This is a genomic window from Mitsuaria sp. GD03876 (assembly GCF_029840635.1).
Lineage (GTDB): Bacteria > Pseudomonadota > Gammaproteobacteria > Burkholderiales > Burkholderiaceae_C > Roseateles.
Genome location: NZ_JAOCCU010000002.1, coordinates 1 through 54,533, shown reverse-complemented (window position 1 = coordinate 54,533; position 54,533 = coordinate 1). Strand labels below are relative to the sequence as shown.

55 protein-coding genes and 1 pseudogene are annotated in these 54,533 nt (G+C 70.3%); 19 read left to right on the top strand and 37 right to left on the bottom strand.

The annotated features are described in order from the left end of the window. The first annotated feature begins 326 nt into the window (after nucleotides 1–326). The 3 genes from N5D62_RS01705 to N5D62_RS01695 all read left to right on the top strand — a co-directional run bounded on the left by N5D62_RS01705 (nucleotide 327) and on the right by N5D62_RS01695 (nucleotide 1,765). Nucleotides 327–671: a hypothetical protein gene (locus N5D62_RS01705; protein WP_279755674.1), complete on the top strand. Its 345-nt coding sequence runs from the start codon at nucleotides 327–329 to the stop codon at nucleotides 669–671. A 35-nt stretch (nucleotides 672–706) separates the two neighbouring features. Continuing rightward, nucleotides 707–1,402, top strand: a complete 696-nt coding sequence (locus N5D62_RS01700) for a hypothetical protein (protein ID WP_279755673.1) — start codon at nucleotides 707–709, stop codon at nucleotides 1,400–1,402. A gap of 138 nt (nucleotides 1,403–1,540) precedes the next feature. Next, complete coding sequence (locus N5D62_RS01695; RefSeq protein WP_279755672.1) at nucleotides 1,541–1,765, top strand: hypothetical protein; 225 nt, start codon at nucleotides 1,541–1,543, stop codon at nucleotides 1,763–1,765. Nucleotides 1,766–1,971: 206 nt separating this feature from the next. Here N5D62_RS01695 and N5D62_RS01690 read toward each other — a convergent pair whose 3' ends face one another. From N5D62_RS01690 to N5D62_RS01675, 4 genes and pseudogenes are all read right to left on the bottom strand, one after another. Beyond that, entirely contained in the window at nucleotides 1,972–2,739 is a 768-nt protein-coding gene (locus N5D62_RS01690) for a methyltransferase domain-containing protein (RefSeq protein WP_279755671.1), read from the bottom strand. A 163-nt stretch (nucleotides 2,740–2,902) separates the two neighbouring features. Further along, nucleotides 2,903–4,402 carry a hypothetical protein gene (locus N5D62_RS01685; RefSeq protein WP_279755670.1) on the bottom strand — a complete coding sequence of 500 codons (1,500 nt, stop codon included), beginning with the start codon at nucleotides 4,400–4,402 and terminating at the stop codon, nucleotides 2,903–2,905. Between the two features lie 208 nt (nucleotides 4,403–4,610). Then, nucleotides 4,611–5,482, bottom strand: a pseudogene (locus tag N5D62_RS01680) (alpha/beta hydrolase). Between the two features lie 248 nt (nucleotides 5,483–5,730). Beyond that, the gene (locus N5D62_RS01675; RefSeq protein ID WP_279755668.1) at nucleotides 5,731–6,462 is read right to left on the bottom strand and encodes a CerR family C-terminal domain-containing protein; all 732 of its coding nucleotides are present in this window, start codon (nucleotides 6,460–6,462) and stop codon (nucleotides 5,731–5,733) included. Nucleotides 6,463–6,632: 170 nt separating this feature from the next. Between N5D62_RS01675 and N5D62_RS01670 the strand changes: the two genes are divergently transcribed. From N5D62_RS01670 to N5D62_RS01645, 6 genes are all read left to right on the top strand, one after another. After that, nucleotides 6,633–7,799, top strand: a complete 1,167-nt coding sequence (locus tag N5D62_RS01670; protein WP_279755667.1) for an HlyD family secretion protein — start codon at nucleotides 6,633–6,635, stop codon at nucleotides 7,797–7,799. Beyond that, nucleotides 7,792–9,405: an MDR family MFS transporter gene (locus N5D62_RS01665; protein WP_279755665.1), complete on the top strand. Its 1,614-nt coding sequence runs from the start codon at nucleotides 7,792–7,794 to the stop codon at nucleotides 9,403–9,405. Before N5D62_RS01670 ends, N5D62_RS01665 begins: the two co-directional genes overlap by 8 nt. Before the next feature lie 150 nt (nucleotides 9,406–9,555). Then, the gene (locus N5D62_RS01660; RefSeq protein ID WP_279755927.1) at nucleotides 9,556–10,938 is read left to right on the top strand and encodes an efflux transporter outer membrane subunit; all 1,383 of its coding nucleotides are present in this window, start codon (nucleotides 9,556–9,558) and stop codon (nucleotides 10,936–10,938) included. 92 nt (nucleotides 10,939–11,030) lie between these two features. Beyond that, nucleotides 11,031–13,751, top strand: a complete 2,721-nt coding sequence (locus tag N5D62_RS01655) for an MASE1 domain-containing protein (RefSeq protein WP_279755664.1) — start codon at nucleotides 11,031–11,033, stop codon at nucleotides 13,749–13,751. 159 nt (nucleotides 13,752–13,910) lie between these two features. Beyond that, the gene (gene rpoH / locus N5D62_RS01650; RefSeq protein ID WP_279755663.1) at nucleotides 13,911–14,822 is read left to right on the top strand and encodes an RNA polymerase sigma factor RpoH; all 912 of its coding nucleotides are present in this window, start codon (nucleotides 13,911–13,913) and stop codon (nucleotides 14,820–14,822) included. Nucleotides 14,823–14,891: 69 nt separating this feature from the next. Beyond that, entirely contained in the window at nucleotides 14,892–15,395 is a 504-nt protein-coding gene (locus N5D62_RS01645; protein ID WP_279755661.1) for a copper chaperone PCu(A)C, read from the top strand. 45 nt (nucleotides 15,396–15,440) lie between these two features. Here N5D62_RS01645 and N5D62_RS01640 read toward each other — a convergent pair whose 3' ends face one another. After that, nucleotides 15,441–16,394: a LysR family transcriptional regulator gene (locus N5D62_RS01640; RefSeq protein WP_279755660.1), complete on the bottom strand. Its 954-nt coding sequence runs from the start codon at nucleotides 16,392–16,394 to the stop codon at nucleotides 15,441–15,443. A 158-nt stretch (nucleotides 16,395–16,552) separates the two neighbouring features. Between N5D62_RS01640 and N5D62_RS01635 the strand changes: the two genes are divergently transcribed. After that, nucleotides 16,553–17,593, top strand: a complete 1,041-nt coding sequence (locus tag N5D62_RS01635; RefSeq protein ID WP_279755659.1) for a zinc-binding alcohol dehydrogenase family protein — start codon at nucleotides 16,553–16,555, stop codon at nucleotides 17,591–17,593. Between the two features lie 245 nt (nucleotides 17,594–17,838). After that, complete coding sequence (locus tag N5D62_RS01630; protein WP_279755658.1) at nucleotides 17,839–18,816, top strand: hypothetical protein; 978 nt, start codon at nucleotides 17,839–17,841, stop codon at nucleotides 18,814–18,816. A 7-nt stretch (nucleotides 18,817–18,823) separates the two neighbouring features. On the opposite strand, the gene N5D62_RS01625 is transcribed toward N5D62_RS01630, so the two are convergent. Beyond that, on the bottom strand, nucleotides 18,824–19,369 hold the full coding sequence (locus N5D62_RS01625) for a hypothetical protein (protein WP_279755657.1): 546 nt from the start codon (nucleotides 19,367–19,369) through the stop codon (nucleotides 18,824–18,826). Nucleotides 19,370–19,515: 146 nt separating this feature from the next. Here N5D62_RS01625 and N5D62_RS01620 point away from each other — a divergent pair, with 146 nt between their 5' ends. Both N5D62_RS01620 and N5D62_RS01615 read left to right on the top strand, forming a co-directional pair. Then, nucleotides 19,516–20,073 (top strand): phasin family protein, encoded by a 558-nt coding sequence (locus tag N5D62_RS01620; RefSeq protein WP_279755656.1) that lies wholly within the window; start codon nucleotides 19,516–19,518, stop codon nucleotides 20,071–20,073. A gap of 367 nt (nucleotides 20,074–20,440) precedes the next feature. After that, the gene (locus N5D62_RS01615; protein WP_279755655.1) at nucleotides 20,441–21,076 is read left to right on the top strand and encodes a DUF642 domain-containing protein; all 636 of its coding nucleotides are present in this window, start codon (nucleotides 20,441–20,443) and stop codon (nucleotides 21,074–21,076) included. A gap of 180 nt (nucleotides 21,077–21,256) precedes the next feature. Here N5D62_RS01615 and N5D62_RS01610 read toward each other — a convergent pair whose 3' ends face one another. Next, a complete protein-coding gene (locus N5D62_RS01610) occupies nucleotides 21,257–22,753 on the bottom strand; it encodes a carboxypeptidase M32 (protein ID WP_279755654.1) in 1,497 nt (498 codons plus the stop codon). A gap of 58 nt (nucleotides 22,754–22,811) precedes the next feature. Beyond that, nucleotides 22,812–23,327, bottom strand: a complete 516-nt coding sequence (locus N5D62_RS01605; RefSeq protein WP_279755653.1) for a DedA family protein — start codon at nucleotides 23,325–23,327, stop codon at nucleotides 22,812–22,814. Nucleotides 23,328–23,347: 20 nt separating this feature from the next. Between N5D62_RS01605 and N5D62_RS01600 the strand changes: the two genes are divergently transcribed. After that, nucleotides 23,348–24,244 carry a transporter substrate-binding domain-containing protein gene (locus N5D62_RS01600; protein WP_279755652.1) on the top strand — a complete coding sequence of 299 codons (897 nt, stop codon included), beginning with the start codon at nucleotides 23,348–23,350 and terminating at the stop codon, nucleotides 24,242–24,244. Between the two features lie 55 nt (nucleotides 24,245–24,299). Here N5D62_RS01600 and N5D62_RS01595 read toward each other — a convergent pair whose 3' ends face one another. The 5 genes from N5D62_RS01595 to N5D62_RS01575 are packed head-to-tail and all read right to left on the bottom strand — an operon-like array spanning nucleotide 24,300 to nucleotide 28,541. Next, a complete protein-coding gene (locus tag N5D62_RS01595) occupies nucleotides 24,300–24,917 on the bottom strand; it encodes an SCO family protein (RefSeq protein WP_279755650.1) in 618 nt (205 codons plus the stop codon). Between the two features lie 49 nt (nucleotides 24,918–24,966). Continuing rightward, complete coding sequence (gene cyoE / locus N5D62_RS01590; RefSeq protein ID WP_279755649.1) at nucleotides 24,967–25,875, bottom strand: heme o synthase; 909 nt, start codon at nucleotides 25,873–25,875, stop codon at nucleotides 24,967–24,969. Then, nucleotides 25,872–27,032: a COX15/CtaA family protein gene (locus N5D62_RS01585; protein ID WP_279755648.1), complete on the bottom strand. Its 1,161-nt coding sequence runs from the start codon at nucleotides 27,030–27,032 to the stop codon at nucleotides 25,872–25,874. Before N5D62_RS01585 ends, cyoE begins: the two co-directional genes overlap by 4 nt. 20 nt (nucleotides 27,033–27,052) lie before the next feature. After that, nucleotides 27,053–27,799, bottom strand: a complete 747-nt coding sequence (locus N5D62_RS01580; protein ID WP_279755647.1) for a hypothetical protein — start codon at nucleotides 27,797–27,799, stop codon at nucleotides 27,053–27,055. Beyond that, the gene (locus tag N5D62_RS01575; protein ID WP_279755646.1) at nucleotides 27,768–28,541 is read right to left on the bottom strand and encodes an SURF1 family protein; all 774 of its coding nucleotides are present in this window, start codon (nucleotides 28,539–28,541) and stop codon (nucleotides 27,768–27,770) included. Before N5D62_RS01575 ends, N5D62_RS01580 begins: the two co-directional genes overlap by 32 nt. Before the next feature lie 67 nt (nucleotides 28,542–28,608). Here N5D62_RS01575 and N5D62_RS01570 point away from each other — a divergent pair, with 67 nt between their 5' ends. Next, a complete protein-coding gene (locus tag N5D62_RS01570) occupies nucleotides 28,609–28,818 on the top strand; it encodes a DUF2909 domain-containing protein (protein ID WP_279755645.1) in 210 nt (69 codons plus the stop codon). A 104-nt stretch (nucleotides 28,819–28,922) separates the two neighbouring features. On the opposite strand, the gene N5D62_RS01565 is transcribed toward N5D62_RS01570, so the two are convergent. The 7 genes from N5D62_RS01565 to N5D62_RS01535 all read right to left on the bottom strand — a co-directional run bounded on the left by N5D62_RS01565 (nucleotide 28,923) and on the right by N5D62_RS01535 (nucleotide 35,038). Continuing rightward, entirely contained in the window at nucleotides 28,923–29,804 is an 882-nt protein-coding gene (locus N5D62_RS01565) for a cytochrome c oxidase subunit 3 (protein WP_279755643.1), read from the bottom strand. 52 nt (nucleotides 29,805–29,856) lie between these two features. Continuing rightward, nucleotides 29,857–30,108, bottom strand: a complete 252-nt coding sequence (locus N5D62_RS01560) for a DUF2970 domain-containing protein (RefSeq protein ID WP_279755642.1) — start codon at nucleotides 30,106–30,108, stop codon at nucleotides 29,857–29,859. A gap of 31 nt (nucleotides 30,109–30,139) precedes the next feature. Further along, nucleotides 30,140–30,778, bottom strand: a complete 639-nt coding sequence (locus N5D62_RS01555) for a cytochrome c oxidase assembly protein (protein ID WP_279755641.1) — start codon at nucleotides 30,776–30,778, stop codon at nucleotides 30,140–30,142. Next, a complete protein-coding gene (locus N5D62_RS01550) occupies nucleotides 30,775–30,894 on the bottom strand; it encodes a cytochrome oxidase small assembly protein (protein ID WP_279755640.1) in 120 nt (39 codons plus the stop codon). Before N5D62_RS01550 ends, N5D62_RS01555 begins: the two co-directional genes overlap by 4 nt. A gap of 26 nt (nucleotides 30,895–30,920) precedes the next feature. Beyond that, the gene (gene ctaD / locus N5D62_RS01545; protein ID WP_279755638.1) at nucleotides 30,921–32,552 is read right to left on the bottom strand and encodes a cytochrome c oxidase subunit I; all 1,632 of its coding nucleotides are present in this window, start codon (nucleotides 32,550–32,552) and stop codon (nucleotides 30,921–30,923) included. A gap of 96 nt (nucleotides 32,553–32,648) precedes the next feature. After that, on the bottom strand, nucleotides 32,649–33,833 hold the full coding sequence (gene coxB / locus N5D62_RS01540; RefSeq protein WP_279755636.1) for a cytochrome c oxidase subunit II: 1,185 nt from the start codon (nucleotides 33,831–33,833) through the stop codon (nucleotides 32,649–32,651). Between the two features lie 290 nt (nucleotides 33,834–34,123). Continuing rightward, complete coding sequence (locus N5D62_RS01535) at nucleotides 34,124–35,038, bottom strand: biotin synthase (protein ID WP_279755635.1); 915 nt, start codon at nucleotides 35,036–35,038, stop codon at nucleotides 34,124–34,126. Between the two features lie 21 nt (nucleotides 35,039–35,059). Between N5D62_RS01535 and N5D62_RS01530 the strand changes: the two genes are divergently transcribed. Then, complete coding sequence (locus tag N5D62_RS01530) at nucleotides 35,060–35,884, top strand: ComF family protein (RefSeq protein ID WP_279755634.1); 825 nt, start codon at nucleotides 35,060–35,062, stop codon at nucleotides 35,882–35,884. A gap of 25 nt (nucleotides 35,885–35,909) precedes the next feature. Beyond that, a complete protein-coding gene (locus tag N5D62_RS01525; RefSeq protein WP_279755633.1) occupies nucleotides 35,910–36,380 on the top strand; it encodes a tRNA (cytidine(34)-2'-O)-methyltransferase in 471 nt (156 codons plus the stop codon). A gap of 88 nt (nucleotides 36,381–36,468) precedes the next feature. On the opposite strand, the gene N5D62_RS01520 is transcribed toward N5D62_RS01525, so the two are convergent. The 8 genes from N5D62_RS01520 to N5D62_RS01485 all read right to left on the bottom strand — a co-directional run bounded on the left by N5D62_RS01520 (nucleotide 36,469) and on the right by N5D62_RS01485 (nucleotide 43,370). Further along, nucleotides 36,469–37,407: a tripartite tricarboxylate transporter substrate binding protein gene (locus N5D62_RS01520; protein WP_279755925.1), complete on the bottom strand. Its 939-nt coding sequence runs from the start codon at nucleotides 37,405–37,407 to the stop codon at nucleotides 36,469–36,471. A 91-nt stretch (nucleotides 37,408–37,498) separates the two neighbouring features. Beyond that, entirely contained in the window at nucleotides 37,499–38,509 is a 1,011-nt protein-coding gene (locus tag N5D62_RS01515; RefSeq protein ID WP_279755924.1) for an NAD(P)-dependent glycerol-3-phosphate dehydrogenase, read from the bottom strand. 141 nt (nucleotides 38,510–38,650) lie between these two features. Next, complete coding sequence (gene secB / locus N5D62_RS01510; protein ID WP_279755632.1) at nucleotides 38,651–39,118, bottom strand: protein-export chaperone SecB; 468 nt, start codon at nucleotides 39,116–39,118, stop codon at nucleotides 38,651–38,653. Between the two features lie 121 nt (nucleotides 39,119–39,239). After that, nucleotides 39,240–39,497, bottom strand: coding sequence for a glutaredoxin 3 (grxC, locus tag N5D62_RS01505; protein WP_279755630.1), 258 nt, complete (start codon nucleotides 39,495–39,497; stop codon nucleotides 39,240–39,242). Between the two features lie 71 nt (nucleotides 39,498–39,568). After that, entirely contained in the window at nucleotides 39,569–39,988 is a 420-nt protein-coding gene (locus N5D62_RS01500; protein ID WP_279755628.1) for a rhodanese-like domain-containing protein, read from the bottom strand. A gap of 70 nt (nucleotides 39,989–40,058) precedes the next feature. Continuing rightward, nucleotides 40,059–41,573 carry a methyl-accepting chemotaxis protein gene (locus N5D62_RS01495; RefSeq protein WP_279755627.1) on the bottom strand — a complete coding sequence of 505 codons (1,515 nt, stop codon included), beginning with the start codon at nucleotides 41,571–41,573 and terminating at the stop codon, nucleotides 40,059–40,061. Between the two features lie 147 nt (nucleotides 41,574–41,720). After that, a complete protein-coding gene (locus N5D62_RS01490; protein WP_279755626.1) occupies nucleotides 41,721–42,137 on the bottom strand; it encodes a hypothetical protein in 417 nt (138 codons plus the stop codon). Between the two features lie 27 nt (nucleotides 42,138–42,164). Next, entirely contained in the window at nucleotides 42,165–43,370 is a 1,206-nt protein-coding gene (locus N5D62_RS01485; RefSeq protein WP_279755625.1) for a hypothetical protein, read from the bottom strand. Nucleotides 43,371–43,581: 211 nt separating this feature from the next. Here N5D62_RS01485 and gpmA point away from each other — a divergent pair, with 211 nt between their 5' ends. Further along, nucleotides 43,582–44,325, top strand: coding sequence for a 2,3-diphosphoglycerate-dependent phosphoglycerate mutase (gene gpmA, locus N5D62_RS01480; RefSeq protein WP_279755624.1), 744 nt, complete (start codon nucleotides 43,582–43,584; stop codon nucleotides 44,323–44,325). Nucleotides 44,326–44,343: 18 nt separating this feature from the next. Here gpmA and N5D62_RS01475 read toward each other — a convergent pair whose 3' ends face one another. The 7 genes from N5D62_RS01475 to N5D62_RS01445 all read right to left on the bottom strand — a co-directional run bounded on the left by N5D62_RS01475 (nucleotide 44,344) and on the right by N5D62_RS01445 (nucleotide 49,951). Beyond that, complete coding sequence (locus tag N5D62_RS01475; protein WP_279755623.1) at nucleotides 44,344–45,216, bottom strand: ribose-phosphate diphosphokinase; 873 nt, start codon at nucleotides 45,214–45,216, stop codon at nucleotides 44,344–44,346. 203 nt (nucleotides 45,217–45,419) lie between these two features. Next, nucleotides 45,420–46,157, bottom strand: a complete 738-nt coding sequence (locus N5D62_RS01470; RefSeq protein WP_279755622.1) for a lysophospholipid acyltransferase family protein — start codon at nucleotides 46,155–46,157, stop codon at nucleotides 45,420–45,422. Then, a complete protein-coding gene (locus N5D62_RS01465; RefSeq protein WP_279755621.1) occupies nucleotides 46,157–47,485 on the bottom strand; it encodes a dihydroorotase in 1,329 nt (442 codons plus the stop codon). The genes N5D62_RS01470 and N5D62_RS01465 overlap by 1 nt, the downstream gene beginning before the upstream one ends. Continuing rightward, a complete protein-coding gene (locus N5D62_RS01460) occupies nucleotides 47,482–48,444 on the bottom strand; it encodes an aspartate carbamoyltransferase catalytic subunit (RefSeq protein ID WP_279755620.1) in 963 nt (320 codons plus the stop codon). The genes N5D62_RS01465 and N5D62_RS01460 overlap by 4 nt, the downstream gene beginning before the upstream one ends. Before the next feature lie 3 nt (nucleotides 48,445–48,447). Next, nucleotides 48,448–48,948, bottom strand: a complete 501-nt coding sequence (gene pyrR, locus N5D62_RS01455) for a bifunctional pyr operon transcriptional regulator/uracil phosphoribosyltransferase PyrR (protein WP_279755619.1) — start codon at nucleotides 48,946–48,948, stop codon at nucleotides 48,448–48,450. Further along, complete coding sequence (ruvX, locus tag N5D62_RS01450; RefSeq protein ID WP_279755618.1) at nucleotides 48,945–49,358, bottom strand: Holliday junction resolvase RuvX; 414 nt, start codon at nucleotides 49,356–49,358, stop codon at nucleotides 48,945–48,947. The genes pyrR and ruvX overlap by 4 nt, the downstream gene beginning before the upstream one ends. 14 nt (nucleotides 49,359–49,372) lie before the next feature. Next, on the bottom strand, nucleotides 49,373–49,951 hold the full coding sequence (locus N5D62_RS01445; protein ID WP_279755617.1) for a YqgE/AlgH family protein: 579 nt from the start codon (nucleotides 49,949–49,951) through the stop codon (nucleotides 49,373–49,375). A gap of 35 nt (nucleotides 49,952–49,986) precedes the next feature. Between N5D62_RS01445 and N5D62_RS01440 the strand changes: the two genes are divergently transcribed. Further along, nucleotides 49,987–51,447, top strand: coding sequence for a deoxyribodipyrimidine photo-lyase (locus N5D62_RS01440; protein ID WP_279755616.1), 1,461 nt, complete (start codon nucleotides 49,987–49,989; stop codon nucleotides 51,445–51,447). Nucleotides 51,448–51,598: 151 nt separating this feature from the next. Here the strand turns inward: N5D62_RS01440 and N5D62_RS01435 are convergent, their stop codons facing one another. Then, the gene (locus tag N5D62_RS01435) at nucleotides 51,599–52,105 is read right to left on the bottom strand and encodes a spore coat U domain-containing protein (protein WP_279755615.1); all 507 of its coding nucleotides are present in this window, start codon (nucleotides 52,103–52,105) and stop codon (nucleotides 51,599–51,601) included. A gap of 50 nt (nucleotides 52,106–52,155) precedes the next feature. Next, nucleotides 52,156–54,533: fimbria/pilus outer membrane usher protein (locus tag N5D62_RS01430; RefSeq protein WP_279755614.1), on the bottom strand; the 2,378-nt coding region annotated here is incomplete at its 5' end.

The window sequence follows — 54,533 nt, the reverse complement described above, 5'->3', positions numbered from 1 at the left end:
AACGCGTGCACGCTCTGATGTGCGAGATCGAGGTGGCCAAGGCGATGCTGTCGCGGCAATCCGCGCTTGTGCGGCCCGGGGCCATGAAGGTCGGCGGGGAGCAGCGCTCACGAATTGAGGTCGATCCCTTCTTCGACGAATCTCCATCGCTCGAGCGATTCGATGCGGCCCCATGCCGATGGATGCGGTCAGCCACGAGCGCATCTTGCTGACTCAACCACTTCTCGGCCTGGCTGCAGGGGACCGGCTACAGTTTCGCAAAGCACTTCCTGGCCGCGTACAAGCGGATCGGCAAGAGCCCGGACACCCACCAGTCCATCGAGGAGATGCTGCAGGAGCTGATGCCGGGCCAGCGCTTCGAAGTCGTGCCGCGGGTGACCAACCTCGACAACGGCATCCAGGCCACGCGCGCCGGCTTCGCGAGCAGTTGGTTCAGCGAGGAGGTCTGCGGCAAGGGAATCTCGCGCCTCAGCAACTACCGCAAGAAGTGGGACCAGCGGAATGGGCGCTTTACCTCCGAGCCAGTGCACAACGACGACAGCCACGGCTCCGATGCCTACCGGCAGTTCGGCCAGCTGCTGGAGGCCGGCGAGCGCTTTGCGCTGTCGATCGCGCCAGCGGGTGGGAAGTCCTCAGGCAAGCGGCGGGGGACGTCGCCGATGGCGGTGTAGCCTCCGTCTCGGCATCGTTGCCGAGGGAGGGAAAATTGAGCAAATTCCGAACAGCGTTGGGAGTAGCCCTGTCTATTGCCTGGATTGTTGTCGCCTACTTCATATACGACGGCTCTGGTCGGCCAGAGAAGGGGAATGAATGGGGCGACTATTTTGCCGGCATGTGCTCACCGTTGGCGTTTCTATGGCTCGTCCTTGGTTATTGGCAGCAGGGGGACGAACTAAAGCACAGCACTGAGGCGCTCCGACTCCAAGCAGAGGAGCTAAAGGCGTCGGTGGAGCAACAAAGCCAATTGGTGAAGATTGAACGCGACCTTTTTGCGCATGAGCTTGAAAAGTCCCAGGCGCGAGAGCGTGAAGCGATATTTGCCGATACGCCTCGTCCCACGATCGAGAGTATTGGAATGACCACAGGCGGATCACGTCCACCGATATTTCATGTGAATATGAGGAACTTTGGCGGTGCAATGGGGGCCATCAGTATTGTTCCCGAGGCAAATGAGACTTGGAAAGGTAGGGATTTTTCCGTCTGGGATAAAAAAGATCCGTTGCAACTTGATGTTCATATGCCAGGGGTATCACTTCACATCTACATGAAGGCGTCAACCAATATGGGCAGAGATGTGTTCTTCGGAGCTGAAGTGTTTCTCGACGCCGCCAAGCGGACCGGTTGGCGCGGGTGGAAAGAAATCAGTGCGGATGACTTTCTCCGGGGGATTGCGCCGCGCTGACTGCCATTGCGTGCCAAGGATGACACCCTCCCGTCCGAGGTCGCGCCGCACGTCCAAGCCGTTCGGATCGGGAGGAATAGGGTGCCGATCGGCGCGCCGCCGGCGCAGCCTCACCCATCCACTCGAGGAGAGGCTGCCATGCTGACCAAACGATCCACCTTCCTGCGACCGCTGCTGGCGATCGCGCTGGCCGCTGCCGCAATGGCGCCGCTGGCCGGCCACAAGGCGGCCACGATCCTGGCCATCGCGATCGCCGTCGCCGGTGTCGCCGCGGTGATCGCCAACGGCAAGCACGTCCAGCGCAACGGCGGCGGCACGACCGGCGAGTCGCGCGACCCGCCGACCAAGTCCGCACCGCGATAGAGCGCCATTCGCCACCAGCAGCACGACCCAGCGCAGGGCTTTTCTTGCCCGGCCGCCGCAGGCCTCCCGTGCCAAGGATGGCAGATTCCCCGCTAACTTTCCGGGGTAGCCATGGCTCTTGAACTCGACCTGCGCAAGGCGCATTCCTCTCGCGCCCACGGCGACATCGTGGCGGTGCTGACCTGAGTGAACGATGCCCCGTCCGCTCACCCGGCCGGCTTCTTGAAGCGCAGCACGAAGCGGTCGGTCTTGCCGCGGATGGCCGGATCGAACACCTTCAGGCTGCGATCGTCCGAGGGATTGGCGAGCACCTGGAGCTCGCCGTCAAAGACGAAGCCGGCCTTCTCCACCTCGGCCTTCACGGCCTCGGGATCGATGCGGTGCAAGTCCTCGGTGTGCTTCAGGCCCGAGCCCGGCGCCGCCGCATGGTCCCCGACGAGGTAGTAGCCACCCGGCTTCAGCAGGCGGAAGACGCTGCGGTTGAAGGCGCCGACGTCGGCGCCGTTCATGAAGCTGTCGTGGAAGTCGTGATAGTTCTCGAAGGTCCAGACGACATCGACGGACTTGTCGCCCGCCCGGGACAGCAGCTGCACCAGCGGCATCGAACTCTGCTCGACATTGCCGTGGCCGGGTTCCGAGGCGATCGCGCGGGCCGTCGCGACCGGGTCCGACTTGAAGCCGGCGAATTCGGCCGGCACGAAGGCGTGGACCTTGCCCTTGGGCCCGACCACCGTGGAGAACAGGCGGGTCCAGTAGCCGCCGCCGGGCACCACGTCCACGACGGTGTCGCCGGATTTCAGCTTCGCGAAAGCGACCAGATCGGCGGGGCGCCGCGAGGCATCCTGGGCCACGTCCTTGGCCGGTCGCGCGCCGTCGGCGACCGCCGCGGCGATCCCGGGTGCCGGCGCTTGCGCCATGGCGATGGTCGACAGCTGCGCGGCAGCCATCAAGGCGAGAAGAAGTCGGCGTGTCATGTCTTCGTCCTTGCGCGGGGATCGTGACGGCGGCCTCGCCTGGCGCGCGGCGGGGGCTCCAGCCAGGGCCGGGCGACCATGGCGGCGCCGACTATATGACCGGCCGCGACAAGGGCTCGTCAAGGGGCCATGCCCAGGCGCGACCTCGACGCGGCGCCCGCCCTCAATGCAGCTGCTGCAGTTCGGCGACCAGCTGCGCCTTCGTCTCGCCCTCCAACTCCGCGCGCTTCATCCGGAGCTTCTCGAGCATGAAGCTGTTGGTCAGCTCGAAGCTGTTCAGCAGCGTGCCCCAGTTCATCACATAGAGCTTCATGCGGGGGCTGTCCTCGATGAGGCCGTGCTCGCCTCGCGCGAGGTTGCCTTGCAGCCGGCTGCGGATCCGCTGGTCCTTGCGGGAGATGCGATGGCCCACGAGGAGCAGCTCGAAGTGCACGACTTCGGACTCGAAGATCGACATCGACTTGATGACGTCCGCGTACTCCTCCAGCTGCCGCAGGTGCTTCCTGTTGAGCGCGATCGACGGGCGCTTGATCTCGATCACGATGAACTTGAAGATCTGCCGCCCCATCGAATCGAAGGTCGGCAGCTTGCGTGCGAGGAACAGGTCCGCCTGGCGCCGCGCGCCCGGCAGGTCGTCGGCAGAGTCGACGTCCTCCATGTCAACGCCGGTGCGCCCCAACACATCGTCTCGCACGCGCTTTGCGATCTCGCTGAACGTGTCGTCCTCGGCGCCGATCGTTTCGTACTGCGGCCCGAACAGCCAGGTGTTGTTCTCGATGATCCGCTGCAGGTCCGGCGTCTCGAGCACGTCGCGATGGTGCTTGTCCATCAGGTGCCTGAGCTGCTGCACCGCCGTCGCGCGGCGCTGCAGGACCTCGATGGCGGCCACGATGTGCTCCATCGACGACAGCCGCAACTGCTCGGCCAAGCGCTGGACCGTCGGCCCATCCATGTCGAGCACCCCGTTCAGGACCTCGAGCAAGGCGCCGTTCTCGTTCGAGACCGCCAGCCGGTCGAGCAACCGGATGATGATCTTGGCCTGATGCTCGGTGCCCCCGTCGAACACGCGCGGCTCGGCCATGTAGATCTGCCGCACCATCTCCCGCGTGTGCTGCAGGCGCCAGGCGCGCTCGGCGTGGTCCAGCGACTCGTAGGCCGGGAAGAAGCCGTCAGTTTCGAAGTGACGGACCGCCACCTCCGCCTTCTGGTGAATGAACCCGGCGTGGATCGACTCTCCGAGCAGGTGCAGTTGCCGCAGCAGTTCCGTCCACGTGGGCGACGCCGGCGTCCGGGCCTCCGGGTTGGACGGAGCGCACGTCGCCGAGAAGTCCTCCGCCCAGGTCGAGGACACGAAGGTCCACGTGTGGAAGTGCCACCGGCTGCGGATCGGGCTCGGCGCGCTGAAGACCGCCATGCGAAGCGGATTCAGCAGGTGCAGCTGCGCCTCCTCGCCGGCAGGACGGCTCTCCCATCGAATGATCTGGATCTCGAAGCGATGTCCCTCGATCTCGAGCGTGCGCTCGATCATTTCGTGCGCCGCGTTCGCGCGAACGCTGCTCGTTGCCACGCCGAACAGAGGCGCCCAGACCTCCATGTCCCCGGCCTGCTTCTTCGGGCCCGCCCCGCCAGCTCCGGCGAGTTGGGCGATATCACTGGTCCCCATTGCATCGACTCCTTCAACAACCACGACAGGCGGCCATTAAAGGGGCGCGGCGACGGCTCGAAATCAAAACTGCCCGGGAACGGGGCATCTCCGCGTCTCGATCGCGTTCGTTCTTGAGCGATCCTGAAAAGTGCCATGGCCGCGGGTTTTCAGGCGCAAAACAAAACGCCCGCCAAGGCGGGCGTTCCGTTCGCGGCGCGACCGGCGATCACTTCGCCAGGAACTCGCTCACCGCCTTCACCGTGACGGCGGGCGCTTCCTCCATCAACCAGTGCCCCGCGTTCGGCACCACCAGTTCGGTGACGTTCGTCGCCGCGTTGCGCATCACGATCGCCTCGTTGGCGCCGAACGACTTCTCGCCGCCGATCGCCAGGACCGGCATCGTCAGCTTCGTCGTGTAGCCCGCGAAGTTGTCCTGCGCGTCCTGGCGGATCGACTGGACTGCGCGAACGCCGCCTTCATCGCACCCGGCCGCGCGTACAGCGCCGCGTAGTGCCGCCGCGTCGCCTCGTCCACCTTCGACGGATCTCCGGCGAAGTCGTTCCAGAAGCGGTCCAGGTAGATGCGCTCGCGGCCCTGCACCAGCCGCAGCGCATCGTTGCCGCCGAAGTCGAAGTGCCACAGCGCCGGCAGGCGCACGATCTGATCCCACGGCGGAATGCCCGGCACCGGCGCGTCCATCACCACCAGCCGCGTCGTCTTGTCGGGGTAACGCGCCGCATACGCATACGCCACCATCGTCCCGATGTCGTGCCCGACCACGTCGGCCTTGTCGATGCCCAGTTGCTCCAGCACCGCGCGGATGTCGCCGGCCTGGGTGCGCTTGTCGTAGCCGCCCTCGGGCTTGGACGACAGCCCCATCCCGCGCAGGTCCGGCACCACCACGCGATGCGTCTTGGCCAGCTCAACGGCCAGCGGCGTCCACATGTCGCCGGTGTCGCCGAAGCCATGCAGCAGCACCACCGCCGGCCCGTTGCCGCCGACCCGCACATGCATCGTCACCTCGCCCGCCGGAATGTCGCGCAGCGAGAAGCCCGCGGGATACGGCTCCGGCGCCGCCATCGCCGGGACGGGCGCCATCAGGGGCGCGAGGACGGACGCCGCCAGCAGGCCGGCACCCAGGACGCGCCTGAATCGCTTGAGCATGGGGATCTCCAACGCAGCGGAGCCGGGGGCCGGAAGGGCGCCGCGTCGGTGTCTGCGGTGGCGCAGTGTCGGCGCCAAGGAGCGTTTCCGGTAGCCGCCGTCCCCGGGATCTGGCGCCGCCATCGGCGGGCGGCCGCTCCGTCGGCGAATCCAAGCGGACCCAGGCGGACCCAGGCGGCCGCTCAGCGGCCGCCGGCCGCCCCCTGCGCCTGCGCGCGCCACTGGTCCATCAGCACCCGGCTGTGCTCGCGCGAGGCGCGCTTGATCGTCGCGACCTCCTCCGGCCCGAACTGCTCCCAGCCCAGCTTGGTCAGCATCGTCCGCCGCCCCAGCGAGAACACCATCACCTGCCCGCACAGCATCATCACGCGCATCGCCAGCAGCGGGTCCGACACCGGCATCCCGCAGTAGCGCGACACCACCCGCGCCGACAGCTCGCCCATCTGCGGCCGCAGCGACTTGTCGAAGATCTCGAACAGCACCCCCGGCGCATGCCCGATCTGCTCGTGCGCGATGAACAGCCGGCGGTACTCCGCGTCGTCGGGCAGCAGCTGGAAATCGGTCAGCGCGTCCAGCATCCCGCCGAAGGCCTCGAAGAGCTGGTCCGGCGTCGCCGCCGGGTCGTCCAGCACCGCCTTCGTCTTCTCCACCACCGGCCCGAAATGCGCGCCCGAGCTGTCCGCGATGTACTGCGCGCAGGCCCGGTACACGCCTTCCTTGTTGTCGAAGTAGTACTGCAGCGCCGGCGCATTCACCCCCGCCGCCTTGGCGATCTCCCGCGTCGACGCGCCTTCGAAACCGCGCTCGCTGAACAGCCGCAACGCCACTTCGATGATGCGGCGGCGCGTTTCCTCGCCGCGCGCGTAGGCGGCATCGGCACGGTGGCGGGGAGCTCGGACGGGACGGTCGGTCATGGCGGGACATCGGGGGCCCGGCGCGCCGCCGTCAAGATCACGTCAAGACCTCGTCGGAAGCGCGCACGTTGCGGGCGGAAGTCAAAAATATAGCACTTGACATAAATATTCCAAGTGGAAAAAGATATCGACCGGAATAATTCTCCGAGCCGGTCCAGCCGGCCACGCCCATGTCTTCCCAGACCTCCGCCGGCCCGAACGGGCCTTCCGCCGCGCCGGCCACCCCGGCGCCCTCCCCGTCCCAGCCGCCGGCCAAGCGCCGCCCGGTCCTGCTGGCGATCGCCGCCGCCGCCGTCATCGCCGCCGGCGCCTACGGCGCGCACTGGTGGACCGTCGGCCGATTCATCGAGACCACCGACGACGCCTACCTGAAGGCCGACAGCGTCACCGCCGCGCCCAAGGTCGGCGGCTACGTGACGCAGGTCTTCGTCGTCGCCAACCAGGCGGTCAAGCGCGGCGACCCGCTGGTGAAGCTGGACGCGCGCCAGTACCAGGCCGCCGCCGACCAGTCCCAGGCGACGATCGACGGCCGCAAGGCCGACATCCACCGCTACGAGGCCGACATCCTCCAGCAGCAGGCCCAACTGGCGCAGACCCGCGCGCAGGCCGACGCCTCGCGGCTGGCGCTGGCCCATGCGCAGGACGAGGTGACCCGCCACACGCCGCTGGCCGTCAGCGGCGCCACCAGCGCGGAGCGCCTGGCCGAGCTGCGCAACAACCGCGACCAGGCCGCCGCCAGCCTCGCCGCCGCCGAGGCCGCGGTGAAGGCGGCCGACGGCCGGCTGAAGTCCAGCCAGGCGCAGGTCGCGCAGTCCAAGGCGCAGGTCGAGGCGGCCGAGGCCGCGCTGCGCCAGAACCACCTCGATGTCGACGACACCGTGGTGCGCGCCGCCATCGACGGCCGCGTCGGCGACACCACCGTGCGCGTCGGCCAGTTCGCGCAACCCGGCACGCGGCTGATGACCATCGTCCCGACGCAGGACATCTACCTGGTCGCGAACTTCAAGGAGACGCAGATCGGCCGCATGCGCGCCGGCCAGCCGGTGACGCTGCATGTCGACGCGTTGCCGGACGCCGACGTGCGCGGCACCGTCGAGAGCTTCTCGCCCGGCACCGGCGCGCAGTTCGCGCTGCTGCCGTCGGAGAACGCCACCGGCAACTTCACCAAGATCGTCCAGCGGGTGCCGGTGCGGATCCGCGTGCAGGCCGATCCGGCGCTGCGCGAGCGGCTGCTGCCGGGGCTTTCCGTGACCACCGAGGTCGACACCCGCGGCGACGGCGGCCCGGCCCGCGACGCCGCGCCGCGATCGGCCGACGCCGGAGCCCGCCATGGCTGAGGCCGCGTCGACGGCGCCGGCGCGGGGCGCGGCCGGCGGCGCCGCGCACGCGGAGCCCAACGCCCATGCCAGCGACTGGATCGCGGTCGCGGCGGGCGCGCTCGGCGCGCTGATGGCGACGCTGGACATCTCGATCACCAACTCGGCGCTGCCGCAGATCCAGGGCGCCATCGGCGCCACCGGCACCGAGGGCACCTGGATCTCCACCGGCTACCTGATGTCGGAGATCGTCATGATCCCGCTCGCCGCCTGGCTCACGCGCGTCTTCGGGCTGCGCAACTTCCTGGTCGGCAACGCGGCGCTGTTCACGCTGTTCTCGGTGCTGTGCGGCCTCTCGGGCAACCTCGCGACGCTGATCCTGGCGCGCATCGGCCAGGGCTTCACCGGCGGCGCGATGATTCCCACCGCCCAGACCATCATCCGCACGCGGCTGCCGCGTCACCAACTGCCGGTGGGCATGACGCTGTTCGGGCTGATCGTGCTGCTCGGGCCGCTGCTGGGACCGGTGCTCGGCGGCTGGCTGACCGAGAACGCCAGCTGGCACTGGTGCTTCTTCATCAACGTGCCGGTGTGCGCCGCGCTGCTGACGCTGCTGCTGCTCGGGCTGCCCGCGCAGCGCATGCACCTCGAGGAGTTCCTGCGGGCCGACTGGCTCGGCATCGTCGGCCTGGCGGTCGGGCTGTCGACGCTGACGGTGGTCCTCGAGGAAGGCCAGCGCGAGCGCTGGTTCGAGTCCCCGCTGATCGTCACGCTGAGCCTGGTCTCGGCCGCGGGCATGCTGATGATCGCGCTGTCGCAGCGCGTCGCGGCCCGGCCCATCCTGCGGCTCAAGCTGATGCGCAACTGGCACTACAGCAGCGTCATCGTCATCGTCTTCACCGTCGGCGCGGGGCTGTACTGCATCTCCTACCTGGTGCCGCAGTTCCTGTCGCTGGTCGCGGGCTACAACGCGCAGCAGTCGGGCGCGATCATGCTGCTGGCCGGCGTCCCGGCCTTCCTGATGATGCCCATCCTGCCGCGGCTGATCTCGCGCGTGGACCTGCGCGTGATGGTGATCCTCGGGCTGATGGCCTTCGCGGCGAGCTGCCTGCTCGACATCAGCCTCACCGCGCAGAGCGTGGGCCACGACTTCATCGGCTCGCAGCTGCTGCGCGGCGTCGGGCAGATGCTGTGCATGATGCCGCTCAACCAGGCCTCGATGGCCACCGTCACCCGCGAGGAATCGGGCGACGCCGCCGGCATCTACAACATGGCGCGCAACCTCGGCGGCTCGGTCGGGCTGGCCGTCATCGGCACCTTCATCGACCGGCGCAACAGCCTGCACGTCGACCGCCTGGGCGAATCGCTCAACGCCAACTCGACGCTGCTGCAGGAACGCCTGGCCGCCAGCGCGGCCAGCCACTTCGCGCAGGTCGGCGACTTCGCCCATGCGCAGCTCCAGGCGATCAAGGAACTCTCGCTGCAGATCCACGTGCAGGCCAGCGTGATGACCTTCTCCGAAACCTTCTACGCGCTCGCCGGCGCGCTGCTGCTGTGCATCCCGCTGGCGCTGACGCTCAAGACGCCGCGGCCCGGCAAGCCGGTCGCGTCCAACGACGCCCATTGAGGCGCATCGAGTCTCCCCATGACCTCTTTTCCTTCTCCGTCCCCTTCCACCGCGCCATCCCCCTTCCCTTCCCCGCGCGGCTTCGGCCCGGCGAGGTCCGCCGCCCTCGCCGCGCTGACCACGCTGTCGGCCGTCGCCGCGGCGGCCGCGATGCTGCTGCTGGCCGGCTGCACGACGGTCGGTCCCGACTACGCGGGCGCTCCCGCCATCGCGGCCGACGCGCTCCAGCAGGCGCGATTCGCGCGCGACGACGCGCGGGACAAGCCGGCCTCGCCGGTCGCCGCGCATTGGTGGCGCGCGCTCAACGATCCCGCGCTGGACGCGCTGGTCGACGAGGCGCTCGGCCAGAGTCCCACGCTGCAGGCCGCCGAGGCGCGCCTGCGCGCGGCCCGCGCCACCTTCCAGCAACAGGAGGCCAGCGGCCGGCCCAAGGGCTCGGCCTCGGCGCTGGCCGCCGGCGTCTGGCAGGGTCCGGGCACCGACCACGACACCTCGCTGCATCTCTACAGCGTCGGCTTCGACGCGACCTGGGAGGTCGACCTGTTCGGCGGCACGCGCCGCGCGGTCGAGTCCGCCTCCGCGCAAGCCGAAGCGGTGCGGGCCGACCTCGCCGACGCGCAGGTGTCGCTGACGGCGGAAGTCGCCTCCACCTACGTCGGCCTGCGCGCGCAACAGCGGCGCCAGGCCCTGCTGCGCGACACCGCCGACGGCGACGCGCAGGCGCTGGCGCTGGTCCGCCAGCGGCTCGACCAGGGCGTGGCCACGGCCGACGACGTCGAGCAACGCACCCAGCAGCGCGAGGCGACGCACGCGGCGCTGGCCGACGTGGCGGCGCAGATCGCGGCCTCGCTGGACCGCTTGGCGCTGCTGACCGGGCAGGCGCCGGGCGCGCTCGACGCGCGGCTCGCGGCGGCCACGCCGTCGCTGCCGAGCGCGCCGGCCGAGGTCGCCATCGGCGATCCGGCTTCGCTGCTGCAGCGCCGGCCCGACATCCGCGCGGCGGAGCGGCGGCTGGCCAGCCACACCGCGCAGATCGGCCAGGAGACGGCGAAGTACTTCCCCAAGCTCAGCCTGCTGGGCAATGTCGGCGTGGCGGCGACCTCGCCGGGCCAGCTGTTCCGCACGGACAACCTGGCGTTGGCGGCGGTGCCGTACCTGAGCTGGAATTTCCTGGACTTCGGCCGCACCGCGGCGCTGGTGAAGCAGGCCGAGGCCGGCCGTGACGAAGCCGTCGCGAACTACAAGGCGGCAGTGCTGACGGCGCTGCAGGATGCCAACACCTCGCTGGCGCGTTTCGGCCGCCAGCGCCAGGCGCTGCAGCATCTGCTCGCGCAGCAGGGCTCGGCGCAGCGCGCCCTGGACCTGACGCGTCAACGCCGCCAGGCGGGCGTGACGACCGAGGTCGACCTGCTCGATGCGCGGCGCCATGACATCGACGCCCGGTTGAAGTCGCTGGATGGCGAGGCCGACCTGCTGAAGGACTTCGTCGCGCTGCAGAAGAGCCTGGGCCTGGGCTGGGACCTGCCGGCTTGAGCACGCCCCATCGTTGGATCCAAAGGACAAGTCCAACTTTCCCTGAGCAACTTGCGATATCGCCCCCCGGGTGGCGAAGGTAGGCTGCATGGATGACCGATGCGTCCTCTCCTGCCCTGCCTGGTGCTTCCCTGTTCCGGCTGCTGCTGGTGAACCTGGCGCTCGCGGTGGCCTACGCGGTGCTGGGCGCGCTGGCGCTGAAGCTGATCCTGCCTCCCGACTTCGTTTCCCCGATCTTCCCGGCCGCCGGTCTCGCGGTCGCGGCGGTCTTGCGCTGGGGCCCGCGGGTGCTGCCGGGCATCCTGGCCGGCGGCGCCGCGGTGAGCCTGACGATGGGCCTGGCGCGCGAGCACCTGGACCCGTTGCAGCCCTTGCTGGTGGCCATCGGCGGCGCGCTGCAGGCGTGGCTGGGCGCCTGGCTGGCCGAACGCTGGACGGGCAAGCACCCGCCGCTGTGCGAGCCGGCGGAGCTGGTCCGCTTCCTGCTGGCCACGGTGGTCGTCGCCTGCCTGGTGGCGCCCAGCGTCGGGGTCGCGGCGCTGTGGCTGACGGGCGCGATCGGGCCGTCGCAGGTGGTGTCGCACTGGGTGGCCTGGTGGGTGGGCGACGCGATCGGCGTGCTGATCGGCGCGCCGGTGTCGCTGGCGCTGTTCGGCCTGCCGCGGGCGCACTGGTCGCGGCGGCGGTTGAGCGTCGCCCTGCCCTTGCTGGTCGCCTGCGCGCTGCTGTTCCTGGCGACCTTGCACGTCGCCCGCAACGAGGAAGGCCGCCGCCGCCACGCCTTCGACCTGGAGGCAGCCAACGCGCTGAACACGCTGGCGGATTCGCTGGCGATGCCGCTGACCGCGCTCGAGGCCAACCACAGCCTGCTGCTGGTCGCGCCGGGCATCGACCGGGCCGATTTCGAGCGCGCCCATGCCGAGCGCGCCCGGGCGGGCGGCGCGGTCTACGCGGTGGGGTGGGCGCCGTTCGTGCCTCCGGGAAACGTGGCCGCGTTCGAGCGCGCCGCGCGGGCCGACGGCTACGACACCTACCGCGTCTACGAGCGCCGCCGCCCCGGCGACCTGACGCTGGACCCCGCGGCCGACCTGCTGCCGATCCGCCTGATCGCGCCCTACGCCCGCAACCGGCCGGCGATGGGCGCCAACATCCGCAGCATCCCGCAGGCCCGCGTCGCGCAGGACCGGGCGGTCGACACCGGCCAGCCCTCCGCGAGCGAGAGCTTCCCGCTGTCGCAGGACGTCGGCGTGACGCTGATGGGCGTGGTCGTCTACCGCGCGCTCTATGAAGGCGGCACCTCCGACCCCCGCGACGCCGCCGGCCGCGTCCGCCGCCCGCTGGGCCTGGCCTTCGCGACGCTGCGCCCGGAACAGCTGCTGCACGACGCGCTGCCGACGCGCGGCGGGCTCGACTACTGCCTGCTCGACACCACCGCCGGCACCCGCCGGCCGCTGCTGGCCGGCGACGAGCGCTGCCTGCGCCTGCCCGAGGCGCTGCCCAGCCGCTCGCGCGACCTGGACTTCGCCGGCCGCGCCTGGCGGCTGGTCGTCTACAGCCCGTCGGGGCTGCCGGCGCTGGAGGGCGGCGGCGCGCTGCCCTTCGCGCTGGCGGGGTTGGTCGGCACCGCGCTGCTGGGGCTGCTGCTGCTGTCGGTCACCGGCGACACCGCCCGGGTCGCGCGGCGCGTCGACGAGGCCACCGCGCGGCTGCGCGCCAGCGAGGAGCGCTTCCGGACCATCGTCGAGCATGCGCCGATCGGTGTCGTCTCCTGCGACATCCAGGCCCGGCCGCAGGAGATCAACCCGTATTTCCGCCAGCTGCTGGGCATGAGCGAGGAGCAGCTGAAGTCGCGCTCGATCATGGCCATCACCCATCCCGAGGACCGGGCCGAGGACAGCCGGCTCGGCATGGCGCTGATCCGCGGCGAACTCGACCGCTACAGCCGCATCAAGCGCTACATCGGCGGCCAGGGGCAGGTGATCACGGTGCGTTCCACCGTCAGCCTGCTGCGCGACGCCGAGGGCCGGCCGTACCGGCTGCTGGGCGTCGTCGAGGACATCGGCGAGCAGTTGCGCCTGGCCGAGCTGGAGCGGGTCCACGAGGCCGAGCTGGCCGCCAACCGGGCCAAGAACGAGTTCCTCTCCCGGATGAGCCACGAGCTGCGCACGCCGCTGAACGCGATGCTCGGCTTCGCGCAGCTGCTGGAGGCGGACCGCGACCCGGACCTGAGCCCTCGCCAGCGCGGCTGGCTGGCGCAGATCCAGCAGTCGGGCTGGCACCTGCTCCAGATGATCGACGACACGCTGGACCTCTCGCGGCTGGACGCCGACCAGCTCCGCGTCCAGATCGACGACCAGGACCTGGAGCCGATCGCCGCCGACAGCCTGGCGATGGTCGAGAGCCAGCGCCGGCGCCGCGGCGTGTCGATCGACGTCGAGCTGGCGCCGGACGCCTGCGAGCTGCGCGCCGACGCCACCCGGCTCAAGCAGGTGCTGACCAACCTGCTGAGCAACGCCGTCAAGTACAACCGGGAAGGCGGCCGCGTCCAGCTGCGGGCGCGGCGGATCGGCGCGGTGGTCGAGATCAGCGTCGCCGACACCGGCCCGGGCCTGACCGAGGCCCAGATGGCCCAGCTGTTCCAGCCGTTCAACCGGCTCGGACGGGAGGTCGGCGGCATCGAGGGGACCGGCATCGGGCTGGTCATCACCCAGCGCCTGCTGGGGCTGATGGGCAGCCGGCTGCAGGTGTCCAGCCTCCCCGGCGAGGGCGCGACCTTCAGCTTCGAACTGCCCGTTTCTTCGGCAAATCAATGACTTAAGTCGGTCCTAAGACGGGCCGTCCACACTTGATTCATCTGGAGCCCCTCCAGGGTTGACGTGGTTTTCCGGGCCTTTAGCACTCGTCTGGCATGAGTGCTAATATCTTCGGACGTCGACCCGGCCGACCGGGTTCGATACAGGAGAAACGAACACATGTCCAACAGCCTTGCATTGACGGTCCGCGATCCCTGGTCCCTGGTGCCTTCGCTGGGGAACCTGGATGCCTACATCACCGCGGTGAACCGCATCCCGCTGCTGACGGCCGAGGAAGAGAAGGATTTCGCCACCCGGCTGCAGGCCCAGGGTGACGTGGAAGCCGCCGGCCGGCTGGTGCTGTCGCACCTGCGGCTGGTGGTGTCGATCTCGCGCCAGTACCTGGGCTACGGGCTGCCGCAGGGCGACCTGATCCAGGAAGGCAACGTCGGCCTGATGAAGGCGGTCAAGCGCTTCGACCCGGCGCAGAACGTGCGCCTGGTGTCGTACGCGATGCACTGGATCAAGGCCGAGATCCACGAGTACATCCTGAAGAACTGGCGCATGGTCAAGGTCGCCACGACCAAGGCGCAGCGCAAGCTGTTCTTCAACCTGCGCTCGATGAAGCACGCGCTGAAGGAAGACGCCGAGAACCAGCAGCGCTCGTCGCTGACCGAGAGCGAGATCGCCCGCGTGGCCGAGACGCTCAACGTCAAGCGCGAGGACGTGGTCGAGATGGAAACCCGGCTGTCCGGCGGCGACGTGGCGCTGGAGCCCCAGACCGACGACGACGGCGAGACCTACGCGCCGATCGCCTACCTGGCGGACGACACGCAGGAGCCGACGCGGGTGCTGGAATCGCGTTCGCGCGACCGGCTGGCCAGCGACGGCCTGGCGCAGGCGCTGGACGTGCTGGACCCACGCAGCCGCCGCATCGTCGAGGAGCGCTGGCTGAAGGTGAACGACGACAGTTCCGGCGGCATGACGCTGCATGAGCTGGCCGCCGAGTACGGCGTCTCCGCCGAGCGCATCCGCCAGATCGAGGTCGCGGCGATGAAGAAGATGCGCAAGGCGATGACCGCCGCCGCCTGAGTCCCTTGACCTGCTGCCGGTCCGGCCAACCCGCCGGGCCGGTCTTCCCCGACTGGATTGGATGCCCCGATGAAGCTGCTGTCCCGCGCCGCGCTCGCGATCCCCGTTCTGCTGCTGAGCGCCGGCTGGGCGCATGCCCAGGTGGTCGTCACCGGCCAATGGGTGCGCGCCACGGTGCCGCAGCAGACGGCCACCGGCGCCTTCATGCGCATCCAGTCGCCGACGGCGGTGAAGCTGGTCTCGGTCAGCAGCCCGGTGGCCGGCGCCGCCGAGGTGCATGAGATGGCGATGGACGGCGCCGTGATGCGCATGCGTCCGGTGTCCGCGCTGGCGGTGCCCGCGGGCCAGCCGGTGGAGCTCAAGCCGGGCGGTTTCCACGTGATGCTGACCCAGCTGAAGGGCCAGGTGAAGGACGGCGACCTCGTGCCGTTGACGCTGGTCTTCCAGGGCGCTGGCACCCAGCGCACGACCGTGCAGGTCATGGCGGCCGCGCGCAGCGGCGCCTCGGCCGCGGCGCCCGCCAAGGACGCCGCCTCGGACCCGCACGCGGGTCACGGCGACCACAAGCACTGACGGCGCGGCCTTCCCGCGCCAGCGCGAGCGCCTCGCGACCTCGCCTCAGTTCCCGCGCGGCGGTTCCCGCCGCAGCGCCTCCGCCAGGAAGTCCACCAGCGCCTTGAGCCGTTGCGGCAGGAAGCGCTGGCTGGGCATCAGCGCATGCAGCGGCATCGGCCGCCCGACCCAGTCCGGCAACACCTCCACCAGCGCGCCGCTGGCCAGGCTGTCGCGGATGTCGAGGTCGCTCTTGTAGGTCAGCCCCCGCCCTTCCAGCGCCCATTGATGGGCGATGCCGCCGTCGTCGGCGGTGCGCCGGCCCTGCACGGTCACGTCCAGCGGCGCCGCCTGCAGCGCGTCGCGGCGCCAGAAGCGCCATCCCCGTTCCAGCCGGTCGCCGATCTTGAAGCGGATGCAGTCGTGCTGCGACAGCTCCGACGGATGCGCCGGGCGTCCGTGCCGCTTCAGGTAGTCGGGCGACCCCACCAGCAGCCGGCGCCCGTCGTAGAGCTTGCGCGCCACCAGCCGCGAGTCGGCCAGCTCCCCATAACGCAGCGCGAGGTCGACCTCGTCGCGCACCACGTCCTGCAGCGCGTCGCCGACGTTGAGCTGCAGCTCCACCCCCGGATGGCGGTCGAGGAACTCATCCAGCAGCGGCAGCACCACGCGCCGCGTCAAGTCGCTGGAGGCGCTCATCCGGATGCGCCCGCGCAACGCGGTGGCGCCACGCCCCTTGCCGGCGCCGTCGTCGCTCCCCTCGGTGACCTGCGCCAGGCCCTCTTCAAGCAACTCCAGCGCCCGCTGCGCGTAGTCGCGCAGCCGTTCGCCGGCGGCGGTCAGGCGCAGCGCGCGGGTGCTGCGCTCGGCCAGCCGCACGCCCAGCCGGGCCTCGAGCTTCTTGAGCATCGCGCTGGCCGCGGCCGGGGTGATGCCCATTTCCCGCGAGGCGGCCGTCAGGCTGCCGCCCCGGGCGCATTCGATCAGCAGGCGCAGTTCGGTGGTGTTCTCGATGTTCATGCGGGGAGGCGGGCAGCTGGGGAGTTCGGCCGAATCTTCAATCCAGTGTTGAAACTGATAGCGATTCAGTGGACTTCATTGATTGTGCCGAAGGAGCGACCATCCTGCTCATCGCATCGGCCAACCCCCTTGCTTCCGCATCCCTTCAAGGAGTTCCCATGAAAGCCGTCGGCTACTTCAAGTCCCTGCCCATCACCGAATCCGAGTCGCTGATCGACCTGGACCTGCCCGTCCCGACCCCCGGTTCCAAGGACCTGCTGGTGGAGGTCGCCGCGATCGCCGTCAATCCGGTCGACACCAAGGTCCGCGTGCGCCGCGCCAGCGCCGACGGCACGACGCCGGTGATCCTGGGCTGGGACGCGGTCGGCATCGTCCGCGCGATCGGGCCGGATGTCGCCGGCTTCGCCGTCGGCGACCGCGTCTGGTACGCCGGCGACATCACCCGTCCGGGCAGCAACGCGCAGTTCCAATGCGTGGACCACCGCATCGCCGCCAAGGCGCCGGCCACGCTGAGCGACGCCGAGGCCGCCGCCCTGCCGCTGACCGCGATCACCGCCTGGGAACTGCTGTTCGACCGACTGCAAGTCGAGCAGCAGCCGCAACGGCCGGTCAGCCTGCTGGTCACCGGCGCGGCCGGCGGCGTCGGGTCGATCCTGGTCCAGCTGGCGCGCCGGCTGCCGCACCTGACGGTGATCGCCACCAGCTCCGAGCCGCAAGGCGACGGCGGCAAGTGGCTGCACGCGCTGGGCGCGTACCACGTGATCAACCACCGCGAGCCGCTGGCGCCGCAGATCGCCGCGCTGCAGCGCGACGGCGTGCCCCCGCTGCGCTACGTCACCAGCCTCACCCACACGCCGCAGCACTTCAAGGACTTCGTCGAAGCGCTGGAGCCGCAAGGCAAGCTGGCGATGATCGACGACTTCGGCCCGCACGACCTGGACGTGATGGCGCTGAAGGGCAAGTCGGTGTCGCTGCATTGGGAACTGATGTTCACGCGCAGCATGCATGCGACGCACGACATCGCCGGGCAAGGCCGGCTGCTGGCCGAGGTCGCCGCCCGGGTCGACGCCGGCGAACTGCGCACCACGCTGGCCGACGTCGTCGGGACGATCTCCGCCGACTCGCTCAAGCGCGCCCACGCGCTGCAGGAAAGCCAGCGCCAGCGCGGCAAGCTGGTGCTGCAAGGCTGGCCCGCCTGAGGCCACCGGCGCTGCGGCGCCTTGTGCGCCGTACGGCACGCGTTGCGCGCATGCCGCACTTCTTGTCACAGTTGTGATGTCTTACCGCCCCGGCCCGCCAGGGCGTTTTCATTGGGGCGAACGTCGGGAAAACCTCAGTGCGCGCCGCCCGAGAGCAGGCGATACCTCCGGCCTTGGTTCGCTACCCTGCGGACCGGGCGACAAAGTCAACAAACGGCCGACCACGGCCATCGCGAGGGATCGTCATGAACATCCGCAAGGTCCTGTCCGCCGTCCTGCCGGCGGCGCTGCTGTGCGCGGGCGCGTCGGCATCGGCCGCCACCATCGGCGTCATCCTGCCGGGCAGCTATCCCAGCGCCGAGCAGGCCGAGCAACTCCAGCTCGGCATGACGCTGGCGCTCAAGACCTGGCCCGGCGACGCCGCGCCCAAGCTGATCGTCAAGGACAGCGGCTGCGACGCCCGCAAGGCGGATGCGATCTCGCAGGAGTTCATCAAGGCCAAGGTGGACGTGGTGCTGGGCAACTGGTGCGAGATCAACGCCGGCGCCGACGCGCTGCGGGCGGCGGGCATCCCGTTCGTGTCCAGCAACGCGGAGCGGGTGAAGGACCAGGACCTGCAGCTGCAGTTGGGCCGCATCGAGCTCAATGCCGGCGAGAAGATCGCCGCCGACCTGCGCCGCCAGACCGGGCTGCGCATCAGCGCGCGGACCTCGTGCTGGATGGACTTCGACGCCACGCTGTCGGAGCGGGTGGACGCGGTGCTGTGTCCGGTGCTGACGGTCGACCGCGGCCGCTGGGACCAGATCGCCAACACCTACGGCGCGGCGTTCCGCAAGCCGTTCACCGCGTCGTCGGCGCGGGGCTACGCGGCGATGGAGGTGGCGCTGAACTACCTGCGCCGCGCCAAGCAGATGAAGGCCCCGGCGGCGCTCAAGGAGATCCACTCGATGGCGACGCTGCTCGGCCCGGTGCCGGCCGCCGATGCCGTCGCGCCGACGACCGCGTTGCAGCTGGTCTTCGCGCCGCGGCTGCCCAAGCTCAACCCGCAGCAGACGCAGACGCTGGACAAGCTGGTCAAGACCAAGGGATGCGCGTGCCCGGGGGGCACGTTGCGCAATGGCTGCCCGCGCGATTCGGGCCCGTGGGGCGAGCTGCCCTTCGTCGTGCGTGGTGGCGGCACGCCGGCGGCCTGCACGAAGCCGATCGCGCTGCTGGATCTCTGAGGGCCCCTCAGCGCAGCAGGAACGCCGCGATCCGCAGCGCGATTTCCCTGAGAGTCGGCGGCGTGCCCTCGGGCCCCTGGGGCCAGCCGGACTCGCCCCAGTCGCGCCCCTTGCGGCGCTCGTACTCGCCCTTCCAGAAGCCGCCGTGCTTTCCGCCCGCCGGGTCGTGCGGCGTGGCATACGAGTCCGCCCGCTCGTGGCGCTCGCGCGCCAGGCGGGCGTCGTCCTCGAGCGCATCGAGCAGCGGCCCGAGCTCCTCCAGCGACGACGCCACCACCGCGTGATGGCATTGCCCGCATCGGGTCTCCCGCGTCGGATCCATCGGCGCGCCGCAGCCCCGGCAGGACCAGCCGACCGGCTTGCCGCCGTTGGGCATCAACAGCGGCTCCGACGGCGAACGCTTGCGCAGCGCGTTCGCCAGGCGCGGCATGTCCACCATCAGCAGCGGGCTCTTGCACCAGGCGCAGCACTCGCCCTTGCCGTCGGCCGGCGGGCAGCAGCGGACGGACCAGGCCGCGCTCGGCCAGCATGCCGGCCTGGCTGTGCTGGACATGGCGCGCATTCTGGCGCCTGCGCCGTTCGCCCCGATGGGGGAGAAAGATCCAGACGGCGTCACCGTGACGCCTGGCACGCGCCCTATAGTCCGACTTTCGGCGCGCGGGGCCTCAGCCCCCGGCCGCGCGACGACAAGGAACGCCCATGGTCAAGAAGCAGCAGAAGACGGCCGGCCCGAAGCAGGCCAAAGGCCGCCGCAAGGACGCGGCGGGCGCCGCGCCGACAGCGGCCGACACGCCGTTCGCCGAACAGGTCCGGGCCTCGGCCCAGCAGATCTGGTCGGCCGGCCTGCAAGCATTCGCCAAGGCACAAGACCAGGGCGGCGCCGTACTGGACAAGGTCCGCGCGGCCGAAACCAAGGTCGACACCGCCGCCCACCGGATGAGCGACATGGCCAACGAAGTCGGCAGCCGCGCCGGGCAACACTGGGACAAACTGGAATCGATCTTCGAAGACCGCGTCGCGCGTGCGCTCGCCCGGATGGGCATGCCATCCGTCGAGGAGGTCGCCAAGCTCCAGGCACGCGTCGAATCACTGACCGCCGAGGTCGCGATGTTGCGCGCCGCCCATGCTGGCAAAACCGCCGCTCCAACGGCGAAAACGCCAGCGTCGAAGACGACCGCCAAGACGCCGAAAAAACCCGCCGCTCCCAAGAAGACAGCAACCCGCTCCTCCGCCAAGGCCACGACCCGCAAGTCCTGACACCAGCGGCGCACCCCGCGGCTGATGCCGGTGCCCCTTTCCGCTCAGACGCCTCCGCACGCTCGGCATTCGCTCCAAGGGGCACCGGCATCAGCCGCTCCCGCATCACCGAGCCGTCCACTGCCGAGGCGCCCACCGCCGAGCGGCTCATCACCGAGTCACCACCGGATCCTCACCGGCTATCCATCGCTCGGCCGTCACGGCCGAGCGGTTCCAATGCCGACTCGTTTCGGTGTGCATTCCGTCACGGAACACCCCGCCATCCCCAGTGCACAGGGGGATGTCCCGCGGAAGAGGCTCTCGAACAATTCGACACAAGCGCAGAGAGATCCGCGCACCCTTGTCGAACTTCCCGAGCCTCCCCGCCATGAAGCGCCTGATCGCAGCCTCCCTGTTCGCCGCCCCGCTGTTCGCGATGGCCGCCCCCGTGAACCTGCTGACCAACGGCAGCTTCGAATCGACCACCGTCAGCAACGGCAGCTACGTCATCCTCGACAGCATCGCCGGCTGGACCGTCGGCCCCCATGGCGTGGAACTGCGCAACAACGTCGCCGGCAGCGCCTTCAACGGCAGCAACTTCGCCGAACTCGACACCACCACCAACAGCTGGATCAGCCAGACGCTGAACACCGTGCTGGGCACCGCCTACACGCTGACCTTCTCCTACGCGGCCCGCCCCGACAACCAGGGCGCCAACAGCAACGGCCTGAACTGGAGCATCGGCAGCCTCAGCGGCAACGTCGGCCAGGACACCACCACCACCTGGCAAACCTTCACCACCACCTTCACCGGCACCGGCAGCCCGATGACCCTGCGCTTCGGCGCCACCGGCCGCGCCGACTCCTACGGCACCTCGCTGGACAACATCAGCGTGGTGAGCAACGCCGGCGCCGGCGGCAACGCCGCGGCCGTGCCCGAACCCCAGAGCCTGGCCCTGCTGCTGGCCGGCTTCGGCGCGATGGGCCTGGTCATCCGCCGCCGCCAGCGCGCCGGCAAGGCCTGACACCAGAACAATCGAGTCCTCGACGACTCGTTGGGAGCGACCGTGGGGTAGAGACCGCGGTCGCATCGAGCAAAGGGCACCCCTCGGGGTGCCCTTTCTCATGGCCTCGCCGCATCGCCGCCGGGACAGCGCCGCGGCGCCGGCGCGGATGGCCTCCCCCCGCCCGATCAGGCCAGCGGATCAGCCCAGGTAACGCGACTCGAGATGCCGGCGGAAGTGCACCGGGTTGAGCGCCTCGCCGCTGGCGCGCGACACCAGCTCCGGCGTCTCCCAGCGGCTGCCCTGCGACCACACCTTCGCCCGCAGCCAGTCGAAGACCGGCGCCAGCTCGCCGCGCGCGATCTCGTCGTCCAGCGACGCGCGCTCGCGCCGCATCGCGGCGAACCACTGCGCCGCGTACATCGCGCCCAGCGTGTAGCACGGGAAGTAGCCGTACAGCCCGCAGCCCCAGTGGACGTCCTGCATGCAGCCGTCCTTGTAGTTGCCGCGCGTGTCGATGCCCAGCAGCTCCTGCATCTTCGCGTCCCACAGCGCGGGGATGTCCTCGACCTCGATCTCGCCCTCGATCAACGGGCGCTCGATCTCGTAGCGCAGGATGACGTGCGCCGGATAGGTGACCTCGTCCGCATCCACGCGGATGTAGCCCGGCGCGACACGCGTCATCAGCCGGTGCAGGTTGTCCGCCGCGAAACCCGCCTGCCGCCCGAGGTGGCGCTCCACCAGCGGCTGCAGCAGCCCCGCGAAGCCCGGGTGCGACGCCAGCTGCATCTCGAAGGACAGGCTCTGGCTCTCGTGCAGCCCCATCGAGCGCGCCCGCGCCACCGGCAGGCCCAGCCACTCGCGCGGCAGGTTCTGCTCGTAGCGGCCGTGACCGGTCTCGTGGATCGTGCCGGTCAGGCTCTGCAGGAAGCCGTCGTCGCGATAGCGCGTGGTCATGCGCACGTCCTCCGGCACGCCGCCGCAGAACGGATGGGCGCTCTCGTCGAGCCGGCCCGCCTCGAAATCGAAACCCAGCAGCTTCATCGCGTCCAGGCCCAGCGCGCGCTGCGCGGCCGCGGGGAACGGGCCTTGCGGATGGATCACGCGGTCGCCGGCCTGGCGGTCCATCACCTGGCGGATCAGCCCCGGCAGCCATTGGCGCAGGTCGCCGAAGACGCGGTCGACCTCGGCCGAGCGCATGCCCGGTTCGTAGTTGTCGAGCAGCGCGTCGTAGCGGCTCAGGCCGCCGTCGTCGGACAGGTACTGCGCCTCCTCGCGGGCGTAGCGCACCACCGGGCGCAGGTTCTCGACGTAGCTCGCCCAGTCGTTGGCCGAGCGCTGGTGGCGCCATTCGTGCTCGCAATGGGAGTTCGCCAGCGAGCGGGCCTCGACCAGGCGTTGCGGCACCGCGTTCGCGGCGCGCCAGACGCGGCGCATCTCGCGCAGCGACGCGCGCTGGAAGTCGTCCAGCGGCTCCTGCGCCGCGTCGTCCAGCAGCGCGCGCAGCGCCGGATCGGTGCCCAGCTGGTGCAGCAGGCCGCCCATCTCGGCCAGCGCCTCGGCGCGGGCCTGCGCGCCGCGTTCCGGCATGAAGGCGGACTGGTCCCAGGCGGCGATCGATTGGAGGTGGGCGAGTCGATGGATGCGCTGGTGGCGCTGGCACAGGGCGTCGTACGCCGGGGTGCTCGGTGTGCTCATGGCGGGGTCTCCTGTCGAAGCCCCGCATTGTGCAAGCCCGGCCGGCGCCGGCCGCCGGTCACCCCCCGAGCGTCAGCATCGACTTCCACTGCTCGGGCAGCATCGACAGCCCCAGGCTGGTCATGAGCAGGTAGCGCGCGAACTTGCCGATCGCCATGTACAGCACGCAGGGCCAGAACGGCAGCCGCAGCCAGCCGGCCAGCGCGCACAGCGGATCGCCGACGATCGGCAGCCAGCTCAGCAGGCAGGCCTTGGCGCCGAAGCGGCGCAGCCAGCCCAGCATGCGCTGGTCGCGCGGCGTGTGATGCACCGCGGCCTCGTAGGCGCGTTCGGCGCCGTAGCCCATCCACCAGGTGATCGCGCCGCCGATCGTGTTGCCGGCCGTCGCCACCAGGATCGCCGGCCAGAACAGCTCCGGCTTGGCGCTGACCAGCAGCAGCACGACCGGCTCCGAGCCCATCGGCAGCAGCGTCGCCGAGACCAGCGCGACGACGAAGACCGCGCCCAGCCCCACCTGGGGCAGGGCCAGGGTCTCCAGCATCAGGTGAACCATGTGTTGCAGCCAGGCTTCCATGCTGGGATTATCCGAAGACCATGTCCTTGCGCAGCCTTGCTGCATCGTCGCTCGCCCTGATCGGCCTGGCCCTCGCGGGTCCGGGGCCGGACGCGTCGCGCGGCGGCCTCGCGCGCGCGCAGGCCCCCGCCGTGCCCGCCCAGCAGGCAAGCGCGGCGCCCGCCCCCGCCACGCCGCCGCTGGCGCCGATCCCCGGCTGCCCGATGCTGGTGGCCTCCGGCAACCCGCAGTACCCGCCCTACCTGTGGCGCGACCCCGCCGACGAGCAGAAGCTGGTCGGCGCCAACGCCGACCTGATGCAGTGGCTGGCCGCGGAGATCGGCGTGCCGGTCGAGACCCGCTACGTCGGCCCCTGGGGCCGCGTGCAGGAGGAGATGCGCGCCGGTCGCATCGACCTGATCGCCGGCGCGTTCTTCACGCTGCCGCGCACCGAGTACATGGACTACTTCCACCCCGCCTTCCGCGAGACGCGCAGCGTGGTGTGGACGCGCAGCGCGTCGCCGGTGCCCTACAAGCGCTGGAGCGACCTCGCGCCGCGCCAGGGCGTCACCGTGATCAACAACAGCTTCGGCGTGGAGTTCGACAACTACGCGCGCCAGTCGCTGAAGATCAGCCAGGTCGCCACGATCGAGCAGGCGATCCAGATGCTGCAGCGGGGCCGCGCCGACTACCTGATCTACGAGGACACGCCGGCCGAGGCCTACGCCGCCCGCGGCGGCGGCCCGGCGATCCAGCCGCTGATGCCGGCGGTCGCGCGCGAGGGCCTGTACCTGACGCTGTCCCATCGCTCCAAGTGCAACACGCCGGAGCTGCGCGGCCGCCTGGCCCGCGCGGTCTACAAGCTCTCGCAGGACCGGGTGATGAACCGGCTGGTCGAGCAGGGCTTCGTGCTGTGGCGCAAGCAGTCCGCGCTGTGAAGCGCGGACCGGAGCACGATCGAGGTGATCGAAGCGATCGACGCGGCCGGCGCGGTCACTGACCGGCGAGCAGCGCCTTGATGTCGCCCATCAGCGCGGTGGCGCCCGCGCCGTAGCGCGAGAACACCCGCACCCGCCCCTGCGGATCGAACAGGAAGCTGGCCGCGGTGTGGTCCATCGTGTAGCTGTCGGGCGTCTTGCCCGGTACCTTGGCGTAATAGACCTTGAACTCCTTGGCCGTGTCCTTGAGCTGCTCCGGCGAGCCGCGCAGCGCGACGAAGCCGGGGTCGAAGCTCTCCAGGTAGGCCTTGAGCAGCTCGGGCTTGTCGCGCTCCGGATCGACGGTGATGAACACGCCCTGCACCTTGTCGCCGTCGGGGCCCAGCGCCTTCTTGACCTGCGCCAGCTCGGCCAGCGTGGTCGGGCAGACGTCCGGGCACTGGGTGAAGCCGAAGAACACGACGACGACCTTGCCCTTGAAGTCCTCCATCGTGCGCGTGCGGCCGTTCTGGTCCGGCAGGCTGAAGCCGCGCGCGTAGGACGCGCCGGTCAGGTCCACGCCCTGGAAGCTGGCCTTGGGCGCGGAAGAAAAGCCGAGCTTGTCGCAGCCGCCCAGCGTCGCGGCGGCCGCCGCGCCCAGGGCGCCCACGCAGAGGAAACGTCGCGAGATCATCCGTGCATCCGATCCGAAAGAAGGTCCCGTGTCCGGCCTGAAGCCGCGCTCACGCGAGCCAGGGGCCGACGTAGTGATCGAGCAGCAGCGCGCCGAACAGCAGCGACAGGTGCAGGATCGAGAACAGGAAGGTCTTGCGCGCCAGCGCCTCCGAATAGGCCTTCCACAGCCGGTACGCGTACTGGCAGAAGCGCAGCCCCAGCACGACGGCCGCGGCCAGGTAGATCCAGCCGCTCATCCCGGTCAGGAAGGGCAGCAGCGTCGCCGCGAACAGGATCCACGTGTACAGGAAGATCTGCAGCCGCGTGAAGTCGTTGCCGTGCGTCACCGGCAGCATCGGCAGGCCGGCCTTGCGGTAGTCCTCGCTGCGGTACAGCGCCAGCGCCCAGAAGTGCGGCGGCGTCCACAGGAAGATGATCAGGCACATCAGCCACGCTTCCGCGCCCAGCTCGCCGCGCATCGCCGCCCAGCCCAGCACCGGCGGCATCGCGCCCGAGGCGCCGCCGATGACGATGTTCTGCGGCGTCAGCGGCTTGAGGATGACCGTGTAGATGATCGCGTAGCCGACGAAGGTGGCGAAGGTCAGCCACATCGTCAGCGGATTCACCAGCAGGTACAGGATCGCCGAGCCCAGCGCGCACAGCGCGCCCGAGAACGCCAGCGTCTGGTTGCGGCTGAGCTCGCCCCGCGCCGTCGGACGCCACGCGGTGCGCTTCATCTTGGCGTCGATGTGCTGCTCGATCAGGCAGTTGAACGCCGCGGCCGCGCCGGCCACCAGCCAGATGCCGGCCGTGGCCGCGACCAGCCGGCCCCACTCGCCGCCCTGCGGCAGCCCGGGGATCGCCAGCGCCATGCCGATGACCGCGCAGAACACGATCAGCTGCACGACCTTGGGCTTGGTCAGTTGATAGAACTGCCACCAGCGGGAGGGCATGGCGGCCTGCGTCGCGGAACTCATGTCAGATTCACCGTCAGGGTGCCGGCGCGCACGCGCGCCAGCACGATGGAACACATCAGCAGCAGCGCCGCGGCGCCGCCGGTATGGGCCAGGGCGGCCACCAGCGGCCAGCCCAGCACCACGTTGGACAGGCCCGAGGCCAGCTGCCACGCGCCGACCGCCAGCAGGCGGCGCGCCCAGCGCCGCGCCTCGGGATCGGACCCGCCCCGGCGCCACAGCGCCACGGCCAGCAGCAGCAGCGCCGCGAACACGATCATCGCGCCGACGCGATGCGCCAGGTGGATCGCCGTCAGCGCCTCGAAGGGCAGGAAACCGCCGTGCGCGCCCCGGCCCAGCTCGCGCCACAGCGTGAAGCCATGGGCGAAATCGGTCGGCGGCAGCCATTCTCCCTGGCAGGTCGGGAAATCCTGGCAGGCCAGCACCGCGTAGTTCGTGCTGACCCAGCCGCCCAGCGCCACCTGCGCGATCGCCAGCAGCGTGAAGGCCGCGAACGCGCGCCGCAGCCCCGGCGGCCAGCGCAGCGGCCGGGGCTCGTAGGCCTCGGCCTGCCAGGCCAGCAGCATCAGCAGGCCCAGCGCCAGCAGCAGGTGCATCGTCACCACCGCCGGGAACAGCTTCATCGTCACCGTCCAGGCGCCGAACAGCCCCTGCACCAGGATCCAGACGAGCGACAGCGTCGCCCACCACGGGGACAGGCGCACGGCGCCGGCCGGCGCGGCGCGGGCCTCGCGTCGCGAGCGCCACCACAGCCACCAGCTCGCCCCCGCCAGCACGACCAGCAGGAAACCCACGCCGCCGGCGAGGTAGCGATGCAGCATCTCCATCCACGCCTTGCCGTGCGTGACCGGGCCGGTGGGCATCGCCGTCTGCGCAGCATGGATCTCGTCGCGCGCGCCGATCGGCGACGCGCTGCCGTAGCAGCCCGGCCAGTCCGGGCAGCCCAGGCCGGAATCGGTCAGCCGCGTCAGCGCGCCCACCAGGATCAGGTCGAAGGTCAGGAACACCGCCAGCACCGTCAGCGCGCGCAGGCGCCGCGCGGCCGGGTCGCGCCGGTGCCGCCACTGCCAGGCCAGCAGCGGCACCGCGCCGATGAGCGCGGCCATCGCCAGCAGCTCCAGCAGCGGCTCGAAATCGAAACCGAAGGCCCAACCGTTCATGCGCGCGCCGTCCTCGTCCTTCAGCGCCCGGGCTTGTCCCAGCCGGCGTTGGCGCGCATCAGCCGCTCCAGGTCCTTCTTCAGCGCGGTCGGCTCCGGCGTCGCCGGCGAGCGCAGCATCCAGCGCCCCATCGGATCGACCAGGAACAGGTGCTCGCCCATCCGGTGGCCCGGCGCGGCCATCAGCCAGCCCTCGATCGCGGCGCGGCTGGCGCGCAGCACCGTCGCCGGCGCGCCGTGGCCGGTCAGCGCGTCGACCTGCGCCGGCGTCAGCGCCACGTCGTCGGGCACCAGCACCAGCTTGTCGAGCCGGTCGCGGTCCTTGCCCAGCATCTCGCGCAGCTGGCGCTGCATGAACAGCATCCGCTCGCAGCCGGCGTCGCAGGCCCGGTCCGGCACGTAGGTCAGCAGCCACTGGCCCTTGAGCGTGTCCGCCGCCACCGGCGCGCCCTGCAGCGTCGTCAGCGCCATCGCCGCGGGCAGGTCGCGCGTCGGCGTGATCAGGTCGCCGTAGGCGCGGCCGCGCAGGTCCAGCACGTAGAAGCTGAAGTAGGAGGCGATCACTGGCGCCGCGCAGGTCAGCAGCACCAGCCACAGCGTCCAGCGCGAGCGCTTGGGCGGATCGAGGTCGGGCATCGGCAGCGTGTGCACCGCCAGCGTCACCGGGCCGTCGGGCGGCAGCGGCGTGTCGGCCGGCGGCGGAGCGGCGTCCGGGCCGTGGTCGCGGTCGGCGGCGTCAGGCATCGCGCTGGACATCGTCGTGGTCATGGGCGCGGGCGGCTCGGCCAGCGCGGTAGGGAGCGAGGACTTGGAACCAGACATAAAGACCCAGGATCAGCGCCGCGAGCGCAAACCATTGAAAGGCGTAGCCGTAATGCTTGTGGAGGTCGACCGCCGGCGGCGGCCAGTGGCGCAGCAACCCGTCGGTCGCCGCGGGACCGGGCGGCGCATCATCCACGCGGTCCGGCTCCGCCTGCAGCAGCACCAGCGGCAGCAGGCGCAACCCCGTCTCGGCCTGGAAGGCCGCGAGGTCGACATTCTGCCGGATCGGCCCCGCCTCCGCGTCCCGCCCCAGCGCATAGGCCCGCGACAGCGCGGCCTCCAGCCGGCCCGCGATCCGCACATCGCCCGTGGGCGTGGCCACCGGCGGCAGCGCCTCGCGCTGCGCGGCGTTGCGCGGGCCCCAGCCGCGCTGCACCAGGATCGCGTCGGCGCGGCCCGCCAGCTTCAGCGGCGTCACCACGTAGAAGCCGGTGCGGCCGTCCATCACGCGGTTGTCGAGGTACACGGTGTGCGCCGTGTCCCAGCGGCCGGCCAGCTCGGCCCGGCGGTGCTCGAGCGCCGGCGCGGCCGGCTGGTCCGCCCCCGGCAAGGCGGCGGTCGCCAGCGGCGCGAGCTGGCCGCGTTCGTCGATCGCCCGCTGCATCGCCTTTTTCTGACCCGCCCGATCGAGTTGCCACTGCCCCAGCGACACCGTCGCCACGACGCCGGCCAGCGCGGCGATCGCCACGACGGCACGTCGGCTTCGGGGCCGGCCCGATGGCCCGGCCGGGCCGGGATGGGAATAATCGTCCGCCATGAAATTCATCGTCCTCGTCGCGTTCATCGGCATCCTGGGCGCGCTGTTCTCCGCCGGCGTCCTGATGCTGCGCAAGCAAAAGGGCAAGGCCACCATGGCCCGCGCGCTCGCGGTGCGGGTCGGCCTGTCGGTGGCGCTGTTCCTGTTCATCCTGTTCAGCGCCTGGATGGGCTGGATCCATCCCACCGGCCTGCCCGTGGGCAAGTAGTCCCGCCCCTCCGGCTCCCCCCTCCGCGGGCCCCTTCGAAGGCCCCGGAAAGAAAAAAGCGCCGCTTCGAGCGGCGCTTTCCCGTCAAGCGCTGTGAAGCGCCATCACATCCAGTAGACGACGACGTACAGCCCCAGCCACACGACGTCGACGAAGTGCCAGTACCAGGCCGCGCCCTCGAAGCCGAAATGGCGGTCCGGCGTGAAGTGCCCCTTCATCAGCCGCAGCGTGATGAACAGCAGCATCAGCATGCCCACGAACACGTGGAAGCCGTGGAAACCGGTCAGCATGAAGAAGGTCGAGCCGAAGATGCCCGAGTTCAGCTTCAGGTTCAGCTCGTGGTACGCATGGAAGTACTCGTAGCCCTGGAAGCCCAGGAAGGTGATGCCCAGCAGCACCGTCGCCCACATCCAGCCGATGGTCTTGGCGCGGTGGCCGGCGATCAGCGCATGGTGCGCGATCGTCAGCGTCACGCCCGAGGTCAGCAGCAGCGCGGTGTTGATCGTCGGGATCGGCCACGGGCCCATCGTCGCGAACGCCTCCACCGTGCCCGCCGGCGAGGCGGTCGCCCCGGCGGCCACGCTGGGCCACAGGCCGTTGAAGTCGGGCCACAGCAGCGCGTTGTCCAGGCTGCCCAGCGTCGGGATGCTGTAGCCGCGCGACCAGAACAGCGCGCCGAAGAAGGCCGCGAAGAACATCACCTCCGAGAAGATGAACCAGCCCATGCTCCAGCGGAACGACACGTCGATGCGGTCGCTGTACTGGCCGGTCTCGCTCTCGCGGATCGCGTCGCCGAACCACTGCTTGAGCGTGAAGGCCCACCACAGCAGCCCGAACAGCAGCGACCACTTGCCCCAGTCGTGGCCGTTGACCCACTGCCCCGCGCCCAGGATCACCCAGAACAGGCCGAAGGCGGCCATCGCCGGGTGCCGCGACGGGGCGGGCACGAAGTAGTAGGGCGTATTTCCGTGAGTCGTTGCCGACATGCGTTATCTCCTCGAACTTCGGTTCTCAGTTCAGGTTCTCAAGCCACGTTGTTCAGCTCATCGCCGCGCCGCTGCTCACCACCCAGCGGACCAGCAACACCAACCCCACCACGAACAGCGCCGCGGCGATGACGCCGGCCGCGATCACGTGCAGCGGATTGAGCTGCGACACATCCTTCTCGTAGTCCGAGCCCTTCCTCACGCCGAAGAAGGACCAGGCCACCGCGCGCAGCGTGCCGAGGAAGGACCCCTTGCGCTGCATCGCCTGCTTCAGATCCTCGCCGGGCTTCAGGTCCTCGGACATCGTCGTTTCCACCGTCTCGACCGCGTCGCGCTCAGGAGCGCGAACCGGGCTCCGTCGCCGCGGGCGCCACCACCGGCGCCACCGGATTGGCCGCCGCCTGCGCCTTGCCCTTCCCCGCCACCTCGAAGAAGGTGTAGGACAGCGTGATCGTGCGCACGTCCTTCGGGATCTTCGGGTCGATGACGAACACCACCGGCCACTCCTTCTGTTCGCCCGGCTTCAGCGTGTATTCGTTGAAGCAGAAGCACTCCAGCTTGTTGAAGTAGGGCGTGGCCTGCTTGGGCGCGTAGCTCGGGATCGCCTGCGCCGACATCGTCCGCGACTGGATGTTCTGGAAGGTGTACATCACCGTCGTCAGCTCGCCCGGGTGGACCGTCAGGTGGCGCTGCGCCGGCTTGAAGTCCCAGGGGCCGCGGGCGTTGGCGTCGAACTCGATCGTGATCTGGCGGCTGTAGTCGACCTGCGTGTTCTTCACGTCCTCGGCGCGCACCGCGTGCTGGCGCTCCGACAGCGACAGCACGTTGATGCCCAGCGCCGTGCAGATCGCCCGGTACATCGGCACCAGCGCGTAGCCGAAGCACGACATCGCCGCCACCACCACCAGCAGCTTGCCGGTCATCCGCAGGTTCTCCCGGCGGATCCAGCGGGCGCGCTTGGTCGGCTCGCTCATGACGCGCCGAGGAACACGATCTTGGCCACGAACCCGATGCCGAAGATCGCCGCCACGCTGGCAAGGATGAGGGCCAGGCGCAGGTTGCTCCTGCGTTGCTCGGGGGTCGGTGCCATCGCTCGCTCCCTGGATCCCGTGCCGCTCAGCCGATGATCCTGGTGGCCGTCACGTCCAGCTTGGGCGGCGTCTCGAAGGTGTGGAACGGCGCCGGCGACGGCAATTCCCATTCCAGGCCTTCGGCGGCTTGCCACGGCTTCTGCGGGGCCTTCTCGCCCTTGCCGCGCATCATCGGGACGGCCACGGCGAGGAAGAAGTAGACCTGCATCAGACCGAAACCGAAGGCGCCGATCGAGGCGATCGCGTTGAAGTCGGCGAACTGCATCGGGTAGTCGGCGTAGCGTCGCGGCATGCCGGCCAGCCCGAGGAAGTGCATCGGGAAGAAGGTCAGGTTGAAGAAGATCAGCGAACCCCAGAAGTGGATCTTGCCGCGCGTCTCCGAATACATGACGCCGGTCCACTTCGGGCCCCAGTAGTAGACGCCGGCGAACAGCGCGTACAGCGAGCCGGCCACCAGCACGTAGTGGAAGTGGGCCACGACGTAGTAGGTGTCCTGGAGCTGGATGTCCACCGGCGCGACCGCGAGGATCAGGCCGGTGAAGCCGCCCATCGTGAACACGAAGATGAAGCCCACGGCCCACAGCATCGGGGTCTCGAAGGTCATCGAGCCGCGCCACATCGTCGCCAGCCAGTTGAAGATCTTCACGCCGGTGGGCACCGCGATCAGCATCGTCGCGTACATGAAGAACAGCTGGCCCGTCACCGGCATGCCGGTGGCGAACATGTGGTGGGCCCACACGATGAAGGACAGGATCGCGATCGAGGCGGTCGCGTACACCATCGAGGCGTAGCCGAACAGCCGCTTGCGCGCGAACGCCGGGACGATCTGGCTCACGATGCCGAAGGCCGGCAGGATCATGATGTAGACCTCGGGGTGGCCGAAGAACCAGAAGATGTGCTGGTACATCACCGGGTCGCCGCCGCCCGAGGGCGTGAAGAAGCTGGTGCCGAAGTGGCGGTCCGTCAGCGTCATCGTGATCGCGCCGGCCAGCACCGGCATCACCGCGATCAGCAGGTAGGCGGTGATCAGCCAGGTCCACGCGAACATCGGCATCTTCATCAGCGTCATGCCGGGGGCGCGCATGTTGAGGATGGTCACGATGATGTTGATCGAGCCCATGATCGAGGACGCGCCCAGGATGTGCATCGCGAAGATGCCGGCGTCCATCGACGGGCCCATCTGCAGCGTCAGCGGCGCGTACAGCGTCCAGCCGGCCGCCGGCGCGCCGCCGGGCATGAAGAACGAGCCCACCAGCATCAGCGCCGCCGGGATCATCAGCCAGAAGCTGAAGTTGTTCATCCGCGCGAAGGCCATGTCCGACGCGCCGATCTGCAGCGGGATCATCCAGTTCGCGAAGCCGACGAAGGCCGGCATGATCGCGCCGAACACCATGATCAGCCCGTGCATCGTGGTGAACTGGTTGAACAGTTCCGGATTGAAGAACTGCAGCCCCGGCTGGAACAGCTCGGCGCGGATGCACAGCGCCAGGATGCCGCCGATCATCAGCATCGTGAAGCTGAACAACAGGTACATCGTGCCGATGTCCTTGTGGTTCGTGGCGAAGACCCAGCGCCGCCAGCCCGTCGGGGCGTGGTGGTCATGGTGATCGTCATGGTCATGGGCATGACCGGTCGGGTGGTCGAGCACTGCACTCATGTCAATTCCTCGGTGGCGGATCGCTCGGCCCGCGCGGGGCGGACCGGCGATCGAGCATTCAGGCGTTCTGCGTCGATCGGATCGGGCGGGTCGGGGTCACTTGGCGCGTTCGGCCACGACTTCCGACGGCTGCACGATCTGGCCGGTCTTGTTGGACCAGGCGTTCTTCGTGTAGGTCACGACGGCGGCCAGCTCGCTGTCCTTGAGCACCGTCTTCCAGGCCGGCATCTGGCCCTTGCCGTTGAGCACCAGGTGGAGCTGCTGGGCATGGTCCTCGGCCTTGACGATCGCCGAGCCGTCCAGCGCCGGGAACTGGCCCGCGCCCTTGCCGTCGGCCTTGTGGCAGACCGCGCAGTTGGCGTCGAACAGCTTCTGGCCGCGCGCCATCAACTCGTCCATCGTCCAGACCTTGCTCGGATCGTCGGCCTTGGCGGCGATCTTCTTCATCTCGCCGCCGACCCACTCGCTGTAGTCCTTGGCGCTGAGCACCTTGACGTGGATCGGCATGTAGGCGTGCTCCTTGCCGCAGAGCTCGGCGCACTGGCCGTAGAAGTCGCCGGTCTGCTCGGCCTTGAACCAGGTGTCGCGCACGTAGCCGGGGATCGCGTCCTGCTTGACGCCGAAGGCCGGCACCATCCAGGCGTGGATCACGTCGTCGGCCGTGGTGATGATGCGGATCTTCTTGCCCACCGGCACCACCAGCGGGTTGTCGACCTTGAGCAGGTAGTTGTCGACCTGGCCCGGATGGCCGCTGTCGGACAGCGCGCGGTGCGAGGCGTCCAGCGTCGAGACGAAGCCGATGCCCTCGCCCTCGCCCTTCAGGTAGTCATAGCCCCACTTCCACTGGTAGCCGGTGGCCTTGATGGTGATGTCGGAGTTGGTGGTGTCCTTCATCGCCACGACGACCTTGGTCGCGGGCAGCGCCATCAGGATGACGATGATGAAGGGGACGACGGTCCACGCGATCTCGACCTTCACGCTCTCGTGGAAGTTGGCGGGCACGGCGCCCTTGGACTTCCGGTGCTTGAAGATCGAATAGAACATGACACCGAACACGGCGATGAAGATCGCCAGGCACAGGACCAGCATCATGTTGTGCAGCCACATCTGCTCGTGCGCGATCTTGGTGACCGGCGGCGGCAGATTCAGCTGGTTGACGGCCGGACCTCCGGGGAGGTCGTTGACCGCCAAGGCGACCTGGCTGGCCAGCGCGGCCGTCAGGCCGAACGCGAGCTGGCTGCAGCGGCGCCCCAGTTGCACACAACTGTTGTCAATCGTCATGGTCGTCTCTTTATCCAGTCTTTCTCAAGCTCGTGTCACCCGGGTCTCCTTCCAGGCGGCATTGGCGCTCGATCCCGCTTGTTGCGCGGGCTTCGATGCCAAGCGGTGGCAGAAACCTACGGGGCTAGCAGACGTACTCCAGTCGGGCGCGGATTCTAGTCCACTCCCCTGGCGCACTATGACCGCCCCACGCGGGCCGAACGGCCCAGGATTACCCTCAGAATGGACCGCGTTTCCCTCTGGGCGCCCACGCGTGGCGAGCCGCTAGCCGAGCCCGCGCGCGATGGGGGTCAGTGTTTGCCCGCGCGCACCATCGCGCGCATCTGGTCCAGCGACACCTCGGTGGTGGCCGCGACCTTCGCCTTCGGTTGAGGCTTGAACGCATGGCCGTAGACCAGCTCGATGCTCAGCGACAGCCGGCCGTCCGCGCCGCGCAGCGACTCGAGCGCGCGCAGCAGCCGCGCGCGCCAGGCTTTCGTGCGCAGGCCGCGCACGCGCGCCGGCGCGAGGTTGCCGCCGAGCGCGCGCAGGTCGCGCAGCAGATCCTCGGGCGAGCCCCAGGTCAGGCGCAGGTGCTCCTGGTCCATCACCGGATCGGCGAAGCCCGCGTGCACCAGCAGGTCGCCCAGGTCGTGCATGTCGACCCAGTCCGGCGCCGGCGGGCCCCAGCCCTCGTTGGCGTAGAGCGGACGCAGCTCGATGAAGCTGTCCGGGCCCAGGCACGAGAACATCAGGCAGCCCTCGACCGCGAGGCCCGCATGCCAGCGCTTCACGAGCGCGGGCTTGTCGGCCTCGGCGTGGAGTTCCATGTTGGACCAGGCGAGCTGCGCCGCGCCGGCGGGCGGCTCCGCGATCACCTCGGTCGGCGCGCCGCCGCGCAGCTTGTCCATCACCGATTGCATGAAGCCGCGCTTGAGGCGCGACTGCTGCAGCGCGCGGACCTCGGCCTCGGGCTCGAGCCACAGCTGCGTCGCTTGCGGATAGTGCTGGCGCAGGCCCTCGTCGCCGCCGCCCGTCGAGGGGCGGCTCTGCAGCACCGCGGTGGGCTGCAGCCGGATCACCGGCAGGCGGTCCAGCATGCGCGTGGCGACTTCCTGATGCAGCCAGGGCGCCGTGTCGGACGCGGCCAGGCGTCGACGCTGCCGTTGCGCCGCGCCTGCATCGATCTGCTGTGTGCTTGGCGGCAAGGCCTCGTTCCCAGTCATGGGGCGGGATTGTAGGCGGCCATGCTTGACCTCTGGCGCCACCGGACATTGACGCGATCCTCGATGGCGTGCGGGATCTCGCGGCTCGGCGAGGCCGCGCGCCTCGCGCGGGGCACGATCGGGCGATGGCCCGGACAGTGCGCGTTCTGCCGGTCCTGGTGCCGCGGTCCGCTGTGCCCGGCGTGCGAGACGCTGCATCCGCTGGACGACGGCCCGCGCTGCGCGCTCTGCGCCCTGCGGCTGCCCGCGGGCGGCCTGGCGCCGCGCTGCGGTCGCTGCGCGGCGCATCCGCCGCCGCTGTCGCGCTGCGTCGCCGCGATGGACTACGCCTTCCCGTGGGACCGGCTGCTGCTGGCGCTGAAGTTCGGCGAACGCCTGGAGCTCGCGCCGTTGCTGGCGGCGCGGCTGTCGCACGCGGTGGCGCGGGCGCTGGAGGACGCGGGCAACGCGGGCGACTCGGGCAACGCGGGCCATCCGGATGAAGGGGCGCCCGACCTGATCGTCCCGGTCCCGTTGTCGATCGAGCGGCTGCGCGAGCGCGGCTACAACCAGGCGCACGAGATCGCGCGGCGGCTCGCCCTGCCGGCCGCCGAGCGACAATCCCGGCTTTGCGCGGCGACGCTGCTGCGCGTGCGGCACACCGGCCAGCAGGCGCAGTTGCCGCTCGACGAGCGGCGGCGCAACCTGCGCGGCGCGTTCGCCGTGGTGAAGCCGGTGCGCGGGCTGCGGGTGGCCTTGGTCGACGACGTCATGACCAGCGGCGCCACGCTGCACGAGGCCGCGATCGCGTTGCGACGCGCCGGCGCGGCGGACGTGCAGGCCTGGGTGGCCGCGCGCACGCCCTGATTCCCATCGAAAGAGCCTTCCTCCCATGTTCAACATCGTGCTGGTCCATCCGGAGATCCCGCCCAACACCGGCAACGTGATCCGGCTCGCGGCCAACACTGGCTGCCGGCTGCACCTGATCGAGCCGCTGGGCTTCTCGATGGAGGACAAGCTGCTGCAGCGCGCCGGGCTGGACTATCACGAGTACGCGCCGGTGCTGCGGCATGCGGACTGGGCGGCTTTCCTCGCCGCCGAACAGCCCGAGGCGACGCGGATGTTCGCGTTCACCACGCGCGGCAGCCGGCTGCTGCCGACGGTCGCGTTGAAGCCGGGCGACTGGCTGGTCTTCGGCTGCGAGACGGCGGGCCTGCCGCCGGCCTTGCGGGATGGATTCCCGCTTGAGCAGCGCGTGCGGCTGCCGATGCGCGAGGGCCAGCGCAGCCTCAATCTCAGCAACGCCGTCGCGGTCGCGGTCTTCGAAGGCTGGCGCCAGAACGGCTACATCGACGGCGTCTGACTTACTCGGTCTCTCGACGCTCCCTCTCCCGCACTGCGGGAGAGGGCTGCGGTGAGGGTGAGGGCTGCAACGAGGAGCGCTCAGGCGCTCACTCGCGCTCCAGCTTCAACTGCCTGACCAGCGCGCCCCAGCGCTGACGCTCATCCCGCATCAACGCATCGAGCCCTTCAGGCGACGTCCCCGCGGCGCTGAAGTACAGCGGCAGCAGCTCGCGCCGGAACGCCTCGCCGCGCACGATGCGGATCACTTCCGCCGACAGCCGCTCGACGATCGCCGCCGGCGTGCCGGCCGGCGCGAGCAGCGCCTGCCACGACGTGGCCTCGAAGCCGGGATAACCGGACTCCGCGACGGTGGGCAGTTCCGCGAGCGCGGCGAAGCGCCCCGCGCTGGTCACCGCGAGCGCCTTGAGCTTGCCCGCCTTGACCTGCGGCATCGCGATCGCCGGCACCATGAAGCCGGCATGGACCTGCCCCGCGAGCATCGCGTTGACCACCTGCGGAAAGCCGGCATACGGCACATGCACCAGCTGCAGCCCGGCGCGCGCGATGAACGACTCCATCGCGAGATGCGCCGCACTGCCGTTGCCGACGCTGCCGTAATTCAGCACGCCGGCCCGGCGCTTGGCGAGCGCGACGAACTGCGCCAGCGTGTCCACGCCGAGCGACGGCGACACGACCAGCACGTTGGGGGAGCTGGCGATGAAGCTGACCGCGCGCAACTCGCGCTGCGGGTCGTAGGGCAGCGACTTCGCCAGCAGCGGCGCGGTGATCAATGGACCTTGGATCGTGAACAGCAGCGTGTGCCCATCAGGCGCGGCCTTGGCGACCGCGCCGGTGCCGATGTTCCCGCCGGCGCCGGGCTTGTTGTCGATGACGATCGGTTGGCCGAGCGCCTGCGCGAGCGGTTCGGCCAGGTAGCGGGCGATCAGGTCCGGCGAGCTGCCGCCGGGGAATGGCACGACGAGTCGGATCGGCCGCGACGGCCATGCCGGCGCGATCCCGGTCGCGGCGCGGGACGATGTCGGCATCCAGGCGGCACCGGCGGACACGGCGGCCGTGGCGGCCAGCAGCGCGCGGCGCTTCATCGCGGCGACACCCGGGTCATGCGCGTCTTCGGCGTCACCACTCGGCCTTGGCCTGGCGGCCCATCAGCGCGTCCATCGCCGCGTGCGTCGTCATGCGGCCTTCCAGCACCTCGACGACGGCGGTGGTGATCGGCATGTCGACGCCGGCATCGCGGGCGCGCGCCAGCACCGTCGGCGCGCTGTAGACGCCTTCGGCCACGTGGCCGAGCCTGGCGAGGATCGCCGGCAGGTCCAGGCCCTCGGCCAGCAGCAGGCCGACGCGCCGGTTGCGCGACAGGTCGCCGGTGGCCGTCAGCACGAGGTCGCCGAGGCCCGCCAGGCCCAGCAGCGTCTCCGGCTGCCCACCCAGCGCCAGCGCCAGGCGCTGCATCTCGGCCAGGCCGCGCGTGATCAGCGCGGCGCGGGCGTTCAGCCCCGGCCCCGTCAGGCCCCGGGCCTCGGCCGCCAGCCGCAGCCCATCGGCGATGCCCACCGCGATCGCCATCACGTTCTTGACCGCGCCGCCGACCTCGACGCCGACCGGATCGGCCGACGAATACACCCGCAGCCGCTCGCTGTGGAAGGCCGTCACTCCCAACTGCGCCAACGCCGCATCGGCCGAGGCCGACACCAGCGCCGTCGGCTGCCCGGCAGCGACCTCCTGCGCGAAGCTCGGCCCGGACAGGATGCCGGTGGCCAGGTGCGGCGCGACCTCGCGCGCGATCTCGTGGCCGAGCCGTCCGGTCCCGGCCTCGAAGCCCTTGCACAGCCATTGCGCGCGGGCACCCGCGGGCACCCGCGCCAGCATGCCGCGCAGGCCCGCCATCGGCGTCGCGATCACGATCAGGCCGTCGCGGCCATGCGCGAGCGCGGCCTCGAGGTCGTCGTCGAGCGCCAGCGCCGCCGGCAGCGCCGCGTCGGGCAGGTAGCGGGCGTTGCGGCGGTCGGCGCGCATCGCGGCGATCGCGCCGGCGTCGCGAGCCCACAGCGTCACGTCGTGGCGCGCGCTGGCGGCGATCGCCAGCGCCGTGCCCCAGGCACCGGCGCCCAGCACGCTGATCTTCATGCGCGGAGCAGTCATCGTCGGCTCAAGGGATCAAGGGAGGAACGAAGGCGGCGGCGCCAGGAAAAGCGCCGTCCCACCCCGGAATGAAACACGCCGGCCAGCGGACGGGTCCGCGGGGCCGGCGTCTTCATGGGCGCGGGCTCAGTTCGGGATGGCTTCGCCGTTGGCCTGGCCGCCGGCCATCTGGGCCTGCTGCGCCTCGAACATCGCCTGGAAGTTCACTTCCGTCAGCATCACCGGCGGGAAGCCGGCGCGGGTGCAGACGTCGGAGACGATGGCGCGCAGGTAGGGGTAGATCATCTGCGGGCAGACGATGGCCAGGATGCCTTCGAGCTGTTCCTGCGGCAGGTTGCGGATCTCGAAGATGCCGGCCTGCTTGGCCTCGATCAGGAACAGGGTCTTGTCCTGCACCGTCGTGGTCACGGTGGCGGTGACGCTGACCTCGAACAGGCCCTCGGCCACCGGCTCGGCGGCCAGCGAGAGCTTGATGTCGACCTGCGGCGGCGCCTGCTCCAGCAGGATCGCGGGGGCGTTCGGCTGCTCCAGCGACAGGTCCTTCAGGTACATGCGCTGAATCTGGAACACGGGGGTGTTGGTGTCGTCGGCCATGAGGGTCATCCAAATGAAAAGGCCCGCCAGCGGCGGGCCGCGGCGGGCATTATGACCGAGCGCCCGCGACAGGCCGATGAGGGTTGTCGCAAGGCGCTTCGGCCGCGGATCGCTCGTCGATTCAGGCCGCCAGCAGCGGCTGCAGGGCGCCGCGCTGGTCCAGCGCGATCAGGTCGTCGCAGCCGCCGACGTGCGTGTCGCCGATGAAGATCTGCGGCACGGTGCGCCGGCCGGTCAGCTGGATCATCGCGTCGCGTTGCGTCGGGTCCAGGTCCACCCGGACCTCCTCGATCCGGTCCACGCCCCGCTGCTTGAGCAGGTGCTTGGCCCGCACGCAGTACGGGCAGACCAGGGTCGTATACATCTTCACGGCGGCCATCGCCTGTTCTCCAAAATCGTGTCGAGCGTCGTGATCCGGCAATCGGGATGCCGGTGCGGTCGCCAGGGCGATCAGGCCGCGGACTTCTCGACAGGCAAACTCGCCTCGCGCCAGGCGGCCAGACCGCCCTGGACAGCGACCGCGTTCGCGTAGCCCTGTTTCTGGAGGATGCCAGCGGCGCGCTGCGCGCGTGCGCCGGTCTTGCACATCAGCACCACCGGCAGGGCCTTGTTGCTGGGCAGTTGCTTGGCGGGAAGCTCCGTGCCAGTCAGCGTGGACAGCGGCACGTTGCGCGCGCCGGCCGCGTGGCCGGCGGCGTACTCCTCGGGCTCGCCGACGTCGATCAGCACGCCCTTCTCGCGGTTGACCAGGCGCACCGCCTCGGCGGTGGCGACGCCGCCGGACTTGCCGCGCAGCGACGGCCACAGCAGCAGGCCGCCCGACGCCAGGGCGGCGAGCACGAGATACCAGTTTTCAAGCAGGAACTTCAAGGCGGGGCCTGTACGGTGAATCCAAAAGCCGCGGATTATAGAAACGCCGGGCCCGAAGCCCGGCGCGCCGTCACGCCAGCTTGAAGGTCGAGACTGCGGATTGCAGCGAGCGCGCCTGCTGCTCCAGGCTGTTGGCCGCGGCCGCGGCCTGCTCCACCAGCGCGGCGTTCTGCTGCGTCATCTGGTCGAGCTGCACCACCGACTGGTTGACATGGCCGATGCCCTGGCTCTGCTCGGCGGACGCGGCGGTGATCTCGCTGATGATGTCGGAGACGCGCTGCACGCTGGCCACGATCTCCTCCATCGTCGCGCCGGCGTCCTGCACCAGGCGCGAGCCGGATTCCACGCGCTCGACGCTCGCGCCGATCAGGGTCTTGATCTCGCGCGCGGCCTCGGCGCTGCGCTGCGCCAGCGAACGCACCTCGCCGGCCACGACCGCGAAGCCGCGGCCCTGCTCGCCCGCCCGGGCCGCCTCCACCGCGGCGTTCAGCGCCAGGATGTTGGTCTGGAAGGCGATGCCGTCGATCGTGCCGATGATGTCGCCGATGCGGCGCGAGCTGGCGCTGATCTCGTCCATCGTCGCGACAACCTGACCGACCACTTCGCCGCCCTTGCGCGCGACGGTCGCCGCGCTGCCGGCCAACTGGTTGGCCTGGCTGGCGGCGTCGGCGCTCTGGCGCACGGTCTCGGTCAGCTGCTGCATGTTGGAGGCGGTCTGCTCCAGCGAGCCGGCCTGCTTCTCGGTCCGGACCGACAGGTCCTGGTTGCCCGCGGCGATCTCGCGCGAGGCCACCGTCATCGAATCGGTGCCGCTGCGCACGTTGCCCACGATGGCCGCCAGGCCGCTGGACATGTCGCGCACCGCCGCCAGCAGGCTGCCTTCGGCGCCCGGCGCCACGACGATCGCCTGCGACAGGTCGCCGCCGGCCATCTGGCGCATCACGTCGCGGGCGTACTCCGGCTCGCCGCCGAGCTGGCGCCAGACGCTGGCGATCAGCAGCCACGAGCCCGCGCCCAGGCACACGACCACGATGAGCCCGCTCAGCACCGTGGCCCACAGGCCCGAGCCGACGCCGGCCTGCGCGCTCGCGAGCGTCGCGTCGAAAGTGGTCTTGGCATCGGCGCGCGCGTCGGCGAGCGTCTGCTCCAGCGCCTTCTGCGCGGCCTGCATCTTCGGGATCGCGCCGGCCTGGTCGCCCTGCTTGATGCCCAGGAACAGCTGCGCCGTCTCCACCGAGGCGGCGTAGTAGGCCTCGAAGCCGCTCTCCAGCTTCGCGCCGGCGTCGGCGCGGCCGGGGATCGCCTTGATCGTGGCGATCGCCTTGCGCATCGCGGCGGCGCGCTCGCCGGCCTCGTCCAGGCGCTTCTTCTCGCCCTCGGCGACGGCGGACTGGATCGTCGCGCCCAGCGCCTCGAGCTGCGCGGCCACCTGGTTGGTGGCCACGAGGTAGGGGTAGTCGGCCTCGCCCAGCGCGTGGATCGCGCCCGAGGTCCGCGACGAAAAGAACAGCACCACCGCGATGCCCACCGCGAAGACGATCGCCGCCAGCACCGGCAGCATCGCGATACGGGTCTTCAAGTTCATGTCTGACTCCTGGTCACTGTGTCTCTCTCACCATCGCTCCCGTGGACGGTGTCCGGCCGCGAAGCCGAACGCCGCGCCGGCCGGTCCATCTGTGCGGACGCGTGCCGGCGGTGGCGGGACGGCCGTGGCCGCCCCGCGCGCCCGGCGTCAGTCGACGCTGAGCACCACCTTCACCGAGCCGTCGACGGCCGACTTCTCGATGTAGCCGATCGCGTCGGCGTTGGCCGCGACGAACTTCTTGACGTCGGCCGAGCTGCCCAGTTCCTTGGGCGGCGTGCCCTTGCCCGAGAACACCAGGCGCGACCACGCGGCCTTCACCTGCGCGGAGGACTTGCCGGTGGCCTTCGAGTAGAAATGCTCGCGCGCCGCGGCGCTGTCCGGCAAATCCACCGCCTGCGCGGCGCTGCCGTTGGGCAGCTGGTTGGACTTGCCCAGGAAGATGCTCGCGACCTGGTCGGCGGACATGCTGGCGATGGGGCTCTTCGGATTGACCACGACGGCGACCTGCGCCTGCGCGGCCACGGCGGCGGCGAACAGCGCCGCGCCGATCATGGGCTTGATCATGTTGAACTGCATGGAGGCCTCTGCGTCTTAGAACACGAAGTCGACAGCGACGCTGTAGACGCCGACGCGCTCGTTGTTGAAGCCCGGCTGGACATTGGTGAACTGGCCGGCGCCGGTGGTCTTGATGCTGTCGTACTGCGCCTTGACCGCGACGTTGCGCCACGCGTCCCAGCGCACGCCCACGGCGATGGTCTTCTGCGGCGTGCTCTGGCTGGCCAGGGCACCGTCCACGATCGCGCGCAGCGGCAGGCCGGCCACGACCAGGCCGGCCGGGATCGTGTTGTCGACGTTGCTGCTGTCCGTCTTCTGGCGCGACAGCGTCGCGTACGGCGTGAACTTGCCGACGCGGTAGCCGACCGTCGTGTACCAGCCGGTGGTGTCGGGCACCAGCGAGTCGGTGCGGCGCTTGGTGTACTCGGCGGCGACGACCCACTGGCCCTCGTCGTAGGTCAGGCCGACGCCGGAGAAGCTGGCGTCCTTCTTGGTGGTGTCGAGCTGGTCGCCGACCGAGGCGAACGGCGTCAGGCGCAGCAGGCCGACCAGCGCCTGCGTGGTGTCGCTGTGGGCGGTCAGCTTGCCCTGCACGTGGCCGGCGCGCAGCGTCAGGCCGTCGGCCAGTTCGATGGTGGCGTTGACGCCGACCATCTTCTTGACCTCGACCTTGATCTGGTTGGCGTGGTCCGTCGTGTTGCCGGCCAGCGCCTGCACCGTCACCGTCTTGCCGGCGACCTGCGTGGTCCAGTTGACGTCGGCGCCGTCGAAGTGGCTGAACGGCACCTGGCCGTAGACGTCGATCGGCGGGCGCAGCCAGGTGTTGGCGTAGCCGACGTCACGGAAGTCCGACACCGCGAAGAACGGCGCGCCGATGCGGCCGGCGCGGACCGCCAGGCCCGGCGTGGCCTGCCACTTGGCGAAGGCCCACTCGACCTGCGGCGTCCAGTTGCCCTTGCCGTTCTGCTTGGTCAGCACCTGCACGGTGGCCGAGAACATCGGGTTGAATTTCGCCGTGCCCTGCAGGCCCAGCTTGGAGTCGACCTCGCCGCTGACGTTCTTGTCCGCGCCGTGCATCTGGCCGGGGATGACGTACTCGGCGCCGTCCTTGGTCGTGCCGGTCAGGCCGACCGTGCCGAAGCCGGAGAACGAGAACATCGAATCCGACTGGCCCTGCGCCTGCGCGCCGAATGCCACCAGCGCCAGCGCCAGCGGCGTCATGCGCAAGTTCTTCACCACCATCATTGCAAGTACTCCTGTACAGCGTTAAAGCCCGATGCGGGCGTGTTCTTCTCACGAACCGAGTTGGGGCGCGGGTGCGCCTTTCGCCCGTTGCGAAAGCAGTTGTCGGCGGTCCGGAAGGCTTCTTGAGGCGCGGGCCCTGGAGGGCTGCCTCTAGAATCCGCCGGGCCTGCCGGAACCCGGCCAAACCTCACGAACTCATCCAAGACCCATGTACAAGCTCGTGCTGATTCGCCATGGCGAATCGACCTGGAATCTCGAGAACCGCTTCACCGGCTGGACCGATGTCGATCTGACCCCCACCGGCGTGGAGCAGGCCAAGCAGGCGGGCCGGCTGCTGAAGGAGGCGGGCGTCGATTTCGACGTCGCGCACACTTCGGTGCTCAAGCGCGCCATCTGGACCCTGTGGCACTGCCTCGACCAGATGGATCGCCAGTGGCTGCCGGTGCGGCACAGCTGGCGCCTGAACGAACGCCATTACGGCGGCCTTCAGGGTCTGAACAAGGCGGACATGGCCAAGCAGTACGGCGACGAGCAGGTGCTCGTCTGGCGCCGGAGCTATGACACCCCGCCACCGGCGCTGGAAGCGTCGGACCCGCGCAGCGAGCGCGGCGACATCCGCTATGCCGGCCTGCAGCCATCGGACATTCCGCTGACCGAGTGCCTCAAGGACACCGTGGCCCGCGTGCTGCCCTACTGGAACGAACAGATCGCACCCGCGATTCTGTCGGGACAACGCGTGCTGATCGCGGCCCACGGCAACTCGATCCGGGCTCTCGTGAAGTATTTGGACGGCATCGCCGACGAAGCCATCGTTGGCGTGAATATTCCCAACGGCATTCCGCTGGTCTACGAGCTGGACAAGGACCTGAAGCCGATCAAGAGCTACTACCTCGGCGACGCCGAGGCCGCCGCGAAGGCCGCGGCGGCGGTGGCGAACCAGGGCAAGGCCTAAGGCTCGGTCAGGCCGCGCTCACTTGCGCCGCAGCGCGGTCGCCAGCAGCTCGGCGATGCAGACCGCGTTGCTCTCGTGCGGCACCGCGTTGCTGCTCCAGATGTGGCGCACGCCGGCCTCCCGGAGCGCCGGCAGCGCGTCCCCGTTGAACAGCGCATGCGTCACCGCGACGTCGACGCTGGCCGCGCCACGCTCGAGCGCCTCGCGCGCCGAGCCCATCAACGTCCGGCCGGTGGAGGCCATGTCGTCGAGCAGCACCACCGCGCGGCCCCGCACGTCCAGATCGGGGAACGCGAGCTGCACCTGCGTGTCGCCGAAGCGCACCTTGCGGCCGATCGCATGGTCCAGCTTCGCGGCGCGCGCCGCCTCGGCCACCCATTGGGCCGACTCCTCGTCCGGGCCGACCAGCACCGCCCCCGGCACCTGCGTCGCGATGAAGCGGCCCAGCAGCGCCGCCGCCGACAGCGCGATCCCGCGCCCCGGCGGCATCACCTCGTCCAGGCTCGAGATCCGGTGCAGGTGCGGGTCCACCGTCACCACGCGGTCGAACTGCGTCGACAACAGCGCCGAGATGTGGCGCTGGCTCACCGCCTCGCCGGGGGTGAACTCCATGTCCTGCCGCATGTAGGCCAGGTACGGCGCCACCAGCGCCAGGTGCCGCACGCCCCAGCCACGGGCGGCGGGCGCGGCGATCAGCAACTCCACCAGGCGGTCGTTCGGTTGATGCTGCAAACCGCGCAGCACGATGATGTCCGAGGGCAGCGGCTTGGGCAGCACCAGCCGGACTTCGCCGTCGGGGAAACGATGTCGCGTGATCACGCCCATCGGGCGGCCCAACTCCCTGGCCAGCCGCGTGGCCAGGTCCTGTTCGTCGTCAAAGCAGAGCAGCATCGGCGGATCCTCGCACCAATCCGGCCGGCCAGGGCAGCCGGCGTACCCGGTGACGGGCGATCTGGAAGCAGGTCGCCGGGGGGGGGGTGGCGGACCTTGGGGCCGCCCACCTGCCCTCACTGGCGCGCTTGGCCGCCAAGTCATGGGGCCTCGTCGTCAAGCGCCGAAACCCCACGCCTTGCCGTCCCTGACCGACCGAGGGTCTAGGGCCTTGGGAGTGCGGTTGAGATCGCCTGTGCGAGAGCTTCGGCGAGGTGGCGGCGATCCATGCCCTCGGTCGGCATCGCGTCGAGCGAGCGGACTTCGACGGCCAGGTCCTTCGCCGTCAGGATTCGCCACAGGCTTTCCATCAACGACATCTGGCCGATGTACTGGGCAGCCTCGCTGTACGGCTTGCCGGGCTGGTGCCAGCGCAGCACCACCGGCTGCAGCGGCGTGTGGGTGCTGATCGCCGCTTGCAGCAAGTTGCCATGCAACGGCAGCAGCGGATAACCGGCGCCGGTCGTGCCCTCGGGGAAGACCGCCACCGTCTGGCCCGCGGCCAGCGCCTCGGCCGTCTTGTGCACCACGCGCAGCGCGTCGCGCTTGCTCGCGCGCTCGATGTAGAGCGTGCCCACCGCCGTCGCCAGCTTGCCCACCAGGAACCAGGTCGCGATGTCCGCCTTCGAGACGAAACGCGCCTCCGGCATCACCGCGTGCATCGCCGCGATGTCCAGCCACGAGATGTGATTGGCCGTGATCAGCCGCGGCGCGCTCGCCTGCGGACCGGGCGACTCGAGCCGCACGCCCAGCACCCGCAGCAGCTTGCCCGACCACCAGCCGACGTAGCGCTGCCTCGCCGGCGTGTCCAGGCCGCCCCAACGGAACTGCACCAGGTAGATCCCGTGCAGGATGTGGGCAAGCATGCGCAGCGCGCGCCACGCGCCGACCGCGGCGCGCATCAGGCGGTCCGCTCGACGTCGGTGACCAGCGATTCGTAGGCGACCGTGCCGGCCACCAGCGTGAAGCGCACGCGGCCCGGCAGCTCGAAGCCGGTGATGTCGAACGAGAACGGCGTGTGCTTGCCCTGGCTGACCAGCCGCTCCGGAGTGACCGCGCCACTGGCCTCGGCATCGAAGACGACGACGTCGCCGACGCCCCCCTCGACCAGCCGGCCCGCGCTCGCCGCCAGCGAGCCCAGCGCGCCGCCCAGCACCTTCACCGGGCGGCCGGTGATCGTGTCCAGCGTGCGCGCCAGCGACAGGCCCTCGTCCTGGCCCCAGCGCAGCGCCAGGCTCAGCAGCAGCTCCAGGCCGGTCGCGCCCGGCGTGGCCTCGGCGAAGGGCAGCGACTTCTCGTCGGCCGCGACCGGGTTGTGGTCGCTGACCAGCGCGTCGATCGTGCCGTCGGCCAGCGCGGCGCGCAGCGCGTCGCGGTCGCGCTGCTGGCGCAGCGGCGGCGTGAGCCGCATCGACGGGTTGAAGTAGCCGATGTCGACATCGCTCAGGTGCAGCGAGTTGATCGAGACGTCCGCCGTCACCGGCAGCCCGTCCTTCTTGGCCTGGCGCAGCAGCTCGACGCCGGCGGCGCTGCTCAGGCGGCACAGGTGGACGCGGCAGCCGGTCACGCGGACCAGCTCCAGGATCGTGTGCAGCGCGATCGTCTCGGCCGCGACCGGCTCGCCGGACAGGCCCAGCCGCGTCGCCACCGCGCCGCTGGCCGCGACGCCGCCGCTGAGCCACGGATCCTGCGCGTGCAGCCACAGCGTGTAGCCGAAGCTGGCCGCGTACTGCATCGCGCGCTGCACCGTCAGCGTGTTGCGGATGGGCACATGCGCCTGCGAGAACCCGACGCAGCCCGACTCGGTCAGCTCGGCCATCTCGGTCAGCGACTCGCCGGCCAGGCCGCGCGTCAGCGCGCCCAGCGGGAACAGCCGGCAGCGGCTGAGCTTGCGGGCGCGGAACTTGAGCATCTCGACCAGGCCGGGCTCGTCCAGCGCCGGGTCGGTGTCGGGCGGGCAGACCAGGCTGGTCACGCCGCCCGCGGCCGCCGCGGCGAGCTCGCTCTCCAGCATGCCCTCGTGCTCGTGGCCCGGCTCGCGCAGCCGCGCGGCGAGGTCGACGAGCCCCGGCGCGACGACCAGGCCGCTCGCGTCGATGACGCGGTCCGCGCTGAAGTCGCCCACGCCGCCGAGTCCGACGATGCGGCCCGAGGCGATGGCGAGGTCGCCGACCTGGTCCAGGCCCGAAGCGGGATCGAGGAGGCGGCCGTTCTGGATCAGGATCTTCATGCTTCGTTCCCCGCGAGGATGGACATCACGGCCATGCGCACCGCGATGCCGAAGGTGACCTGCGGCAGGATCACGCTGTGCGCGCCGTCGGCGACGTTGGACGCGATCTCCACGCCGCGGTTGATCGGGCCCGGATGCATGACGATCGCATCGGGCTTGGCCAGCGCCAGCTTCTCCGGCGTCAGGCCGAAACTCTTGAAGTACTCGCCCGCGCTGGGCAGCATCGCGCCGCTCATGCGCTCGTTCTGCAGGCGCAACATGATGATCACGTCGGCGTCGCGCACGCCCTCGGCCATGTCGTGGCACACGCGCACGCCCATGTCCTTGAGGTCGCCCGGCACCAGCGTCTTCGGGCCCACCGCCCGGATCTCCGGCACGCCCAGCGTGGTCAGCGCGTGGATGTCGCTGCGCGCGACGCGCGAGTGCACGATGTCGCCGACGATCGCCACCGTCAGGTTGGTGAAGTCCTTCTTGAAGTGGCGGATCGTGTACATGTCCAGCAGGCCCTGCGTCGGATGCGCGTGGCGGCCGTCGCCGGCGTTGACCACGTGGACATGCGGCGCGCAGTGCTGCGCGATCAGGTAGGGCGCACCCGACTCGCTGTGGCGGACCACGAACATGTCGGCATGCATCGCCGAGAGGTTGGCCACCGTGTCGAGCAGCGTCTCGCCCTTGGCGGTGCTGGAGCGCGCGATGTCGAGGTTGATGACGTCGGCGGACAGGCGCTTGGCGGCGATCTCGAAGGTGGTGCGGGTGCGGGTGCTGTTCTCGAAGAACAGGTTGAACACCGACTTGCCGCGCAGCAGCGGCACCTTCTTGACCTCGCGGTCGTTGACCGAGAGGAAGGTGCCGGCGGTGTCCAGGATCTGGTGGAGGATGGCCTTGGGCAGGCCTTCGGTGGAGAGCAGGTGGATCAGCTCGCCGTGCTTGTTCAGTTGGGGGTTGCGTTTGCTCAGCATGGGTCAGTCCCCCTTCACGTCGAAGCTGAAGCGGCCGGACTCGTCCTTGGCCAGGCTCAGTCGCTGGTTGGGCGCGACCGCGACGCGCGCGGCCGAGAACACCGGCTCGATCGGCAGCTCGCGGCCGCCGCGGTCCACCAGCACGGCCAGCGTCACGCTGGCGGGGCGGCCGAAGTCGAACAGCTCGTTGATCACCGCGCGCGTCGTGCGGCCGGTGTAGAGCACGTCGTCGATCAGCAGGATGTGGCGGCCTTCGACCTCGAAGGGCAGCTTGGTGTGGTCGGCGCTCGCGTTCATGCCCTTGCTGCCGAAGTCGTCGCGGTGCAGCGCGCTGGAGATCACGCCGTGCTGACCCGCCAGCTGCAAGTCCTGCTGGAGGCGCTCGGCCAGCCAGGCGCCGCCTGACCAGATGCCGACCAGCGCGCAGTCGGGCTGCAGCAGCCGCTGGACGCCGCGCGCGAGGTCGGCGTAGAGCGCTTCCGCGTCGAGGTGCAATGTGCTCATGGGTGTTCCCGGAAGAATTGTTCGAGGATCAATGCCGCGCTGGCGGCATCGAGGTCGCGCGCGCCCTGGGACTGGGCTTCCGCGCTGGTGTAGCGTTCATCGACTTCCACGACCGGCAGCCGGTAGCGGCCGCGCAGTTGCCCGGCGAACTTGAGCGCGCGGGCGGTCATCTCATGCGGGGCGCCGTCCGGATGGCGCGGCACGCCGATCACCAGCGCGTCGGGCTGCCACTCCTGGATCAGCGCCGCGATCGCGGCCCAGCGCGCATCGCCCTGCTCGGTGATCGTCCGCAACCCGCGCGCGCTGCCCAGCATCCGGTTGCCGGTCGCCACGCCGAGGCGCTTGGTGCCGAAGTCAAAACCGAGAGGGGAGACGAAAGCGGAGGGGGAAGCGGTGTTCATGGGGGTCATGACGCCTCCGGAATTCATGCGTGCCCGGCCTCCTGGCTGAGCATGCGCGGATCGATGCCCAGCAGGGCGAGCGCCTTGTCGTAGCGCTCCTCGATGGGCGTGTCGAAGATGATCTCGGGCGTGGCGTCGACGGTGATCCAGCCATTGCGGCCGATCTCTTCCTCGAGCTGGCCGGCGGCCCAGCCGCTGTAGCCCAGCGTGACCAGCACGCGCTTGGGGCCGGCGCCGCTGGACAGCGCCTCCAGCACGTCGCGGCTGGTGGTCATCTCGAGCCCGCCGGGCACGGCGAGCGTCGCGTTGTAGTGGTTGCCCTGCTCGTCCAGCGGCTCGTGCAGCACGAAACCGCGTTCGGTCTGGACCGGACCGCCGAAGAACACCGGCCGCGCGGCCATGTCCTCGTCGCCGAGCTCGAGCTCGACCTTCTCGAACAGGTTGCCCAGGGTCAGCGAGATCGGCTTGTTGATGACCAGTCCCAGCGCGCCCTTCTCGTTGTGCTCGCACAGGTAGACGACGGAGCCGGCAAAGGTCTCGTCCACCATGCCCGGCATGGCGATCAGGAACTGGTTGGTCAGGTCGATGCGTTCCTTGGACATAGGGGCGGATTCTATTTCACCGACACTCCGCCTCCATGAACGCCCTTGTCTGGTTCCGGCGCGATCTGCGCGCGGACGACCACGCCGCGCTGCACCGCGCGCTCCAGCGCCACGAGCGCGTCCACTGCGCTTTCGTGCTCGACACCGACATCCTGGACGCCCTGCCCCGCGCGGACCGGCGCGTCGAGTTCATCCTCGACGCCCTGCGGGTGCTGGACGCCGACCTGGCGGCCCTCGCCCCCGGCGCCGGCCTGATCGTGCGCCACGGCGCGGCGCGCGAGCAGATCCCTGCCCTGGCCGCGGAACTCGGCATCGACGCGCTGTACTTCAACCATGACGACGAGCCCGACGCGCTGCGGCGCGACGCGGCAGTCGGCGAGACGCTGCTCGCACGCGGCGTGCAGGTGGAAAGCTTCAAGGACCACGTGGTCTTCGAGCGCTCGGAGATCCTCACCGGCTCACGCCAGCCTTACGGCGTCTTCACGCCCTACAAGAACGCGTGGCTACGCGAGATCACGCCTTTCTTCCTGAGCAGCTACCCGGTGGCGCGCCACGCGGCGCACCTCGCGCCGCTGCCGCCGTCGATGCCGCGGGGCATCCCGTCGCTGGGCGACATCGGCTTCGAGCCGGCCGGGCTGGCGGCGGCGCTGGGCGGCGGCAGCGGCGGCGCGCGACGGCTCTTCGACGAGTTCCTCGAGCGCATCGACCGCTACGGCGAGACGCGCGACTTCCCGGCCGCGAAGGGGCCGAGCTACCTGAGCACGCACCTGCGCTTCGGCACGATCTCGATCCGGCGCCTGGCGCGCGAGGCGTGGTCGCGGGGCTACGCCACCGAGGGTGGCAGCGAGGGGGCGAGGACCTGGTTGTCGGAGCTGATCTGGCGGGACTTCTATCACCAGGTGCTGCATCACCATCCGCGCGTCGCGGAGCGGGCGTTCCGGCCCGAGTACGACCGCATCCGCTGGGCGGAGGGTCCGGAGGCGGACGCCGACTTCGAGGCCTGGTGCCAGGGCCGGACGGGGTATCCGCTGGTGGATGCGGCGATGCACCAGATCAACGAGACGGGCTACATGCACAACCGGCTGCGCATGGTGACGGCGAGTTTCCTGATCAAGGACCTGGGCATCGACTGGCGGCGCGGCGAGGCGTACTTCGCGGAGAAGCTGATCGATTTCGACCTGGCCGCCAACAACGGCGGCTGGCAATGGGCGGCGTCCAGCGGCTGCGACGCGCAGCCGTATTTCCGCATCTTCAATCCGGTGAACCAGAGCGAGAAGTTCGATCCGGATGGCAAGTTCATCAAGCGTTACCTGCCTCAACTCGCGAAGCTTCCCGCGAAGCTGATCCATGCCCCATGGCTGGCGAAGCCCGTGGAGCTGGCCGCCTGCGGCGTGGTGCTGGGCCGCGACTATCCCGAGCCGATCGTGCGTCACGAGACGGCGCGCATGGCGACGATGGATCGCTACGCCGTCGTGAAGAACCGGTCCTTCGACTGACTGGTCTTCGCCCCGTCACGCAGTCCTCGGTCGCAAAACCGGGGAAGTACGGTGGTGGTTGGGGACGGCATGGCATGGGGTTCAGGCGCTTGCCGCCTGTGGCCCCATGCCATGGCGGCCAACGCCCGGACCGCTGCAGGCGGAGTCAGCCTCACTGATACGTGATGGTGACAGTCACCGCGTCGGTATACGGCCCCCCGGGCACCGTCGTGACCTGCCTCGCCGGAATGCGTCCATACACGGTGTAGGTCGCGGTCCCGAGCAAGCTGACGACATCCAGCAGCAGCGTGGCCCCGACGGTGACGGTGGATCCGGTGCCGTCGCCCCAGATGGTGGTGTAGGCCGAGTCCGCGTAGAGGTTGTAGCCGAGCTGGTTGGCGCCGGACGCCATGCGTCGCGCGCTGTAGCTGGATCCGGTGCCGGTGCTGAACGCGATGGTGAACGGGATCAGCAGTCCCGCGACGCCGCCGCACTTGATGGACACGGTGCCGGTGGTGTCGGTGTTCCCATAGGCGAGCGGGTTGTAGTTGGCGAACAGCAGCCCGGTGGTTTGCGCGGTGCAGGAGCACACGGCGGGGATGCAGAGCGCCTGGGCGGCGCCGGCGCCGAGCAGCAGCGCCGCCGCGAGCGCGAGACGACAGAGAAGGCGCCACGACAAGCGCGATGGGATGCCGCGGCGAACGCCGGAGCCGGAACGCGGAGACGGGATCATGGCGACTCCTTCGAAGCGGAGGGGGAAGCCGCTGGCGCGGGCGGCCGGCAGGTCAGCGTGCCCAGGTCGGGCAGTTCCGGCGCGCGCTCGGGCAGGCGCAGGTCGATCACGCAGGGCGCCGCGCCTTCGCGGACCGCCAGCACGCGCTGGACGGTGCCGGGCTCGGGCAGCAGGCCGGCCATGTAGGCCCGCCCGTCCAGCCCCATCGGGAAGCCGCGCGGACTGCCGGCGAGCCGCAGCTCGGTGCCGGGGGGCAGCGCCTCCCCGGCCTCGTCGACGGCGGTGAAGGTGGCCGTCTGCGTGTGCTGGATCGGGAAGCGGATGACCGACGCGCTGCGCGCCGCCGGCGTGACCTGCAGCTCGAGCGCCTCGATCTCCGCATCCAGCGGCAGGTCGTCCGCGACCACGCCGACGCGGTTGACCTGGTAGCCGCGCAGCGCCGGCAGGAAGGCCCGGCCGCGCGCGTCGGTGCGCGCCACCGGCTGGTTGTCGTGTGTGACGCGCACGCCGGCCTGGTCGCCGACCTGCACCACCGCGAAGCCGCCATCGATGCGCCGGCTCGCGTACGCGCCGCCGTCGACATAGGCCAGCCCGCCGCTGGCGCCCAGCCGCACGTCGGTCTTGCCGGCCAGGCGCGACACGCCGCCGTCCAGCGCCACCCGGTTGGTCTGCCACTGGGCCTGCGCCTGCTGGCGGCCGCTGGACTCGGCCAGCAGCTGGTAGCCGATGCCTTCGCCGATCGGCGGGTTGCTCTGCAGCTGGACCTGCCACAGGTCGCGCGACTGCTGGCCGGCGCCGCGCTGGCCCTGCCAGGCGGTTGACAGGCTCTTGTTGCCGTCCAGCAGCAGGCTCCAGAACACCGAGATCGCCGTGCCGCCGCCATGCCCCGCCCGCAGCGCCGACAGGCCGAAGAAGCCCCAGTTGCCCAGCGAGCGGCTGGCGTTGAAGGACCACAGCTGGTTGGCCACCTGCAGCTGGCCGTCGGGCGCGGGCCGTTGCGGCGCGCCCTGGTTCACCACGCCCAGGCCCAGCCCCCACTGCCGCCACGAGGTGCCGATCGACGCCGACACGCTCCACTTCGGCAACACCGGGCTGCCGAGCTGGGTGAAGCCGGCGCTGGCGCGCTTGACCTGCACGCCGCCGCTCCAGTCCATGCCCTGGCGCTCGACGCCGAGCGAGACCAGCCCGCCGCGCCGCGCGGCCGGGTCGTCGCTGCGGCTGGCCACGCCCGCGACGCTGATCGTGCCCAGCGCCGGGACCAGCCACAGCCCGGTCGCGCCGACGGCCTGCTGGCGGGCCGTCAGCTCGCCGCGCCATTCCTGGGTGAAGGACGAGGTGAGGCCGTGGCGCCAGGTGCCGGCCACCATCGCGCGGCCGTAGCGGTTGCTGTCGATGCCGTAGTTCAGCCGCAGCCAGCCGGTCTCGACGCTGTAGGACGAGAGTCCCGGCTTGAGCAGCGACGCGCTGATGTAGTAGGGCTGCGTGACGACCTGCTCGCGGCCCAGCAGGTCGCGCACGACGGTGCGGATCTCCCCCTGGCCGGTGACCAGCGGCAGGTCGCTGATGTCGAACGGGCCGGGCTGCACCCGCCCCTGCAGCCGCTGGCTGTTGTTGACGAAGACGTCCACCGTCGACGGCAGCGTCGCCTCGCCGCGCAGCGTCGGCAGCGGGAAGCTGAGGAAGCCCGGCCGCAACGAGAAATCGGTGCCCCACTGCACGCCGCCGAAGCGCATCGCCTGCCCCCAGCTGCCCGGCTGCGCGACGCTGTCGCCGATCCGCCAGCGGGTCAGCCGCTCAGGCCGGTCCAGCGTCCATCGGGTGTCCAGGCGGACCCAGCCGCCGTCCTGGCCGCCGCGGTACAGCTGCTGGTGGTTGAGGTCGCCCGCGGGCGTCAGCACGCCGAGTTCCGTCACGCCGTCGACGTTGCCGTCGCCGCCCAGCCGCCGCTGCCATTGCACGTCGTAGTTGGCGTACAGGCCGAAGGTCGACGGCAGCATCACCTGCGTCGCGGCGCGGGCCACCTCGATCTGCTGGTCGGAGAACGCCTGCGGCGGCGCGTCGATCTCCAGCGTCTGGCTGAGCTCCTCGATCCGCCAGCGCATCAGCTCGCCGGGTCCGTCGCCCAGGATCAGGTGCAGCTCGCCGTCGATCATCCGCGGCGGCACGCCGGGAGGCCGGAACTGGAGCTCGGTCCACAGCGCCTGCGGGATCGCCAGCCCCTCGGGCACGCGCACCGCGCGCACCGTCTGCGGCTGGGCGACGCCGTTGATCTTGAGCCCCAGCAGCAGCGTCTCGCCGAAGCGCGGCGTTTGCGCCGCCATGCGGTCGGCGGACAACTGCGCCTGGGCTTGCGCCTGCGAGGCGGCGTCGCCGG

Excerpts from the sequence above, each read along its gene's own strand:
- grxC (WP_279755630.1), bottom strand. The coding sequence starts at position 39,497 with ATGGCCGCCGTGAAGATGTATACGACCCTGGTCTGCCCGTACTGCGTG.
- N5D62_RS01490 (WP_279755626.1), bottom strand. The coding sequence starts at position 42,137 with ATGATCAAGCCCATGATCGGCGCGGCGCTGTTCGCCGCCGCCGTGGCC.
- N5D62_RS01685 (WP_279755670.1), bottom strand. The coding sequence starts at position 4,402 with ATGGGGACCAGTGATATCGCCCAACTCGCCGGAGCTGGCGGGGCGGGC.
- N5D62_RS01580 (WP_279755647.1), bottom strand. The coding sequence starts at position 27,799 with ATGACCACGACGATGTCCAGCGCGATGCCTGACGCCGCCGACCGCGAC.
- cyoE (WP_279755649.1), bottom strand. The coding sequence starts at position 25,875 with ATGAGTTCCGCGACGCAGGCCGCCATGCCCTCCCGCTGGTGGCAGTTC.
- N5D62_RS01465 (WP_279755621.1), bottom strand. The coding sequence starts at position 47,485 with ATGAAGATCCTGATCCAGAACGGCCGCCTCCTCGATCCCGCTTCGGGC.
- N5D62_RS01530 (WP_279755634.1), top strand. The coding sequence starts at position 35,060 with ATGCTTGACCTCTGGCGCCACCGGACATTGACGCGATCCTCGATGGCG.
- N5D62_RS01570 (WP_279755645.1), top strand. The coding sequence starts at position 28,609 with ATGAAATTCATCGTCCTCGTCGCGTTCATCGGCATCCTGGGCGCGCTG.
- N5D62_RS01515 (WP_279755924.1), bottom strand. The coding sequence starts at position 38,509 with ATGAAGATCAGCGTGCTGGGCGCCGGTGCCTGGGGCACGGCGCTGGCG.
- N5D62_RS01460 (WP_279755620.1), bottom strand. The coding sequence starts at position 48,444 with ATGCTGAGCAAACGCAACCCCCAACTGAACAAGCACGGCGAGCTGATC.
- N5D62_RS01600 (WP_279755652.1), top strand. The coding sequence starts at position 23,348 with ATGTCCTTGCGCAGCCTTGCTGCATCGTCGCTCGCCCTGATCGGCCTG.
- N5D62_RS01595 (WP_279755650.1), bottom strand. The coding sequence starts at position 24,917 with ATGATCTCGCGACGTTTCCTCTGCGTGGGCGCCCTGGGCGCGGCGGCC.
- gpmA (WP_279755624.1), top strand. The coding sequence starts at position 43,582 with ATGTACAAGCTCGTGCTGATTCGCCATGGCGAATCGACCTGGAATCTC.
- N5D62_RS01525 (WP_279755633.1), top strand. The coding sequence starts at position 35,910 with ATGTTCAACATCGTGCTGGTCCATCCGGAGATCCCGCCCAACACCGGC.
- N5D62_RS01445 (WP_279755617.1), bottom strand. The coding sequence starts at position 49,951 with ATGTCCAAGGAACGCATCGACCTGACCAACCAGTTCCTGATCGCCATG.
- N5D62_RS01495 (WP_279755627.1), bottom strand. The coding sequence starts at position 41,573 with ATGAACTTGAAGACCCGTATCGCGATGCTGCCGGTGCTGGCGGCGATC.
- N5D62_RS01690 (WP_279755671.1), bottom strand. The coding sequence starts at position 2,739 with ATGACACGCCGACTTCTTCTCGCCTTGATGGCTGCCGCGCAGCTGTCG.
- N5D62_RS01615 (WP_279755655.1), top strand. The coding sequence starts at position 20,441 with ATGAAGCGCCTGATCGCAGCCTCCCTGTTCGCCGCCCCGCTGTTCGCG.
- N5D62_RS01520 (WP_279755925.1), bottom strand. The coding sequence starts at position 37,407 with ATGCCGACATCGTCCCGCGCCGCGACCGGGATCGCGCCGGCATGGCCG.
- N5D62_RS01665 (WP_279755665.1), top strand. The coding sequence starts at position 7,792 with ATGGCTGAGGCCGCGTCGACGGCGCCGGCGCGGGGCGCGGCCGGCGGC.
- ctaD (WP_279755638.1), bottom strand. The coding sequence starts at position 32,552 with ATGAGTGCAGTGCTCGACCACCCGACCGGTCATGCCCATGACCATGAC.
- N5D62_RS01555 (WP_279755641.1), bottom strand. The coding sequence starts at position 30,778 with ATGAGCGAGCCGACCAAGCGCGCCCGCTGGATCCGCCGGGAGAACCTG.
- N5D62_RS01485 (WP_279755625.1), bottom strand. The coding sequence starts at position 43,370 with ATGGTGGTGAAGAACTTGCGCATGACGCCGCTGGCGCTGGCGCTGGTG.
- N5D62_RS01440 (WP_279755616.1), top strand. The coding sequence starts at position 49,987 with ATGAACGCCCTTGTCTGGTTCCGGCGCGATCTGCGCGCGGACGACCAC.
- N5D62_RS01635 (WP_279755659.1), top strand. The coding sequence starts at position 16,553 with ATGAAAGCCGTCGGCTACTTCAAGTCCCTGCCCATCACCGAATCCGAG.
- N5D62_RS01705 (WP_279755674.1), top strand. The coding sequence starts at position 327 with ATGCTGCAGGAGCTGATGCCGGGCCAGCGCTTCGAAGTCGTGCCGCGG.
- N5D62_RS01695 (WP_279755672.1), top strand. The coding sequence starts at position 1,541 with ATGCTGACCAAACGATCCACCTTCCTGCGACCGCTGCTGGCGATCGCG.
- N5D62_RS01640 (WP_279755660.1), bottom strand. The coding sequence starts at position 16,394 with ATGAACATCGAGAACACCACCGAACTGCGCCTGCTGATCGAATGCGCC.
- coxB (WP_279755636.1), bottom strand. The coding sequence starts at position 33,833 with ATGACGATTGACAACAGTTGTGTGCAACTGGGGCGCCGCTGCAGCCAG.
- rpoH (WP_279755663.1), top strand. The coding sequence starts at position 13,911 with ATGTCCAACAGCCTTGCATTGACGGTCCGCGATCCCTGGTCCCTGGTG.
- N5D62_RS01620 (WP_279755656.1), top strand. The coding sequence starts at position 19,516 with ATGGTCAAGAAGCAGCAGAAGACGGCCGGCCCGAAGCAGGCCAAAGGC.
- N5D62_RS01660 (WP_279755927.1), top strand. The coding sequence starts at position 9,556 with ATGCTGCTGCTGGCCGGCTGCACGACGGTCGGTCCCGACTACGCGGGC.
- pyrR (WP_279755619.1), bottom strand. The coding sequence starts at position 48,948 with ATGAGCACATTGCACCTCGACGCGGAAGCGCTCTACGCCGACCTCGCG.
- N5D62_RS01655 (WP_279755664.1), top strand. The coding sequence starts at position 11,031 with ATGACCGATGCGTCCTCTCCTGCCCTGCCTGGTGCTTCCCTGTTCCGG.
- N5D62_RS01610 (WP_279755654.1), bottom strand. The coding sequence starts at position 22,753 with ATGAGCACACCGAGCACCCCGGCGTACGACGCCCTGTGCCAGCGCCAC.
- N5D62_RS01585 (WP_279755648.1), bottom strand. The coding sequence starts at position 27,032 with ATGAACGGTTGGGCCTTCGGTTTCGATTTCGAGCCGCTGCTGGAGCTG.
- N5D62_RS01470 (WP_279755622.1), bottom strand. The coding sequence starts at position 46,157 with ATGCGCGCCGCGGTCGGCGCGTGGCGCGCGCTGCGCATGCTTGCCCAC.
- N5D62_RS01550 (WP_279755640.1), bottom strand. The coding sequence starts at position 30,894 with ATGGCACCGACCCCCGAGCAACGCAGGAGCAACCTGCGCCTGGCCCTC.
- N5D62_RS01560 (WP_279755642.1), bottom strand. The coding sequence starts at position 30,108 with ATGTCCGAGGACCTGAAGCCCGGCGAGGATCTGAAGCAGGCGATGCAG.
- N5D62_RS01630 (WP_279755658.1), top strand. The coding sequence starts at position 17,839 with ATGAACATCCGCAAGGTCCTGTCCGCCGTCCTGCCGGCGGCGCTGCTG.
- N5D62_RS01605 (WP_279755653.1), bottom strand. The coding sequence starts at position 23,327 with ATGGAAGCCTGGCTGCAACACATGGTTCACCTGATGCTGGAGACCCTG.
- N5D62_RS01475 (WP_279755623.1), bottom strand. The coding sequence starts at position 45,216 with ATGCTGCTCTGCTTTGACGACGAACAGGACCTGGCCACGCGGCTGGCC.
- N5D62_RS01625 (WP_279755657.1), bottom strand. The coding sequence starts at position 19,369 with ATGTCCAGCACAGCCAGGCCGGCATGCTGGCCGAGCGCGGCCTGGTCC.
- N5D62_RS01645 (WP_279755661.1), top strand. The coding sequence starts at position 14,892 with ATGAAGCTGCTGTCCCGCGCCGCGCTCGCGATCCCCGTTCTGCTGCTG.
- N5D62_RS01675 (WP_279755668.1), bottom strand. The coding sequence starts at position 6,462 with ATGACCGACCGTCCCGTCCGAGCTCCCCGCCACCGTGCCGATGCCGCC.
- N5D62_RS01535 (WP_279755635.1), bottom strand. The coding sequence starts at position 35,038 with ATGACTGGGAACGAGGCCTTGCCGCCAAGCACACAGCAGATCGATGCA.
- secB (WP_279755632.1), bottom strand. The coding sequence starts at position 39,118 with ATGGCCGACGACACCAACACCCCCGTGTTCCAGATTCAGCGCATGTAC.
- N5D62_RS01670 (WP_279755667.1), top strand. The coding sequence starts at position 6,633 with ATGTCTTCCCAGACCTCCGCCGGCCCGAACGGGCCTTCCGCCGCGCCG.
- N5D62_RS01565 (WP_279755643.1), bottom strand. The coding sequence starts at position 29,804 with ATGTCGGCAACGACTCACGGAAATACGCCCTACTACTTCGTGCCCGCC.
- ruvX (WP_279755618.1), bottom strand. The coding sequence starts at position 49,358 with ATGACCCCCATGAACACCGCTTCCCCCTCCGCTTTCGTCTCCCCTCTC.